Source organism: Streptomyces sp. NPDC050416 (assembly GCF_044458845.1).
In the GTDB taxonomy this organism is placed as follows: Bacteria; Actinomycetota; Actinomycetes; order Streptomycetales; family Streptomycetaceae; genus Streptomyces.
Map to the genome: position 1 here is coordinate 1 of NZ_JBITII010000022.1, position 50,816 is coordinate 50,816.

50 protein-coding genes and 8 pseudogenes are annotated in these 50,816 nt (G+C 70.2%); 25 read left to right on the forward strand and 33 right to left on the reverse strand.

What is annotated here, in order from left to right:
• Positions 1–42: 42 nt before the first annotated feature.
• Together ACIBL4_RS39230 and ACIBL4_RS39235 are read right to left on the reverse strand one after the other, a co-directional pair.
• Positions 43–1,074 (reverse strand): M28 family peptidase, encoded by a 1,032-nt coding sequence (locus tag ACIBL4_RS39230; protein ID WP_399416627.1) that lies wholly within the window; start codon positions 1,072–1,074, stop codon positions 43–45.
• 491 nt (positions 1,075–1,565) lie between these two features.
• Complete coding sequence (locus ACIBL4_RS39235; RefSeq protein ID WP_399416679.1) at positions 1,566–1,853, reverse strand: DUF2267 domain-containing protein; 288 nt, start codon at positions 1,851–1,853, stop codon at positions 1,566–1,568.
• A 627-nt stretch (positions 1,854–2,480) separates the two neighbouring features.
• Here ACIBL4_RS39235 and ACIBL4_RS39240 point away from each other — a divergent pair.
• Complete coding sequence (locus tag ACIBL4_RS39240; RefSeq protein ID WP_399416628.1) at positions 2,481–2,744, forward strand: hypothetical protein; 264 nt, start codon at positions 2,481–2,483, stop codon at positions 2,742–2,744.
• A 109-nt stretch (positions 2,745–2,853) separates the two neighbouring features.
• Here ACIBL4_RS39240 and ACIBL4_RS39245 read toward each other — a convergent pair whose 3' ends face one another.
• Positions 2,854–3,039: a hypothetical protein gene (locus ACIBL4_RS39245; protein ID WP_399416629.1), complete on the reverse strand. Its 186-nt coding sequence runs from the start codon at positions 3,037–3,039 to the stop codon at positions 2,854–2,856.
• A gap of 204 nt (positions 3,040–3,243) precedes the next feature.
• Positions 3,244–4,668, reverse strand: coding sequence for a serine/threonine protein kinase (locus tag ACIBL4_RS39250; protein ID WP_399416630.1), 1,425 nt, complete (start codon positions 4,666–4,668; stop codon positions 3,244–3,246).
• 524 nt (positions 4,669–5,192) lie between these two features.
• Between ACIBL4_RS39250 and ACIBL4_RS39255 the strand changes: the two genes are divergently transcribed.
• A complete protein-coding gene (locus tag ACIBL4_RS39255) occupies positions 5,193–6,065 on the forward strand; it encodes a Ku protein (protein ID WP_399416631.1) in 873 nt (290 codons plus the stop codon).
• A gap of 143 nt (positions 6,066–6,208) precedes the next feature.
• Here ACIBL4_RS39255 and ACIBL4_RS39260 read toward each other — a convergent pair whose 3' ends face one another.
• Positions 6,209–6,757 carry a DinB family protein gene (locus ACIBL4_RS39260; RefSeq protein ID WP_399416632.1) on the reverse strand — a complete coding sequence of 183 codons (549 nt, stop codon included), beginning with the start codon at positions 6,755–6,757 and terminating at the stop codon, positions 6,209–6,211.
• Positions 6,758–6,954: 197 nt separating this feature from the next.
• Here ACIBL4_RS39260 and ACIBL4_RS39265 point away from each other — a divergent pair, with 197 nt between their 5' ends.
• From ACIBL4_RS39265 to ACIBL4_RS39275, 3 genes and pseudogenes are all read left to right on the forward strand, one after another.
• Complete coding sequence (locus ACIBL4_RS39265) at positions 6,955–7,320, forward strand: MerR family transcriptional regulator (protein WP_399416633.1); 366 nt, start codon at positions 6,955–6,957, stop codon at positions 7,318–7,320.
• A 46-nt stretch (positions 7,321–7,366) separates the two neighbouring features.
• Positions 7,367–8,383 carry an NADPH:quinone oxidoreductase family protein gene (locus ACIBL4_RS39270; protein ID WP_399416634.1) on the forward strand — a complete coding sequence of 339 codons (1,017 nt, stop codon included), beginning with the start codon at positions 7,367–7,369 and terminating at the stop codon, positions 8,381–8,383.
• Positions 8,384–8,391: 8 nt separating this feature from the next.
• A pseudogene (locus ACIBL4_RS39275) lies at positions 8,392–9,394 on the forward strand (IS481 family transposase).
• A 548-nt stretch (positions 9,395–9,942) separates the two neighbouring features.
• On the opposite strand, the gene ACIBL4_RS39280 reads toward ACIBL4_RS39275, so the two are convergent.
• Positions 9,943–10,751, reverse strand: a protein-coding gene (locus ACIBL4_RS39280) for an IS5 family transposase (protein WP_399416635.1) whose coding sequence is annotated in 2 segments (ribosomal slippage) — positions 9,943–10,412 and positions 10,412–10,751 — 810 coding nt in all. Because the reading frame shifts where the segments join, the coding sequence is not laid out codon by codon here.
• A gap of 73 nt (positions 10,752–10,824) precedes the next feature.
• Here ACIBL4_RS39280 and istB point away from each other — a divergent pair.
• A pseudogene (istB, locus tag ACIBL4_RS39285) lies at positions 10,825–11,515 on the forward strand (IS21-like element helper ATPase IstB); the annotation flags it as partial.
• Positions 11,516–11,599: 84 nt separating this feature from the next.
• A pseudogene (locus ACIBL4_RS39290) lies at positions 11,600–12,310 on the forward strand (N-acyl homoserine lactonase family protein).
• Positions 12,311–12,635: 325 nt separating this feature from the next.
• Here the strand turns inward: ACIBL4_RS39290 and ACIBL4_RS39295 are convergent.
• Positions 12,636–13,616 carry a winged helix-turn-helix domain-containing protein gene (locus tag ACIBL4_RS39295; protein ID WP_399416636.1) on the reverse strand — a complete coding sequence of 327 codons (981 nt, stop codon included), beginning with the start codon at positions 13,614–13,616 and terminating at the stop codon, positions 12,636–12,638.
• 89 nt (positions 13,617–13,705) lie between these two features.
• Between ACIBL4_RS39295 and ACIBL4_RS39300 the strand changes: the two are divergent.
• From ACIBL4_RS39300 to ACIBL4_RS39335, 8 genes and pseudogenes are all read left to right on the forward strand, one after another.
• Positions 13,706–15,021 (forward strand): annotated as a pseudogene (locus ACIBL4_RS39300) (MFS transporter).
• A 147-nt stretch (positions 15,022–15,168) separates the two neighbouring features.
• A pseudogene (locus ACIBL4_RS39305) lies at positions 15,169–15,727 on the forward strand (DinB family protein).
• Between the two features lie 308 nt (positions 15,728–16,035).
• Positions 16,036–16,974, forward strand: a complete 939-nt coding sequence (locus tag ACIBL4_RS39310) for an RNA polymerase subunit sigma-70 (RefSeq protein WP_399416637.1) — start codon at positions 16,036–16,038, stop codon at positions 16,972–16,974.
• 57 nt (positions 16,975–17,031) lie between these two features.
• On the forward strand, positions 17,032–17,595 hold the full coding sequence (locus ACIBL4_RS39315) for a dihydrofolate reductase family protein (RefSeq protein ID WP_399416638.1): 564 nt from the start codon (positions 17,032–17,034) through the stop codon (positions 17,593–17,595).
• Positions 17,592–17,909, forward strand: a complete 318-nt coding sequence (locus tag ACIBL4_RS39320) for an EthD family reductase (RefSeq protein WP_399416639.1) — start codon at positions 17,592–17,594, stop codon at positions 17,907–17,909. Before ACIBL4_RS39315 ends, ACIBL4_RS39320 begins: the two co-directional genes overlap by 4 nt.
• Positions 17,910–18,433: 524 nt before the next feature.
• Complete coding sequence (locus tag ACIBL4_RS39325) at positions 18,434–19,012, forward strand: SMI1/KNR4 family protein (RefSeq protein WP_399416640.1); 579 nt, start codon at positions 18,434–18,436, stop codon at positions 19,010–19,012.
• 145 nt (positions 19,013–19,157) lie between these two features.
• The gene (locus ACIBL4_RS39330; RefSeq protein ID WP_399416641.1) at positions 19,158–19,376 is read left to right on the forward strand and encodes a hypothetical protein; all 219 of its coding nucleotides are present in this window, start codon (positions 19,158–19,160) and stop codon (positions 19,374–19,376) included.
• Between the two features lie 14 nt (positions 19,377–19,390).
• Positions 19,391–19,815: pseudogene (locus ACIBL4_RS39335) on the forward strand (TetR/AcrR family transcriptional regulator); the annotation flags it as partial.
• 590 nt (positions 19,816–20,405) lie between these two features.
• Here ACIBL4_RS39335 and ACIBL4_RS39340 read toward each other — a convergent pair.
• The 8 genes from ACIBL4_RS39340 to ACIBL4_RS39375 form a co-directional block, all read right to left on the reverse strand.
• The gene (locus ACIBL4_RS39340) at positions 20,406–20,885 is read right to left on the reverse strand and encodes a MarR family winged helix-turn-helix transcriptional regulator (RefSeq protein WP_399416642.1); all 480 of its coding nucleotides are present in this window, start codon (positions 20,883–20,885) and stop codon (positions 20,406–20,408) included.
• 11 nt (positions 20,886–20,896) lie between these two features.
• Positions 20,897–21,958 carry an alkene reductase gene (locus tag ACIBL4_RS39345; protein WP_399416643.1) on the reverse strand — a complete coding sequence of 354 codons (1,062 nt, stop codon included), beginning with the start codon at positions 21,956–21,958 and terminating at the stop codon, positions 20,897–20,899.
• A 64-nt stretch (positions 21,959–22,022) separates the two neighbouring features.
• Positions 22,023–22,928 carry an NADP-dependent oxidoreductase gene (locus tag ACIBL4_RS39350; protein WP_399416644.1) on the reverse strand — a complete coding sequence of 302 codons (906 nt, stop codon included), beginning with the start codon at positions 22,926–22,928 and terminating at the stop codon, positions 22,023–22,025.
• A 502-nt stretch (positions 22,929–23,430) separates the two neighbouring features.
• The gene (locus ACIBL4_RS39355) at positions 23,431–23,901 is read right to left on the reverse strand and encodes a C40 family peptidase (protein ID WP_399416646.1); all 471 of its coding nucleotides are present in this window, start codon (positions 23,899–23,901) and stop codon (positions 23,431–23,433) included.
• A 1,279-nt stretch (positions 23,902–25,180) separates the two neighbouring features.
• On the reverse strand, positions 25,181–25,393 hold the full coding sequence (locus ACIBL4_RS39360; RefSeq protein ID WP_399416647.1) for a hypothetical protein: 213 nt from the start codon (positions 25,391–25,393) through the stop codon (positions 25,181–25,183).
• Positions 25,390–25,542 carry a MarR family transcriptional regulator gene (locus ACIBL4_RS39365; RefSeq protein ID WP_399416648.1) on the reverse strand — a complete coding sequence of 51 codons (153 nt, stop codon included), beginning with the start codon at positions 25,540–25,542 and terminating at the stop codon, positions 25,390–25,392. The genes ACIBL4_RS39360 and ACIBL4_RS39365 overlap by 4 nt, the downstream gene beginning before the upstream one ends.
• A gap of 126 nt (positions 25,543–25,668) precedes the next feature.
• Positions 25,669–26,121 (reverse strand): DUF6069 family protein, encoded by a 453-nt coding sequence (locus ACIBL4_RS39370; RefSeq protein ID WP_399416649.1) that lies wholly within the window; start codon positions 26,119–26,121, stop codon positions 25,669–25,671.
• A gap of 154 nt (positions 26,122–26,275) precedes the next feature.
• Positions 26,276–27,289 (reverse strand): RNA polymerase subunit sigma-70, encoded by a 1,014-nt coding sequence (locus ACIBL4_RS39375; protein ID WP_399416651.1) that lies wholly within the window; start codon positions 27,287–27,289, stop codon positions 26,276–26,278.
• Positions 27,290–27,438: 149 nt separating this feature from the next.
• Between ACIBL4_RS39375 and ACIBL4_RS39380 the strand changes: the two genes are divergently transcribed.
• Positions 27,439–28,488 (forward strand): DUF6215 domain-containing protein, encoded by a 1,050-nt coding sequence (locus tag ACIBL4_RS39380; RefSeq protein ID WP_399416652.1) that lies wholly within the window; start codon positions 27,439–27,441, stop codon positions 28,486–28,488.
• A gap of 47 nt (positions 28,489–28,535) precedes the next feature.
• Here ACIBL4_RS39380 and ACIBL4_RS39385 read toward each other — a convergent pair whose 3' ends face one another.
• Complete coding sequence (locus tag ACIBL4_RS39385; protein WP_399416653.1) at positions 28,536–29,129, reverse strand: ArsR/SmtB family transcription factor; 594 nt, start codon at positions 29,127–29,129, stop codon at positions 28,536–28,538.
• Positions 29,130–29,184: 55 nt separating this feature from the next.
• On the opposite strand from ACIBL4_RS39385, the gene ACIBL4_RS39390 reads away from it, so the two are divergent.
• Positions 29,185–29,754 carry a dienelactone hydrolase family protein gene (locus tag ACIBL4_RS39390; protein WP_399416654.1) on the forward strand — a complete coding sequence of 190 codons (570 nt, stop codon included), beginning with the start codon at positions 29,185–29,187 and terminating at the stop codon, positions 29,752–29,754.
• Here ACIBL4_RS39390 and ACIBL4_RS39395 read toward each other — a convergent pair.
• The 4 genes from ACIBL4_RS39395 to ACIBL4_RS39410 all read right to left on the reverse strand — a co-directional run bounded on the left by ACIBL4_RS39395 (position 29,751) and on the right by ACIBL4_RS39410 (position 31,925).
• A complete protein-coding gene (locus ACIBL4_RS39395) occupies positions 29,751–30,275 on the reverse strand; it encodes a hypothetical protein (protein WP_399416655.1) in 525 nt (174 codons plus the stop codon). The genes ACIBL4_RS39390 and ACIBL4_RS39395 overlap by 4 nt on opposite strands.
• A gap of 40 nt (positions 30,276–30,315) precedes the next feature.
• Entirely contained in the window at positions 30,316–30,708 is a 393-nt protein-coding gene (locus tag ACIBL4_RS39400; protein ID WP_399416656.1) for a VOC family protein, read from the reverse strand.
• Complete coding sequence (locus tag ACIBL4_RS39405) at positions 30,705–31,007, reverse strand: ArsR/SmtB family transcription factor (RefSeq protein WP_399416657.1); 303 nt, start codon at positions 31,005–31,007, stop codon at positions 30,705–30,707. The genes ACIBL4_RS39400 and ACIBL4_RS39405 overlap by 4 nt, the downstream gene beginning before the upstream one ends.
• Before the next feature lie 66 nt (positions 31,008–31,073).
• Positions 31,074–31,925, reverse strand: coding sequence for a helix-turn-helix transcriptional regulator (locus ACIBL4_RS39410; RefSeq protein WP_399416659.1), 852 nt, complete (start codon positions 31,923–31,925; stop codon positions 31,074–31,076).
• Positions 31,926–32,012: 87 nt separating this feature from the next.
• On the opposite strand from ACIBL4_RS39410, the gene ACIBL4_RS39415 reads away from it, so the two are divergent.
• The gene (locus tag ACIBL4_RS39415) at positions 32,013–32,816 is read left to right on the forward strand and encodes an SDR family NAD(P)-dependent oxidoreductase (RefSeq protein ID WP_399416660.1); all 804 of its coding nucleotides are present in this window, start codon (positions 32,013–32,015) and stop codon (positions 32,814–32,816) included.
• A gap of 30 nt (positions 32,817–32,846) precedes the next feature.
• Here ACIBL4_RS39415 and ACIBL4_RS39420 read toward each other — a convergent pair whose 3' ends face one another.
• Together ACIBL4_RS39420 and ACIBL4_RS39425 are read right to left on the reverse strand one after the other, a co-directional pair.
• The gene (locus ACIBL4_RS39420; RefSeq protein ID WP_399416661.1) at positions 32,847–33,695 is read right to left on the reverse strand and encodes an NAD(P)H-binding protein; all 849 of its coding nucleotides are present in this window, start codon (positions 33,693–33,695) and stop codon (positions 32,847–32,849) included.
• Positions 33,692–34,117 carry a nuclear transport factor 2 family protein gene (locus ACIBL4_RS39425; protein ID WP_399416662.1) on the reverse strand — a complete coding sequence of 142 codons (426 nt, stop codon included), beginning with the start codon at positions 34,115–34,117 and terminating at the stop codon, positions 33,692–33,694. Before ACIBL4_RS39425 ends, ACIBL4_RS39420 begins: the two co-directional genes overlap by 4 nt.
• An 86-nt stretch (positions 34,118–34,203) precedes the next feature.
• On the opposite strand from ACIBL4_RS39425, the gene ACIBL4_RS39430 reads away from it, so the two are divergent.
• Entirely contained in the window at positions 34,204–34,812 is a 609-nt protein-coding gene (locus tag ACIBL4_RS39430) for a TetR/AcrR family transcriptional regulator (protein WP_399416663.1), read from the forward strand.
• 71 nt (positions 34,813–34,883) lie between these two features.
• On the opposite strand, the gene ACIBL4_RS39435 is transcribed toward ACIBL4_RS39430, so the two are convergent.
• Together ACIBL4_RS39435 and ACIBL4_RS39440 are read right to left on the reverse strand one after the other, a co-directional pair.
• The gene (locus tag ACIBL4_RS39435) at positions 34,884–35,417 is read right to left on the reverse strand and encodes a GNAT family N-acetyltransferase (protein ID WP_399416664.1); all 534 of its coding nucleotides are present in this window, start codon (positions 35,415–35,417) and stop codon (positions 34,884–34,886) included.
• A 628-nt stretch (positions 35,418–36,045) separates the two neighbouring features.
• Complete coding sequence (locus ACIBL4_RS39440) at positions 36,046–37,383, reverse strand: phytase (protein WP_399416665.1); 1,338 nt, start codon at positions 37,381–37,383, stop codon at positions 36,046–36,048.
• Positions 37,384–37,495: 112 nt separating this feature from the next.
• Here ACIBL4_RS39440 and ACIBL4_RS39445 point away from each other — a divergent pair, with 112 nt between their 5' ends.
• Entirely contained in the window at positions 37,496–38,401 is a 906-nt protein-coding gene (locus ACIBL4_RS39445) for an NAD-dependent protein deacetylase (protein WP_399416666.1), read from the forward strand.
• Here ACIBL4_RS39445 and ACIBL4_RS39450 read toward each other — a convergent pair.
• The 9 genes and pseudogenes from ACIBL4_RS39450 to ACIBL4_RS39490 form a co-directional block, all read right to left on the reverse strand.
• Positions 38,367–40,370: a spermidine synthase gene (locus ACIBL4_RS39450; protein ID WP_399416667.1), complete on the reverse strand. Its 2,004-nt coding sequence runs from the start codon at positions 40,368–40,370 to the stop codon at positions 38,367–38,369. The two genes, ACIBL4_RS39445 and ACIBL4_RS39450, sit on opposite strands and share 35 nt — an antisense overlap.
• A 38-nt stretch (positions 40,371–40,408) precedes the next feature.
• Positions 40,409–41,503, reverse strand: coding sequence for an NAD(P)/FAD-dependent oxidoreductase (locus tag ACIBL4_RS39455; protein WP_399416668.1), 1,095 nt, complete (start codon positions 41,501–41,503; stop codon positions 40,409–40,411).
• 10 nt (positions 41,504–41,513) lie between these two features.
• Positions 41,514–42,032 carry an isoprenylcysteine carboxyl methyltransferase family protein gene (locus ACIBL4_RS39460; RefSeq protein ID WP_399416669.1) on the reverse strand — a complete coding sequence of 173 codons (519 nt, stop codon included), beginning with the start codon at positions 42,030–42,032 and terminating at the stop codon, positions 41,514–41,516.
• A complete protein-coding gene (locus ACIBL4_RS39465) occupies positions 42,029–43,117 on the reverse strand; it encodes a type III polyketide synthase (RefSeq protein WP_399416670.1) in 1,089 nt (362 codons plus the stop codon). The genes ACIBL4_RS39460 and ACIBL4_RS39465 overlap by 4 nt, the downstream gene beginning before the upstream one ends.
• Positions 43,118–43,277: 160 nt before the next feature.
• Positions 43,278–44,117, reverse strand: a complete 840-nt coding sequence (locus ACIBL4_RS39470) for a UbiA family prenyltransferase (RefSeq protein ID WP_399416671.1) — start codon at positions 44,115–44,117, stop codon at positions 43,278–43,280.
• A 267-nt stretch (positions 44,118–44,384) separates the two neighbouring features.
• Entirely contained in the window at positions 44,385–45,386 is a 1,002-nt protein-coding gene (locus tag ACIBL4_RS39475; RefSeq protein ID WP_399416672.1) for a hypothetical protein, read from the reverse strand.
• 88 nt (positions 45,387–45,474) lie between these two features.
• Positions 45,475–45,933, reverse strand: a pseudogene (locus tag ACIBL4_RS39480) (TetR/AcrR family transcriptional regulator C-terminal domain-containing protein); the annotation flags it as partial.
• A 1-nt stretch (position 45,934) separates the two neighbouring features.
• Positions 45,935–46,204: pseudogene (locus tag ACIBL4_RS39485) on the reverse strand (WYL domain-containing protein); the annotation flags it as partial.
• Positions 46,205–46,290: 86 nt separating this feature from the next.
• Positions 46,291–46,566 (reverse strand): transposase family protein, encoded by a 276-nt coding sequence (locus tag ACIBL4_RS39490; RefSeq protein ID WP_399416673.1) that lies wholly within the window; start codon positions 46,564–46,566, stop codon positions 46,291–46,293.
• A 212-nt stretch (positions 46,567–46,778) separates the two neighbouring features.
• On the opposite strand from ACIBL4_RS39490, the gene ACIBL4_RS39495 reads away from it, so the two are divergent.
• The 5 genes from ACIBL4_RS39495 to ACIBL4_RS39515 all read left to right on the forward strand — a co-directional run.
• Positions 46,779–47,318 carry an RNA polymerase sigma factor gene (locus tag ACIBL4_RS39495; RefSeq protein ID WP_356098770.1) on the forward strand — a complete coding sequence of 180 codons (540 nt, stop codon included), beginning with the start codon at positions 46,779–46,781 and terminating at the stop codon, positions 47,316–47,318.
• A complete protein-coding gene (locus ACIBL4_RS39500) occupies positions 47,315–48,115 on the forward strand; it encodes a hypothetical protein (RefSeq protein ID WP_399416674.1) in 801 nt (266 codons plus the stop codon). Before ACIBL4_RS39495 ends, ACIBL4_RS39500 begins: the two co-directional genes overlap by 4 nt.
• Positions 48,116–48,147: 32 nt before the next feature.
• Complete coding sequence (locus ACIBL4_RS39505) at positions 48,148–48,942, forward strand: ABC transporter ATP-binding protein (protein WP_399416675.1); 795 nt, start codon at positions 48,148–48,150, stop codon at positions 48,940–48,942.
• On the forward strand, positions 48,939–50,249 hold the full coding sequence (locus ACIBL4_RS39510) for a hypothetical protein (protein ID WP_399416676.1): 1,311 nt from the start codon (positions 48,939–48,941) through the stop codon (positions 50,247–50,249). The genes ACIBL4_RS39505 and ACIBL4_RS39510 overlap by 4 nt, the downstream gene beginning before the upstream one ends.
• The coding region (locus ACIBL4_RS39515) for a hypothetical protein (protein WP_399416678.1) at positions 50,246–50,816 on the forward strand (571 nt) is incomplete at its 3' end. The genes ACIBL4_RS39510 and ACIBL4_RS39515, both read left to right, overlap by 4 nt.

Below are 50,816 nucleotides of genomic sequence, written 5' to 3' on the forward strand. Positions count from 1 at the left end.
CGCCTGTCCGGCGGGGCAGCGGTCGCGTGCCGGGCGACATGTTCACACCGTACGTCGGGCATCGGGCCACGAGATGGCGGTCGCGGCGGTGGCCGCGGTGACGGCGGCCAGACGCTCGTAGTCGAGCGTCCTCGGCAGGTCCGTCGACCGGTGGTAGTGCGGATTGCGGAAGTTCGCGGTGTCCGTGAGCATCAGCGCGGGGATCCCGCGGTTCCAGAACGGCGCGTGGTCGCTGCGCCCCAGGTGGCCCGCGGGCGGCACGGCCAGTCCGATGAGCAGCCCCAACAGACCGTCGGGGCGCGGATCCCGTAGCAGCAGACCCGCGACCGCCGGAGACGCCGCCGCGGCGGCCCGCTTCCACTCCTCCGCCGCCCCCGTCGAGGAGCGCCGGTGCACGACGAGGGTGAAGTCGCCCCGGTAACCGCCCGCCCGGACCTCGGCCGACGCCTCGGGGAAGATCCGCTCGAAGCCTGCGGGCAGTCGCTGCGTTCCCGGGGCGTCCACGAAGTAGCCGACCGACTCCAGGCAGATCATCCCCCGGACACCGCCACGGCGGCCCAGTTCACGGACCGCCTGACGGGCCCCGATCAGTCCGAGTTCCTCCATGTCGAACACGGCCAGGACGACGTGCGGGGCCACGGGCGCCTCGGACAGCAGGCGTGCCGTCTCCAGGAGCACCGCCACGCCCGAGGCGTTGTCGTCCGCGCCTGGGCTGCCGCTGACGCTGTCAAGATGGGCACCGACCACCACGGCCGGCCCGTCGCCGGATCCGGGCAGCGAAGCGATAAGGTTCGCTCCGCGCAGGCGCCGGTGGAGCCGCGGTTTGAGGGCGAGGGCCCGGTGCCCGTGCCGGTCCGTCGAGCCGATCTGCCAGCGGGCGTCGAACGGGTGCCGCTCCACCAGCCAGCCCGCGACGGTCAGTTCATCACGGACGTACGCCTCGGCGCGCTGCATTGCCCGAGGTGCCCACAGCCGACTGCGCGGCTCGGCGGCGAGGAACTCCACGTGCTGCCGCAGTCGGGCGGCTTCCGCAAGCGGTTCCCGACCGTGCGTCGCCGGCGAGTCGTTGGTCACTGGCACTCCGATCTGTGCGGGATCAAGGACGCCGGACCAGCGAACAGCCCCTGGACACGGCGCTGACCACAGAGACAGAACTTAGGCGGCTCTGTCGATCGCCCAAGTGCGACTCGCTGACGTCATGAACGCAGAGACCGCACCCGCGAGCTTCCGCCGCAGCGCCGCCACGTGCACCCGGCTGTCTAGGGTGCGGTCTTGTTGGAGCGCTGGGCAGGCCTTGCACCTGCATCTCCCCACAGGAAGTGGGGCATCTTTCCTTGGACCACCAGCGCGAGGCACCTACAGTGTTCTGCGGCCCGCTCAAGATCAATACAGTGCATCGCAGCGATCAGGGCGCTGCGTCGCGCAAGAAGGTCACGCGCGTGTGCCGGTTATCGCGGCAAAGGCCCCTCTGCGAGCGGGGGGTCTCCCTACCTTAGTGCAGACTGCCAGTTGCGTAGGTGTGTCGCCGTTCGCGGCGCACTCCTGGCCGGTCAAGAGCTTGGTAGCTAGCTTGTTGCCAGAGCGTTGCTCTGCTGCCTGTCGCCCGTCAGCGGCCCACGCAGCGGCTCGGGCAGTTGCGCGGCCATGTCAGCCGCTGCACCCGGCCTGATCCTCTGGGACAGAGCCTCAAGGACTGCGGTGGTGACCTTCTCGGCCTCCTCCTGACCTGTTTGCCGCCCGTCGACAACTGGCCGGCGGCCTCGAGATGCGCGGCACGGTCCCAGATCCGCACCGTCGTGGATATAGGACCGAACCCTGCGCGGCAGTGAACCAAGGACCGGGAACCGCCCGATTTGATCCCGCTGAGTGACCGATTAGTCCCCGGCTTTTGATCCCCTGGGGTGCGAGCCAGGTGATGCCTCGCCTTCTGGCCCGGTGGCACGGCCGGGGGCGTGCGACAGCATCACCGCTGTCTGCCAGCGCAGGGAGGCGATCGCATCGGCCGGCTGATCACGCAGGCACACACTCGCATCGAAGCCGGCTGCCGCCGCGGTCGCGCCCGGACCGTCCGTCTTGCCCAGGCCACCCGTCTGTACATCTCTCAAGCGAGCCGGTCCGCAACGGCAAGCACCACAGCAGCGGCCACAAGCACCGCTGCATAGGTGACCATCACGGCCCGACACCACCCGTCATCACGTCTGACGCCGGCGCCCGGGTCATCCCGCTCGGGCCGGGAGCCAGTAAGCCCGGGCGGTGCCGCGTACGGCGCAGCGTCGTCCACGCGAGGATTCACTCCTGCATCAACGCGTGATGAGGGCTCTTCGACACAGCACATCCGCCGCCATCACCCTTTCAACCCACAAGCCGACCCCCACAACGGCGCCTCCCCCGGGCCATGAACGGGCCGGTTCGGAAGACAGATTGTCTTCCTGTCCTGTTGCCTGGACCGAACAGGGGAAAGGCGACCAGGGCGGCCCTAGATGAGTGAGTCCGACGACGGGGAACGGGTGCTGATGGCTCCCACGCGGGAGACGGCGGACTTCGTCAGGCGGACCTACGTCTTCGACACCGTGCGTGTCGTCCCGGTCTACGTAAGCGCCGACGGCGCCATCCGGACCGTCACCGCGGGCTCACTCGTCCTGCGCTTCACCACCGGCAGGGGAGGACTCCTGGGCTTCATGCATGGGGCGCACGATGGACCTGCCCGCCCGTGTGATCAGGAGACCGTCGGCGCGGCCCCATGAGTGGCGGTCAGCCGGGCACGCTGGCCGTGACGGCAGTGGACGAGGCGATCGCCGAGACCGGCGGCCTCGACCTCGGCGAGGAACCTCGGCGAGGAACGCAGCGAGCGCATCACCGTGTAGTCGCCGTAGTGGACGGGCAGGACCAGCCGGAGTCCAGGCGCCGGGATATTTCCGCTCCCTGCGCGCCGTCCGTGGTCACCAGAAAGCCGCCGGGGAGGTGGGTGCCGCCCAGGTGGAGGACGGTCAGATCGGCGGAGGGGAAACGGGGGGCGATCTCGTCGAGACCGTCGTACACCAGTGTGTCGCCCGAGACGTACAGCCGCAGCCAAGCCGGTCCGCGTACGGTGGGTGTCGCAGTGCGCCGCGAGCGCTTCGTTCACGATCGTCTCGTCCAGTACGGGTTCGCGGCGGCGTCCGCGTTGGACCAGGGCGAGGTGTCGGCGGATTTCGGCGAGCAGGTGGATGCTGGTACGACCGCCATCTTGGCGCTTCCTGCTCCTCACTTGGCATGTGCTGCCTTCTTGCCCATCTGGTTCTTCCGCGCTTGACCCGGCGGTCCGGTCGGAGCCTGTGCCCTGCCCTTCCCTGCTGTGATGGGCGTTGCCTGCTCAGAAGTGTTGGGCGTCGGGGCGGGGTGGGTGGCGGGCCGTGTGCGTGCTGGGGGTGGCTCGCTCATGGGCTGAGCGGGCACGGAGGGGCCGTGCGAGGGCGGGGCGGCCGATGCGGAGGGCGCGTCATCATCGTTGTGAGCCGGGGTGTCCGAAGGGATGGAAGGGGTGGCCTGATCAGGGGCGGATGGGGCCGCTTCTGGCCCTGCCTTGTCTATGGCGTCGGGATGTGAGAGGCCGTCGGTGACGATCAGGCCTGCGGCGACGAGCGCGGCGAGTGCAGCTGCCGCCCCACGCGTTCGGAGGCGGCCGCGGACGGTCTCGGACCGACACCCTTCCTCTTGGAGACCTGTTGAGGCGCTCGGGCTCCAGGGCGCTTTCGCGGCGGGGGACGAGTTCCGGTGTGTGGTGTCGGCGTGGTCCTCGGCTGCGGGCGGTGTGACGCTGAGCGCGGGCCGGGCACCGGGCGCGGCAGGGTTTGCCGTGCTCGTTCCGGCGAGACGGGTCAGGACTTGAGCGCAGTGGCGCGCCATGGGGCGATCTTGTTCTTCCAGACTGGTCATGTCCCGCAGGAGGGTGGCAAAACCGTCGGGCAGGAAGTCCGGGAGGGCCGGCCGGCGGTGCAGGCGCGCTATGGCGGACTCGAGGGGACCGCCGTCGTATTCGAGTCGACCGGTGAGGCTCTCGAGGAGGACCAAGCCGAGGGCATAGATGTCAGCGGGCCGGCCGACGGAGCGGCCCAGGACCTGTTCAGGAGAGAGGTAGGCCGCCGTGCCGGTCAGGGTGCCTGTGGCGGTGCGGGTGGTCGCGTCCAGCAGCCGGGAGATGCCGAAGTCCGTCAGATGGGGATAGCCGGAGGAGTCCAGGAGGATGTTGGAAGGTTTGACATCCCGGTGGACGATCCCCGCCTCGTGGGCGTGAGCCAGGGCATCGGCCAATGCCGCGCCGAGCGCTGCAGCAGCCTCGCACGACAGGGGAGCCTCGGCGATGCGAGATTTCAGGGTGGGCCCGTCGATCAGCTGCATGACCAGGAAGGCATCGCCGTCATGGTGTCCGGCGTCGAAGGCGGTCACCAGTCCCGGATGCTGCAAGCGGGCCAGGATCACAGTCTCGCTGCGGAAAGCATCCTCCGTGTCGAAGCCGGTACCGGCGCGGAAGACCTTCACCGCAACCGGCCGCCGCAGTCGCAGGTCGAATCCGCGGTGTACGTCAGCGGCGCCACCCGAACCGATCAGCGCATCCAGACGGTAGCGGCCCGCCAGAACCCGGGTGCAGCCTTGAAAGGCCCGGGCGCCCCGCACCTCGCGCAATCCCACCTTCGATCTCCCCACTCCGCGAACTCGCACCGCTCGGACGCCCGTCGTCGACGGGCCGCCGAACGCAAGTACCCGTCCATCCGCCGCTTGCACAACAATGGGTGGTGGCCCGCCTGACCGACCGTCGGGCCGGACGGCGAGCACCGGGTGGGACAGCGCTACGGGCGAGGACGCGGCCCACGGAGGGCCGTGGTGCGGTTCGCGCAGGTGGATGAACAGCAATCTGACACACCGTCACTGATGCCAGCCTCGTGCCGCAAATCCGGCATAGCAGTGACACACCAGCCTTAACGCCACAGCGGCGACGTCGTCCGGGCTGGCGATGACGCTGTGAAGTGGCGGCTGAGCGACGAACAGACATGGCCGCGCCGGGTCCGCCGTCTCCAGCAGCTCGCCTGACGCGGGGAGTGCGAAGGCCATCAGATCCCGGACAGGGTCATCCGCCGTCTGCAACATGGCCGGGAAACTAACAGAGGCCTCCGCTGACCTGCGAACTTGCGCCATCTAGTTCAGTAAAGAGCACCGTGCTGATCACCTTGGCCAGCGCCACCGAGGAGCACTCGATCAGGTTCCACCAGTACCACCTGGAGGACATGGGCCGGGTGCGGGTGCGCAAGTACTGCGAGATCGAGGACCGAGAGGTCGACCAGGGCGAGATCGACAAGGGCTACCAGCTGACCAAGGAACAGGTCATCCCGATCAGCGACGAGGAGCTGCGGGACCTGCCGCTGCCAACGACGAAGGCCATCGAGATCGTCGCCTTCGCGCCGCTGGACTCCGTCGACCCTCTGAAGATCGGCGAGGGCTACTGCCTGGCGCCCAGCGGGCAGGTCGCCGCGAAGGCCTACAAACTGCTCCGCATGGCCCTGGACCGGAGCAGCGAGGTGGCCGTCGCGAAGTACGCCTGGTCCGGCCGCGAGCGCCTCGGGCTGCTCCGGGTCCGCGAAGACACCATCGTTTTGCACGCGATGCGCTGGCCCGACGAGATCAGGAGCCCGGAGGAACTGCTGCCGCCGCCCGTCGAGCTGAGCGACGAGGAGATCGACGGCGCGCTCGCGCTCATGGACACCATGACCCGCGAAGACCTCGAGGGTGAGGAGTTCCAGGACACCTACACCGAGCCCTCGCGCAGATCATCGAAGCGAAGCGAAGAACACCGCGAGCCACCGAAGCTCCAGGAGCCGGAGGCGAAGCCGGGGCAGATCGTCGACCTGATGGCCGCGCTGAACGAGTCCGTGCAGAGGGCCAGGGCCTCCCGCGGTGAGGACGCCGACGTGCACGAGCTGCCGAAGAAGAAGGCCGCGAAGAAGCAGCCGGCCAAGAAAGCCACCGCAAAGAAGACCACGAAGAAGACTGCGGCGAAGAAGACGTCCGGGCGCCGGCCGCGCAGCGCCTAACAAGAGGGCTTACGTCTTCCACGGCACCGTGGCCATTGCCGCGATCCGCTTTTGCCTCCGGCCGTGCTCAACTCGACAGAAACTCGCCCTTATCAAGGGTGATCATGATGAAGGCCGACCATCCCTCCAAGCCGTACTTCAGTTCACCTCGGCGGATCCTCGCCCGTGAGCCCGTCGACGGATTCACGGATGAGGTCGGCGTGACCGGCGTGGCGGGCGTACTCCTCGATGAGGTCAAGGAGAATGCGGCGGAGGTTGGGACGTTCGCCGCTACGGGTGGTGTAGGCGCCAAGTTGGTCCAGCCCGCCCGTGCTGAGCGCCTCGTCGACGATGGCACGGGAGCGGGCGACTGATTCCTGCCAGAGAGCGCGCAGTTGTTCGGGGGCGTCCTCCGCAGCGAAGCGGTAGTCCCAGTCGGGGGTGCTCTCCCAGTCGACGGTGTCCCAGGGAGCGCCGACGGGGGAGTCGAGCCACAGCCGGGCGAAGTGACTGTCTTCTACGTGCGCCAGGTGTTTGAGGAGGCCGCCCAGAGTGATGGTGGACGTGCCGAGTGTGGCGCGAAGGCCGGAGGCAGGCCCGGAGCATTTCCAGGCCAGGGTAGCCCGCTGCCGTTCGAGGGCGCCGAGGATGGCTGCTGCCTCGGTGCCGGCGAGTGGAGGTTCCGGCCAAGCTTCGGTTTCGCTCTCAGTCATGGCCGCAGACCTTAGTGAACGGAGCTGACAGTGCAGCCGACGAGCGAACCGCAACGAACCGATCACCCAGAACCACCAGATCCGCCGGACAGCACACCTAGTTGTTGCGGGACATGAGGTTGTTCGCCAGAGCAGGTCTTCAACTCGTTACAGCGAGTGCCGGAAGGTTGCGGTGCTGCTGGACGTTGGCTGCAGGTATGAAGATCAGCGAGGCTTCCAGAGTCAGCGGTGTGAGTGCGCGGTCGTTGCGGCACTACGAGGACGAGGGCTTGATCGTCCCTGGTCGTTTCAGCAATGGGTTCCGTGACTACTGCCAGTCCACGATCGATCGGGTGCTCGTCATCCGGTCGCTGCTGGAGTCCGGGCTGCCCGTGAGGTTGATCAGGGAAGTCCTGCCCAGCCTCGCTGACGGATCCGATGCCGGCACCAAGGTGGTGTGTGCGGAGTTCCTACACGAGGTGCAGGGCTATCGCGATCGGCTCGCTGCTCGCATTGCCGTTCTCAGCGATCAGCAGGCGGCACTCGACGCCTACCTGAGAGAGGCCCGCCGTATTGATCTCTGACGGCCGCTTGACCTTGACGTAAGTGTGAGGTTCCTACAGTCGCTTCATGGAGATCAACGAGCAGCAGAACGCCGCCGAGCAAACCGTGCGAGCACTGGTCCAGCACTCGCACCATGGGCCGAAGGACCTGACTCTCACGACGGATCACCGCCGCCCTACCCCCCGGCCCGGCGAGTACCTGATCCGCGTCGGCGCGGCCGGGGTCAACTTCGCCGATGTCATGCAGACCCATGGCACCTACGGAGGAGGTCCGCAGGCACCCTACGTGGCGGGCTTTGAGGCGGCCGGTGAGATCGTCGGGGTCGGCCCGGACGTCGAGAATCCGCTGCCGCTCGGCACCCATGTCGTCGGAGCCGGACCGGGCGCCTTCGCGCAGTACATGACGATGCCGACCACGGGTGTGCTTCCCGTGCCGTCCGGCTGGAACGATGCCCAGGCTCTCGGTCTGGTGCTGAACTGGGCCACCGCGTTGGCGGCACTTAAGCCGTTGGGCGAGATGAAGACGGGTGAGGCGGTGCTCGTTCATGCCGCGGCCGGCGGCGTCGGGCAGGCTGCCGTTCGCCTCGCCCGTCACTACGGTGCGCGGGTGATCGCCACGGCCTCACCGGAGAAGCACGACACCGTCAAAGCCCTCGGCGCCGACGAGGTGCTGGACAGTCGACGCCCCGATCTGACTGAGGAGATCACCCGCCTGACCGGCGGGGTCGACCTGGTCCTGGAATCGGTGGGCCAGGCCACGTTCGAGGCCAGCCTGTCGGTTACCAAGCCCTTCACCGGACGCATCGTCGTGTTCGGAGCCGCTTCCGGTGACGCCACTCTGACCACGCACGACCTGGTCTTCACCCACCAGGTTCAGATCAAGGGCCTGCACATCGGCGCGCTGGCGGTCGCGGTCCCGACCCTCTACCAGTCGTTGCTCGTCGAGATCGAGGCTCTCATCGCCCACGGCGTCTACCCGCCCGGCACCCCCCACGTGCATCCCCTGGCCGAAGGACCGGCAGTGCTCCAGCAACTCGAAGCGGGCCGGACCCGGGGCAAGCTGGCCCTCGATCCCTGGCGCTAGGAACGCCTGTGCTTCACCGCAATGCTTCGCTGTCCCCCGAGGGACGACTTCGGCTCGCGCAGCGTTGTCAGCACCGCCCGATCGCCCACGTGGCAGCCGAGATGGGGATCTCCCGTGCCTGAGCGTCGGAATGGGTCAACCGCTACCGTCAGCACGGCGAACTCGGGCTGCTGGACCGCTCCTCCACACCTCGGCGCCAGCCCACGGCGACGAGCTCTGACGTCGTCGCCAGGATCAAGGCACTCCGCCGTGCCGAGAAGTGGTCCGCTTCCCGGATCGCATTTTGAGCTCCAGGCCGAAGGGATCTCGCTCAGTCGCCGCACCGTGTCGCGGCATCTGCTCGCCCTCGGCCTGAACCGGCGCCGGTTCATCGATCCCAGCGGCGACCTCAACCGGGAAGCACGGAAGATCATCGCTCGCCGTCCGGGACACATGGTCCACATCGACGTGAAGAAGGTCGGCCGGATCCCGGACAGTGGTGGCTGGCGAGTCCATGGACGCGGAAGCCACCAGGCCAAGACCGTCGAACGACGCAAGAAAAAGGGCGCACGCGGCGGCTACATCTACCTGCGTTCCGCCGTCGACGGCTTCAGCCGACTTGCCTACTCCGAAGCGTTACCCGACGAGAAGGCCGTCACCGCCATCGCGTTCCTGCACCGAGCCAGGGCCTGGTTCGCAGCCCACGGCATCGTCCGTATCGAACGCATCGTCACGGACAACGGCGCCTGCTACCGCGCCGGCACATTCGCCCGGGCCATGCTCGGGGCGCGGCACCAGCGCATCACGCCGTACACCCCTCGCCACAACGGCAAGGTGGAGCGCTATAACCGAATCATCGCCGAAGAGTTCCTCTACGCCCGCCGCTGGGCCTCGGAGGATCAACGCCGAGACGCCCTTGACGTCTGGAACGTCCACTACAACTACCACCGACCCCACGGTGCAGCTGGGGGCCAACCGCCAGCCCGGCGACTACGCGCAGGCGTAACCAACGTCCTGGCCTCATACACCTAGTCCGCAAGCCCGGGGCCTTCCCCGGCGCGACCGCGCTGGAACAGGCCCGCTCCGCAGGCAAGTTCACTCCCGTCCATGATGCGTGGCGGGCGGCGGCCTGCAAGGCCCACGGTGACCGGGACGGCACCCGCGCTCTGATCGAGGTCCTCCTGCTGGGCCGGCATCTGCACCACGAGTACCTGGTGGCCGGCCTCGCCGCCGCCCTGCGAGCCGGCGCATTGACCGCGGACGCAGTCGCCTTGGAGGCACGCAAGGCCGCCGAAGCCCCGGCCGCCACAGCTGAACCGGAGCCGGACCGGGCGGGGTGACGTTCCTGACCGAACGGCGGCTGGCCCACGTGCCGCCCGACAACCGGCCGCTGCCGTCAGTCGCGGCCTACGACCAGCTGCTGCGACCCAGGCAGCGGCCGAACCGCTCCGCCGTCCAGGGAGAAACGCCATGACAACATTCAAACGCCACCGCGGACTGACCGAACAGGCCGCCGACGCCGCCGTCGACCAGGCATGCCGCATGCTGCGGCTGCCCACCATCCGGGCTTACTGATCATTTCAGAATGAGGTTCGGAGTCGTCTCAAGCAGATGATGCTGCAGGCGAGTTGGAGCAGTCCGAGGTGGAGGTCGGCTCGTATCTCGTAGCGGATCCGCAGGCGCTTGAACTGGTGGAGCCAGGCGAAGGTTCGCTCGACGACCCACCTGGTCCTGCCCAGGCCGGATCCGTGGGCGGTGCCCTTGCGGGCGGTCTTTGGCGTGATGCCGCGAGCGCGGAGGAGCCGCCGGTACTTGTCGTAGTCGTAGCCGCGGTCGGCGAACAGCCGCCGTGGTCGGTGACGTGGCCTGCCCACCAGGCCGCGGATGCGAGGTATCGCGTCCAGCAGGGGCATGAGCTGGGTGACGTCGTGACGGTTTCCGCTGGTCAACGACACCGCAAGGGGCGTTCCGTGCCGGTCCGTGATCACATGGTGCTTGCTGCCCCGGCGGCCGCGGTCGACCGGCGAAGGTCCGGTGTGAGCCCCCCTTTCAGGGCCCGGACGTGCGAGCCGTCGACCGCGGCGTCCTCCATGTCTAACAGTCCGGCCTTGCGGAGTTCCGCGAGGAGGATCTCGTGTAGGCGGGGCCAGTCGCCGGCCTCGGTCCAGTCCCGCAGCCGCCGCCAGCACGTCACCCCGCTGCAGCCGATCGTCTCGGTCGGCACGTCCGCCCAGGTCACACCTGTGCGCAGCACGTAGACGATCCCCCGCAGAGCCGCACGGTCATCCGCCGGCAGCCGGCCTGGATACCGCCGACGCCGCGGTGGGCGAGGCGGGAGCAACGGAGCGACACGATCCCACAGGTCATCAGGCACAAGATCATCCGACACCCGCAGAACTCTGCCGCCCACCAGCCCAACTGCCAAGCCTGTGAGCCAAACTCATTCTGAAATGATCAGTTAGTTCCCGGAACTCGCCGAAGCAGCCGCCGGTGACCAGATGTCGTATCGCGGGTTCCCCGCCGAACTGCTGATGGCCGAGTGCGACGACCGGGCCCGCCGCTGCTCGGAACGACGGATCAAGGCCGCCGCCTTCCCCCGCGAGAAGTCGCTGCGGGCTTTCGACTTCGATGCGAACCCCAGCGTTGACCCGGCGGTCATCCACACCCTGGCGACCTGCGAGTGGGTCAAAAAGGGTCCGCCGCTCTGCCTGATCGGCGACTCGGGAACCGGCAAGTCTCATTTGCTGATCGCGCTGGGCACCGAAGCCGCGATGGCCGGCTACCGGGTCCGCTACACGCTCGCCACCAAGCTCGTCAACGAGCTGGTCGAGGCCGCGGACGAGAAGGTGCTGACCAAGACCATCGCCCGCTACGGCCGTGTTTGTGCATCGATGAGCTGGGCTATATGGAGCTGGACCGCAGGGGCGCTGAGCTGCTGTTCCAGGACCTGACGGAGCGTGAGGAGAAGAACAGTGTCGCCATCGCCTCGAATGAGAGTTTCAGCGGCTGGACGAAGACCTTCACCGATCCCCGGCTCTGCGCGGCCATCGTGACCGGCTGACCTTCGGCGGCAACCTGATCCAGACCGGCACCGACTCCTACCGCCTCGCCCTCACCCAAGCCCGGGCCGCTGCCCAGGACACCACGGACTAGGGGCAGGTCGATTGACGTCGCAGTCGCGATTCTGCTGTCGGCAGACCCGCTGGACGGAACATCGCGGCCTGTCAGGATGGCCGCATGGGGAAGAACACGGCGGTGCGTCGACTCGATCTCGGGTACTTCACCCGGCCGGCTTCAGAGACAGGCGGCCCGCAACCGCGAGTTGAACCCGTGCTCGCTTATCTGGTGCAACACGAACAGGGACTGATCCTCTTCGACACCGGCATCGGCAGCGCTGACTCCGAGACCGAGGCACACTACCGACCCCAACGCCGCGCACTACAAGAGGTACTTTCGGCGGCTTGAGTCACCCTCGACGACATCTCTGTGGTCGTGAACTGCCACCTTCACTTCGACCACTGCGGCGGGAATCCTCTCCTGGGCGGCAAGCCGATCCTGGTCCAGGAAGTCGAGCTGGCCACCGCCCGCCGGGGCAACTACACCATCGACGAGCTTGTCGACTTCCCCGGCGCACCCTACGAGGAACTCGCTGGTGAGACGGAGATCTGGCCGGGCGTCTGGATCATTCCGACCCCCGGACACACGCCCGGGCATCAGTCGCTGGTCCTTCGGCAAGGCGACGGCACGGTGATCCTCGCCGGACAGGCACACGACTCCGCATCCCAGTTCGCGTCGGACCAGCTGGCCCGCCAGGCCGCACTTCACGGCGTGGAACAGCCGCTTCCTGACTATGGGCACTGGGTGGAGCGGCTTGCCGACTTCGACCCGAGACGAGTGCTCTTCGCCCACGACTGCTCGATCTGGGAACCCTCGGACAGCAACTTCTGAACTGACCCAACGACGCCGAACCGCGTCGTCCAGAGGAGCGTGGGCTGACCGGCGGTCATCATCACGACCTCGAGGACGAGCCAGATCACTGCGGGAGTGGTGTGTCACTTCTCAGCGATATTTCGCGGACCTGCGATCGACAAGTGGTGTTCAAACTCGCTGACACGCGGTGTCCGTTCACACTTACGAAGCCACACTTCTGCACTGGTTCCGCTGACTGCGTATCCGCCGGGAAATCCGCGCCGACATCCACCAGGCCTTCCCCACCCTCGGCTGCACAATCATCTGCTGGCGGCGCCTGAAAAAGCAGTGCTGATCTGAGCCCTCAGCCCGAACCGGCGACCAGTGCCTCGCCGAGCGGGGTGCGGCGGTAGAGCACGGACCGTCCGGACCGGGCGCGGACGAGCAGTCCCGCGCCTCGCAGGATGGCGAGGTGGTCTCCCACCGCGCCGGGTGCCATGGCGAGGCTTCGGGCGAGGTGGCTGGTACTGGCCGGGGCGTCCAGCGCCAACAGCAGCCGGGCTCGGGCCCGGCCGACGAGAGCGGTCAGGGCATCCGGTCTGGGGAGGCTCTCCTGTTGGCCCCACAGGGCGGCGGTGCCGCGGGCAGGATAGATCAAGGTCCTGGGCCAGGGGTCTTCCAGGTGGGCGGCGATATTCGCGACGAATACCGAGGGGATCAGCAGGAGCCCGTCGCCGGCGAGGCGGACTGTTCCAACTTGAGGGAAGTGGCCGATCTCGATACCGCCGGCTTGCCAGGCGATGCTCGGGTGCAGGCTCTCGATGGTCGTGGCCCACCCGTGTTCGCCGATCACACCCACCCGGTGTACGACGTCGCGCTCACAGATCGCGCGCAGTTGCGGCCAGTCCGTGGCGAGCAGTTCGTGCCAGGCCTGGTCCATCGCATCGGCGATCCTGGAGACGGCGTCCGTGGAGTCCAGCACTGCGCGTATGCGGGGATCATGGGCGGTCGGGCCGGTCGCGTTGGTGGCGATTTCGTGGCGGGCCGCTTCCAGTGGTGTGGCCCGGATCATGGCCAGGTCGTCCGCCCAGGTCTGGTTGAGGCCGCGCGGGGGCGGGGCGACGAAGTTCGGTCCGGATTGCGGGGTGTGCAGGGCGAGGGCGGCGTCCAGTTCGGTCTCGCGGCGAAGCCGTGCAAAGGCCGGCAGGAGCCGGGTGGCCCAGGCTCGCGGCAGCGGCCGGTTTTGGCCGGCGAGCGAGCGTAGGAGTAAGCAGAGGTCCATCGCGGGCGACAGTGCGAAGCGGCTGCGCAGCAGGTCCTCGACGGAGACTTCGAAGCGGAGCACCCTGTGATGCTACCGCCGGACGTCTGTTCCGATTCGTCCAGCGACGAATCATTGGTGGGTGGCGTGGGCGCACGGCGAGGCTGGGCGTCATGATCCCAACCGCCGAACCCGCGCGGGGCAACCACCGTGCCACCTACCGGGAGGTGCTGGCCGAGCCGCGATTCCGGCTGCTTTTCTCGACCCGTGCCGTCGCGATCACCGCGGGCTCGCTGCGGATCACCACGTTCTCGGTGCTGGTCTTCGCGGCCACCGGCTCCGCGCTGTTGAGCGCGCTGGCCTTCGGCATCGGCTTTTTCCCGCAGTTGTTCGGCTCGCTGCTGCTGGGCTCACTGGCCGACCGACTGCCGCCCCGCGCGCTCATCGCCGGCGGCTACGCCTTGGAGTGCGCCGCCGCCCTGCTGCTCGCCCTGGTGCGGATGCCGATCGCTGCAAGCCTCGGTGTCGTGGCGCTGGTCGCCCTCGCCACACCGGTGTTCGGCGGCGCGTCGAGTCGGCTGGTCGCGCAGTCGCTGAAGGGCGACGCCTATGTACTGGGCCGTTCACTGAACAACATCGCTGCCTCCGGCGCGCAATTGTTCGGTCTGGCCCTGGGAGGTGCGGTCGTCGCGGCACTCGGCCCGCACCGGGCGCTCGCGGTCAGCGCCGCCCTCTACCTCGGCTGCACGCTCGCTGTCCGCATCCGGCTACCCCGGCTGGAGCCGGGAGAGTTCGTCGGCACACCCGGCAGCACCCGGGGCGATGGCGGGGCCGTCCGGGCAAGCCTGCACGGTGCCGGCCTGCTGCTGCGCAAACACACGGTACGACGACTGATGCTGGCCCAGTGGCTACCGCCCGCGTTCGTAGCGGGCGCGGAAGGCCTGATCGTCGCCTACGCGGGAGGACGCCACTTCGCGCCCGGCTGGTACGCGGTGCTGATGGGCTGTCTGCCGGTGGCAAGCTGGTCGGTGACCTGCTGGTGGGTCGACTGCTACGGCCACCCACCCGGGAGCGACTGGTAGTCCCGTTGATTGTCCTGACGGGACTGCCGCTGGCCGGCTTCGCTACCGAGCCCGGAGTGGGCGTCTCGTCCTGTCTGCTGCTGCTCTGCGGCGTCGGATTGGCCTATGGTCTCGGCCTGCAACGTCCGTTCCTGGACGCCCTACCGCCAGATGGCCAGGGCCAGGCCTTCGGTCTGCTCGGCTCCGGCAGCATGACGCTGCAGGGCGTCGGTCCGGCCTGCTTCGGCTCGGTGGCCGCAGGCATCGGAACAGGCGGCGCAATCGCCCTGGCAGGCGGCGCGGCGGTGCTTACCGCCGGCTGGATTCTCACCTGGCACCCGCCCACCTCCCCGGTCCCCGTCCCGAACCACTCAACGGGATCAGAGAACGGCACCGAACAGCATGCGTGTCGTTCTCCTGCGCAGTAACCGTCACAGGTCGGGTCGGCCGCGAACCGTCACGCACCCCACCCCCACCCCCGCGTCTCTCTGACAGACAGTCATTGCTCTGCCAGCCGTTGCGGACCACGTACGGGATCTTGAGACCACGAACGGCCCAAGGAAGGTTCATGCCGCATGATCGATGAATTCGCGAAAGACAACCTGCACCGGAGACTGCGGCGGGACCGCAAGGCACTGCTCTGGAAACTCGACGGCTTGTCCGAATACGACGCCCGCCGGCCTTTGACAGCGACCGGGACCAACCTCCTGGGCCTGGTCAAACACGTGGCCAGCGTCGAAGCCAGGTACTTCGGCGAGGTCTTCGACCGCCCTTCCCCGGAACCGCTGCCCCGGTGGCAGGACCACGACGGCAGCGACCAGTGGGCGACCGAGGACGAGACCCGCGATCAGATCATCGGATTCTACCGGCGCACGTGGGAACACTCGGACGCGACGATCAACGAGCTCCCCCTGGACGCCCCCGGCCACGTGCCGTGGTGGCCGGAGCCTCATGATCCATGTCCTCGGCGAGTCCAACCGGCATGCCGGGCACGCCGACATCCTGCGCGAGGGCCTCGACGGCCGGACCGGGATGCGCCCCGAACACGAGCAGCCGATCGACCAGGAAGCCCGTGCAGCCTACTGCGCGAAGATCGAGCGGGCCGCCAGGTCGGCCGCACCCATCAAGGCTTGATCTGACACATCAGTTCCCTGTCAACTCTGGCCACTTTGTAGCGATCTCTCATCTGACTCCTGGTCTTGGTTGGTGAGGTGACACCGTGTAACAGCGGAGAAGGTTGGTCCTGTGGTCTCGTCCTGAGCGTGTCGGTGGCCAGTGCCATTTCCCCACTCGCGGCGATGTAACGGGATGTCAAGTGGCCGCGAATGGTCACACCGAGTCATCGGCCTGGAGGCACGCCGCCTGGTAGCTGTCCGAAGTCCTGGCGGATCCCGCGGAAGCCCCCTGTCGGGGGCGCAAGACCGGTGCAGCATGATGAGCCCGTGGACTTCGAGCCGTACCGGGGTGAGTTGGTGGCGTTCTGCTACCGGATGCTGGGTTCGGTGCACGAGGCCGAGGATCTGGTGCAGGAGACGTTGCTGCGTGCCTGGAAGGCCCGTGACCGGTATGATCCGGCGCGCGCGTCGGTGCGGACCTGGCTGTACCGGATCGCGACCCATGTGTGCCTGACCGCGCTGGAGGGGCGCCGGCGGCGTCCGCTGCCGTCCGGGCTTGGGGTGCCGAGCGACGATCCCGAGGCGCCATTGATGCCGGCGCTCGATGTGCCCTGGCTTCAGCCGTTCCCGGACGCGCGGTTCGATGTGGAGGTCAGGGCGGATCTGCGGCTCGCGTGGGTGGCGGCGGTGCAGGTCCTGCTGGCGCGGCAGCGGGCGGTGCTGGTGCTGCGCGAGGTGCTGGCGTTCACCGCCGCCGAGGTCGCCGAGCAGTTGGGGACCACGGTCGCGGCGGTCAACAGCGCGTTGCAGCGCGCCCGTGCCGCCCTCGCCGACGTGGGCGATGCCGGTGCGGTCACCGAGCCGGACGATCCCGAGGCGCGGGCGGTCATCCGGCGGTACATACACGCGTTCGAGGCGGCGGATGTGCCCGCGCTGGTGCGGCTGCTGGCCGACGACGCGGCGCTTGAGATGCCTCCGGTGCCGCTGTGGTACCGAGGCAGCCGGGACTACGGCCGGTTCCTGGAGCGGGTGTTCCGGATACGGGGCAGGGGCTGGAGGATGCGGGAGCTCACCGCGAGCGGGCAGCCCGCGCTCGCCGCGTACGCGCCGGAGCCCGGCGGCAGGCACCGTCTGCACACCCTGCAGGTCTTCTCCGTCATCGACGGCCGGGTCGCACACAACGTGGTGTTCGCCGATCCGCGCGTGTTCGACGCCTTCGAGCTGCCGGACGAGATTCGTGCAGGCGAGTTCCGCCGGGAGCGATGAGTCGGGGCGGTGCGGCCGGTACGTACCGGTGAGCACCGAACCGAAGGGAAACTCATCGTGAGCATCATCGTCATCGAGTTCATCACCCTGGACGGGATCGTGTCCGATCCGGACGGATCCGCCGGCACACCGCTGGGCGGCTGGGCATTCCGGCACGGCCCGGAGGCGGTCGCCGGGGACAAGTTCCGGCTCGGCCGTACGCTCGACGAGGGGGTACTGCTGCTCGGGCGCGCCACCTGGCAGCTGTTCTCACGGCTGTGGCCGGGCCGCAACGACCCGTTCGCCGCGCGGATGAACGCCGTGCCGAAGCTGGTCGCCTCCCGCACCCTGACCCACATCGACACATCGATGTGGGCGAACTCCCAGCTCATTGACGGCGATCTGGTCGACGCCGTCAAGCGCGAGCGGCGGGACATGGTCATCGCAGGGAGCCTGAGCGTCGTGGACCGGCTGATGGCCGCGGACATGGTCGACGAGTACCGGCTGCTGACCTTCCCCACCGTCCTCGGCACCGGCCGGCGGCTCTTCCCAGCCAATGGCCCGCACACCGAGCTGGAGTGCCTGGCCGCCGAGGAGGCCGGTGCCGCCGTCCTCACCCGCTACCGGAGGGCCGCCCGATGACCGCCCGCTTCATCGCCCTGTACGAGACACCCACCGCCCCCGCGGCGTTCGACCGGCACTACCACGATGTCCACATCCCGCTCGCACGCCGCCTCCCATGGTTGAGCCGCTACACGATCGGCCGCGACATGGTCGCCGTCCGCGGCGGCTTCCCGTACTACCTGGTTGCGGAGCTGGAATGGGACTCGATGGACGAGCTGCACGCCGCGTTCTGTTCACCCGAGGGACGCGCCACCGCGGCCGACGCGGCGCACCTCCAGGAACTCGAACGGGTCCGCGGCGTGATCTTCACTGTGGACGAGAGTGCGCTGTAGACGATCTCTACCGTGCGCGTTTCGAACGAGGCTGAGGAGCTCCTCCTTCGGATCGTCCGCGTCGGCGCCAGCGAAGACGACCGCTCGCCCGAGCGTTGGGAAGCGACCAGCTACCGACGCTCGGGCCAGTCGGCGCAACCGGTCGGCTCACGGGGGCCGATCGCGCGCAGCGCGTGCCCCCTTCATGACTACCCAGAGTGAAATCGCAACTGGCCGTACGTGGGGAATTCCAACTGGTCGCCGTTCTGACCGCGAAGCGGTCAGGACGAGACGAGGCGGTGCACCTACGAGCCGGGGTCGGGGGCCGGGCGCAAGGCCACCACCCGGGCTCGTGTATGTCCCGACTGGCCGCGGAGCTGGTGGTTCTCAACGGTGAAGACGTTCACCACGCGGGCGAATGTCTCCGGGGTCAAGGACGTCACGGCAACTTCCTCCGGTACAAGAGGCCCTCGGTGTGCAGGCTGTGACGATCCTGGGTGGATGCCGGCGAAGGGACGGGATCCTTGGCCTGGCAGTCTGTCGATGTGGACGCTCTCATCGGCACTCAGGTGCCTCATCGGCGACTGGCCGATTCTGCCTCGGCGGTTGCGGCCCTGGAACGGGTCGCACCTGAGCTTGCGCGTTTCCGGCGTACGGCTCCCGCCGGCATCGACTGGGCCCAGGTGGAGGAATGCCTGGGCGTGGGGCTTCCCTCGGACTACAAGCTGCTCGCTGAGAGCTACCCCTCCTTGGTCTTCGGTGACTTCCTGTGCGTCGGCTTCCCGTCCCCCGGGCGGGAGACGGCATGGGCCGAGGACCCGGAGGATCTTGAGATCCTCGCCGAGTGGTGCGAGGACGCCGAGACGGCCATCCCCTTGTACCCGTTTCCTGCTCCTGGAGGGCTGCTGCCTTGGGGGACGTCGAACCAGGGCGACTACTTTCTCTGGACCACCACTGGGGCCGGGCCCGATGACTGGACTGTCACTGTGGCCTCCCGTAATGCCGGCTGGTGGCACTACACGGGGGGCACCGTTCAGTTCCTGGCGGACCTGATCAGCGGGTCCCTCGAGCTGTGGGAGTTGCCGCCGGTGCGGCCTTCCGTCGAGGCCTTCGGAGCAAACTGAGACCGTCTCCATCTGCCCAGGCATCCGCATCTCGGGTCGGGTGAGGTCGACGGCGACCGTCCGGACGCCACCCGGCAGCTCCCGTGGGCGGCGGCGGCGAGCATGCCGCGGCGGATCTCGTCCGGGGCGGCCTCGACGAACGACAGTGTGTCCGGTCGAGCGCCGCGCCGAGCGCGGCGACCTTCTCCGGCTGGCTCAGCGACTGTTCTCCGGTGAGCAGGTATGTCTGACCTCCGTGCTGCGGGTGGCCGAACTCCGGGAGTTCCTGGAGGGCGTCCAGGGTCGCCTGGTACTCGGGCACGGCGAGCTTCGCCAGGTGCGCGTTGTAGCGCACGACGATCGGGTGCGCACCACCAGCGTGTAGTGCGCACCACCACCGTGCGCGTATCGCAGGCGCAAGCGGAAGAGAACCGGCGCCGCGTGGTCGAGACTGCGTCACGGCTCTTCAAGGAGCAGGGAGGCCAGGTCAGCGTCGCCGACTTGATGAAGGCGGCCACACTACTCACAGCGGCTTCTACAAGCAGTTCGCCTCCAAGGAAGCGCTCTTCGACCAAGCCACCGCCCACGCCTTCGCGACCTCGGGCGGAGGCACTGCCGCAGGCCCCGCGGCTGCGATCGATGCGTATCTGGCCACCGAGCACCGCGATGACGTGGTCGGCGGCTGTCCGGTGGCAGCCCTCGCAGCCGACGTCTCGCGGGGCCAGGGCGGCCCCGCGTCACAGCGCAGGTACAGCGAAGGCGTCAGCGAGACGGCACAGCGTCTCGCCACGGACCAGGACGACGGCCTCAGCCGGCTGTGCACGAGCGGTGAGCGGCCCGAAGAGGACGACCGCCGTGCGCCACCGGGTGTCGCGCACGAGTCGGCGCTTATGCCTCGGTGCCCAGGCCCAGGTCGTCGAGAACCGTGATGAGCTGACGGCGGGCGTCGGGGGCGAGGCCCCGCAGCGGCAGGGTACCGGTAGCGCCGGGACACCAGCTCGCCTGCGCGGCGCCGCTCCCCTGCCGTCCACGCGAATCCAGTCCCTCGATCTCACCGCACGCGCAGTGGCGGCGACGAGCGAGTCGACGTCGAGGATGTCCCCGCGGGCGATCTCCACACTCCGGCTTTCGAGCCTGCTCGCGTCGGTCCTGGGCCGGACCGGGGCGCGACGTTCTTGTCGCGCTCGGGTGCGTGCCCGTGGGGCGGGCCTGCCGAGGGCCACCGGGGGCTGGGGCGCGGGTCATCGGTGGCCTGCGGGAGGTTTCCGAGGGGTGGCCCGGACGCCTGCGATGCGGCCTTCCTCGATGTGCTGCCGCACCACACGGCTCGGCTCATCGGAGTATCCCAGACGCCGGGAGATCTGTCTGACGTTCAGTACCGGCCTGCGGGCAGCCGAGCGCGCGCTGCACCAAGTTACTTGGATTCCTCTTGCGGAAGAGCATGGCTGTTGATCGCGTCGGCGATCGCGTAGGCGGTGCGGACGAAGGACTCTGCCTGCTCCGTCGACAGGTTGAGCGCGGAGATCTCCTCCAGGGCACGCCACATGGCTGCCAGGGGCTCGCGCAGGGCACGGCCCTTGTCGGTGAGGTGGACGACCATGACCCGCCGGTCGTGTTCGGCCGGCTCGCGGAGGAGCAGGCCGGCATCCTGCATGCGGCGCAGGGACTTGGAGACCGTGGAGTGGTCCAGGCCGACGCTTTCGAGCAGTTCGGACTGGGTCTGGCCGTCCCGGTCCAGGAGTTGCATCAGCAGCAGTTCCTGTCCGGGGTGCAGGTCCATCTCGCGGAGCATGGCGGCGGCGCGGGCGCGGTGAGCGCGGGCGAGCTGGAAGATCGCGTAGCTCATCGGCCCTTCGCCGGCCGTGGTGGGGGTGCGGTGTGTGGGGGCGGTCATGGTGCGGTTCCTCAGACGGTGTGGGTGGGGTAGTCGGTGTAACCGGCCACTCCGCCGCCGTAGAAGGTCGCCGGGTCGGGGGTGTTCAGCGGCGCTTCAGAGCGTAGCCGCTCGACCAGGTCCGGGTTGGCCAGCGCGAGGGCGCCGACGGAGACGAGGTCGGCCGTGCCGTGGTCGATGTCCTTGGCGCGGGTGGGCAGGTCGGTGCCGGCCCGGTTGAGGATGAGCGTGGTCGGCCAGAGCGTGCGCAGGGTGCCCAGCAGGGCGTCGTCGCCCGTGTGGAGGATGTGGAGGTAGGCGAGGCCGAGCGGGCTGAGGGCGCGCAGGAGCGCCGGGTACAGCTCGGCGGTGTCGGACTCGGCGATGTCGTTGTAGGTGTTGCCCGGGGAGATGCGCAGGCCCGTGCGGTCGGCGCCGATCTCCTCGGCCACGGCGGCGGCGACCTCGACGGCGAAGCGGATGCGGTTGTCGAGGGAGCCGCCGTATCGGTCGGTGCGCTGGTTGGTGTTGTCGGCGAGGAACTGGTGCACGAGGTAGCCGTTGGCGCCGTGGATCTCCACGCCGTCGGCGCCTGCCGCGACGGCGGCGGCCGCGGCGCGGCGGAAGTCGTCGACGGTCGCCGCGACCTCCTGCGTCGACAGCGCACGGGGTGTCGGCATCTCCTGGGGCCCGGACGCGGTGAACATCGTGCCCTGCGGCCGGATCGCCGAAGGGGCGACCGGCCGGCGCCCGTGGGGGGTGTTGTCGGGGTGGGAGATGCGTCCGGTGTGCATCAGCTGGATGACGATCCGGCCGTCGGCCGCGTGCACGGCGTCGGTGACCTTGCGCCACCCGGCGATCTGCTCGTCATTGTGGATGCCAGGGGTGAGGAGGTAGCCCTGGCCGTCGGCGGAGGGCTGGGTTCCCTCGGTGATGATGAGCGCGTGCGAGGCCCTCTGGGCGTAGTACTCGGCGTTCAGCTCGGTCGGTACGCCTTCAGGTGTGGAACGGTCACGGGTCATGGGGGCCATGACCAGGCGGTGCGGGAGGGAGATGTCACCGACGGTGGTCGGTGTCCAGAGGGCGTTCAGCATGAGTGGTCCTTCGGTGCGGTGATAGCCAGGTGATGACTGGAACGAGAGGGAATGGCGGGGGTGATCAGTCGAGGGTGAGGGCGATCTTGCCCCGGACATGCCCGGCGTCGCTGACCTGCTGTGCCGTGGCGGCCTGGTCGAGCGGGTAGGCGGTGACGGTGGTGACGACCTTGCCGGTCGCGGCGTCCTGGGCCAGGGCGGCCAGGCGGGCGGCCGAGCGTTCCTGGCCACCGCTGGAGAAGGTGATGCCGAGTTGGTGCGCGCGGAAGTCGGCGATGGTGACGATGCGCTCGGTGCCGCCGCGCAGGGTGATGGAGTCCTCGAGGGCTCCCTTGCCGGCCAGGTCGAAGACCGCGTCCACGCCGTCGGGGGCGAGCGTCCGGACCCGTTCGACCAGGCCCTCGCCGTAGAGGGTCGCGGTGGCGCCGAGTGAGGTGAGGTAGTCCTGGTTGGCGGGGCCGGCGGTGGCGATGACGCGTGCTCCGCGGGCCGTGGCGAGCTGGACCGCCAGGGTGCCGACCGCTCCGGCCGCGCCGTGCATCAGCACGGTCTCCCCGGCGGTGACGCCGAGCAGGTCCAGGACCCGCTCGGCCGTCTCGGTGGCCACCGGCAGCGCGACCGCGTGCCGCCAGTCGAGGCCGGCGGGCTTGGGAGCCACGGTGGTGGCCAGCGCGTACTGGGCGTACGAGCCGGTGTCCGACCAGCCCAGCACCTCGTCACCGACCTCCACGTCCCGCACGCCGTCGCCCAGGGCGTCCACCACACCGGCGAACTCGTGCCCGGGGACGGAGGGGAGCGGCGTGGGGAACACGGCCTGCAGTGCCCCGGAGCGGATCTTGCCGTCCATCGCGTTCAGCCCGGCCGCCTTGACGCGGACGCGGATCTGCCCGGGGCCGGGCTGCGGAACCTCGATGTCCGCCTCGCGCAGCACCTCCGTGCCTCCGAAACGGTCGAACAGGATGGCTTTCATGACTACTCCTCTCGGACCGCCACCCATTTAGGTGGCTGGCCACGTAAATAACGTAGCAGCAAATATGTGGCTAGCCAAGTATTTGGTTGGGGTGCTGTCCGAAGGCATCTCGGGCGGGGACGGTCTTGGCGGCGACGGTGCACATCTGCCGTTCGGAGCCACGCCGGAGGACGAAACACGGCGAGGGTGAGGACGTCAGGGTGGTGGCCCGAGGAACTGGACCTGATCGCGCCGGGCCGCTCCCCGACCATCGAGATCTCCGACTTCGTCGGCCTGGAGGAGATCGAGCCGGTGCACGGAGGTCAGCGCGCTGACGTCGTCCGGAGTGAGGGCGACGTTGCGGCGTTCCCGGGGTTGGCGCAGGACCGTGTCGGCGTTGGGGCCGCGGGGCGGACCTCTGGGTCGTGGCGGGTAAGGACGCTGCGCTCACCGGCCCGGCCCACCACCACCGCCGACACCGCACCGTCGAGCACGCCGCCGCAGCGACCGGCCGAGAGGGGCGTCAGGCCGGGCGGATCGCGCCCCTGATCGCCGACTCGCCGGCGAAGAACACCGACTCTTCCCGGATGAGCGCTCCCGGACCCGGGGCGTGAATCATCATGCCTGCGCCGCTCCAGATGCCGACGTGGCCGAGGTCGTCGTGGAAGAAGACCAGGTCTCCGACACGGGCGTCGGCGAGCGAGACCTGCACTCCCGCTTCCCACTGGGCCTGGGCAGTCCGGGGAAGCGTGACGCCGGCGGCCTTCCACGCGGCCTGGGTCAGACCGGGGGCGTCGTACGATCCCGGCCCGACCGCGCCCCATACGCAGGGCCGGCCGATCTGCGCTCGGGCGAAGGCGACCACCCGCTCGGCCTGGGTGCTGTGGCCGGCGTCCGGAGACAGCCAGGATCCACCGTAGACACCGGGCGTAAAGGTGGTGGAGGGAGGTTCGCCTGCCGTCGAGGTAACCGGGTCGGTCGGGGCGGCAGCCACTGTCGGTACAGAGGGGGCGGAGGCCGGCTCTGGGGGCACTGTCGCAACTGGGGCCGCCGCTAGGGCAGATGCAGGGATGCTCGGCAGGCCGGCGCCATAAGTCGTGGTCACGTCGGCCGGTGGACCTGAGGCGTAGTAAGCGGTGGGTTCGGCTGACTGAGCCGTGGCATACGGTGCGGTCGCGTCGCTCGCCGGAGCGGCACCGTACGTGCCCCACCCGCCTATTGGAAGATCCGCATGGTGAGTACCCGCGGTGGGTTGCGGGACAGTGGGCAGCGCCTCGGCGGACTGCGGGTCGGGTAGCGGGCTGGGCAGTGGGCTGGACTCCGGGGCGGGCGCCGGTACGGGCGCGTACAGCGGTCGCGCCGCCACGTCGCCGAGGACCGGCTGTGCACCGGTACGCCAGGCGCTCTCGTCCCGCCGGGACTCGCCTGCCGCTGCCGGTGCGACGCGCTGGTCGGAGAGCTCCGGGAGGAATCCGGTGGTCGGAGCCTGAGCTGATCCGCCGGTCAACTCCCCCGCAACCCTGGGCGCTTGGGGCGCTTCGAGAGCGCGGGGTTGTGCGGGACGTTCCGCCGGGCGCACGGGTCGTGCCGCCTGGGGTGCGCGGTCGGGACGGACCGGCAACCTCCTGTCCGGCTGCGACGCCGGTACGGTCGGGCCCAGCTTGGCACGGGCGGCGTCGAACCACTGCCGGGCAAGGGTTCCGACTCCGGACTCCGTGTCTCCCTGGGACCGGCCGCGGGCGGGCGCGCTCCGCTGGCGCGGGATCGCAGCGGCGCGGGTCGCGTTGAAGGTACCCGTGTCGCTCTCGGCCCGGTCGTAGAGGCTGTCGATCCACCGCCGGACCTCGTCAGGGCTCGGCTCCTCGCTCTCATTCGCCAACGCGGTAACCACCAGACTGCGAGAGCCGGGCCTCGACAGTGAAGGCCTTCGGGGCAAGGGAGTTGGCCCTGCCCGCGAAGGCGGTCACTCCGGGGGGCGAGGTTCGTTCCGACGCCATGGAAAAGGGCGCTCCTTCCGTTCGAGAGTGAACGAAACCACCTGCCTATTGGGTGAAGTCGTGCACGCAGTGGCCAACCTAGCCAACTTGTGAGCCTTCCGTGAAGATCAAAGCCCGAAAACGCCCGATATGCTTCTGTTACCTTCGCCTCTCCCTTTGCAGGCCCGAACCAATTCGTCTCACAGGTGCAGACATTGGACCGCATTGGGACATCGCGGGCGACGCCAGCACGAGGCCCCCCACAGCTGAAGTGATCAGCAGGTATCAGGCCACAGGTCACCGCTTCCGGCGCCCGCGGCCCGGCGTCGGCGTCTGCCCGGCGGCCTTCCGCGCCGCGTCCAGGGCCCGTCCGGCTGCCCGCAGGGTACTGAGGACCGCCGTCACCTCGCGGACGGACCGCTCGGGAATCATCGACCCGATCCGCAGCTCCAGCTCTTCCTCGAAGACCTTCAGCGCCCCGTCCACCAGTTTGCGTCCCTCGGGCGTCAACGGCGGTCGTTCGGATTGGCCCGCCGCTCGGACAGGCCCGCCGCCTCCAGACGGTCGACCACCTTGCTCGTGCCGCCCACCGTGATCGAGAACTCTTCCGCGATGTCCTGGATCCGCGGCCGGGGCCGACGCAACAGCAGGTGCAGCACCTCGAACGAGGTCAGCGGCAGGGCGTACTCGGCCCGCAGCCGCCCCTCGATGCCGTTCCACAGCTCGATCGCCAGCGAGACCAGCTCCCGGTACAGCTGCTTTCCGGGGGGCTTGGGCTTCGGCGGTCAGGTGACGGTGCGGAGGGCTCGCGCCAGGGCGGGGATCATCACCGCCGCAGGGACGAGGTGCAGTCCGAGGAGCGCGGTGGTGGTGGCGGTGTTCGCGCCGGAGAGGAGGGGCGGGACCAACGAGATCGCGGTCAGCGACACCGCCGTCCACACGAATCGCCCGGCGGGGCGAGTGCTCCAACGAAGAAGAGCGACGGCGATGACGATGCCCACGACCGAGAAGAAGCCGGTCACCACGGCGAACCCGGCCAACGGGATCGTCTCACCGCCATCGGGGACCTCGAAGTCGACACCGACGGCCTGGGCGAGCGCCGCGGCGAGGGTGGTGGCCACCATCGCCGCGAGCGTGGCGATGAAGCCGGTGCCGGCGAGCCCGCGGAGTCGGCGGGTGCGGCTGGTCCGGCCCGATGCCGGGACTGCGCCGACCCCGGTGTCATTCCTTGCGTTCATGCCGTTCCTCCGTCATTCGGCAGCCGGCGTACGTGCGACGGCCGGGGTTTCGCAGGGCGCGGGCGCCGGTGCCGCGGGGCGGCCAAGAAACCCGCGTGGCGTTCGAGGACCGGCCCGGGCTCGCCGCCGCGCAGCGCGAGCGTCGGCACCGGGGCTACTCCGTGCCGTCCGCCGGCAGGCGCTCGGGCAGTCCGAGCCGCGGGAACCGGTCGTCGTGGAAGGTGATGATCTCGGTGATCGCCCCGCCGGTCACGCGCAGGACGTCGATCGTCAGCGGCAGGTACGCGCCCTCCCGGTCCTGCCAGAGGTAGAAGGCGACGGCGGGCTGCCGGTTCACGGAGGTGGGGACGGCGCGCAGGCCCGTCATGCCCTCGAAGCCGTCCTTGATCCAGTCGTTCACCACCGCGTCGCGGCCGACGTGCAGGCCCGGCGTGGGCGGCATCGAGCAGCGGACGTCATCCCGCAGCATCGACGCGAGCGCCGGGATGTCCGTGGCCACGCTGGCGTCGGTGAAGCGGCGCACCAGCTCGCGCGTCCCGGCATCCTGTTCGCCGCCGGTCCAGTCCTGCCGCTCGGCGGGCAGGTGCTCCCGCATGCCGGCGCGGGCCCGCTGCAGCGCACTGTTCACGGAGTTGACGGAGTCCCCGAGGAGCTCCGCGACGTTCTTCGCCGGCCAGCCGAGCACGTCCCGAAGGATCAGCACGGCCCGCGGGCGCGGCGCGAGGTGCTGGACTGCGACCAGGTACGCCAGCTCGATCGTCTCCCGCGCGACGGCGACGGCCTCCGGCTCGTCCGCGTCGCCCGCGGGCAGCTCGTCGAGCAGCCGGTCCGGGTAGGGCTGCAGCCACAGCACCTCGCCGCCGGTCGCGGGCTCCGGGCGGCACCTGGCGAGCAGGTCCAGGCAGGCGTTGGTGGCGATGCCGTACAGCCAGGCCCGGAACGTCGACCGTCCCTCGAAGGTCTCCCGCCGCCGCCAGGCACGGAGGAACGTCTCCTGCACGGTGTCCTCGGCGTCCTCGAACGACCCGAGCATCCGGTAGCAGTGCACGTGCAGCTCCCGCCGGTGCCGTTCCGCCAGCCCCGAGAACGCCGGCTCGTCGATCTCGCCCAGCCCGCTCTTGCCCAGACCGCTCACGCCCAGCTCCTTCAGCCGCGTATCCGCACTCATCACGTCATCCTTCCGCGTCGTCGTGTCCCGTCGTAGGTGTGACGGGCGCGGGCACGAAAACTCATCACCCGTTCACGCAGGCCCTGCCCGTGCCCGGAACTGTGGCTTCCACCACGGCGGATGTTGTCATGTCCTGGTGAGATCACCGGGTGCTCGGTTTCCTCCTGCGTCTCCTGCCGTTCTGGGTCCGTGAGCCGCTGCTCATCGCGGTCGGGTCCGTTTTCGGCGTACGCATCTTGTATCTCGCCGTCCGCGATCACGATCGGGTCGCGGCCGCTATCGGCGTGGCGTTCCTCGTGTTCACCGCCATACGCCTCTACGCGGTGGTCCGGGCCCTGCGCGCACGCCGGAACCCGGTTCCGGCAGCCTCCGCAGACGGGGCGGCGGTCGATGCCGCCGCTCAAGCCCCAGCCCAAGCCCCAGCACCGGCTCCGGCTCCGGCTCCGGCCCCGGTCCAAGCCCAGGCACAGGCCCAGGTCGGAACTGGGACGCGTCCCGGCCCGGCCGCTCCGGAGAAGGAGCCCAACGCATGGGGCCAGGCCGTCGCGGCCGTGGCCGTGTTCGGGGCACTCGCGGCCGCGGTGTGGCTGGGCCCGCGCGTGCTGCCGGCCCACGACAGCACCCCGCAGCCCGCCTCGTGTTCGGCCGGGGACGACGAGGAACTGCCGAAGGCCTACAAGCAGACGCCCAAGCCCGTGACCGGTGAAGAGCTGTGCAAGGCGCTCAACCGGCCGGACCTGGCCAAGCTCCTGGGAACGCCCGGAGAGACCGCGACCACCGCTTCCGGCACCAGCAACACCGCTCCCCTGACGGACGGGAAGGTCGCCCAGCCGGAGGCCGAGGTCGCGTTCGGCACGTACACCGTGAACGTCTCGGCCACTTACAACAAGTTGTCGACCGGCCAGTACGTGAAGCTGATGAAGTTCGGGAACGAGACGGACGTCAAGACGCTCTCCGTTCTCGGGCGGCCCGCGGTGTTCTCCTCGGATCACACCATGAAGTTCGAGATCGATCTCGGGAGTGGCGGATCCGGCGGGCCGGTCGAAGAAGGCCCCCTGGCCAGGACGCTGTCCGTGGCCCTCGACCATGACGACCGGGGCGGCTACTACGAGATCACCGTGTGGAGCACGTCCGGAGCCCTGCCGAACGACAGCGTCCTCCTCGACATCGCCGAGAAGGTTCTTCCGACGATCTCCTGACGGCTGGCCCGTAGGTCATGCGACTACGCCATGACCTGGGTCAGGGGTCAGTCCGGGTCCTCCGCCGCAGGCTCAGCCTCCGGCAGCGCCGGATAGTCGGTCGGGTAGAGCCCGGCCGCGAAGCCGTACACCACATCGCCTCCGCGCGGCAGTTGCGCGTAGTCGTTGGCGAGTTCCAGGACCCGCGCCCAGAACTCGCGGGCCTGCTCCCGGGGGATCCGCACGTGCCGCACGATCGAGGAGAGTTGATCTGCCTGGTGTGCGGGGACCGACTCGGCGGCGGCCGTGGCGAGATCGTTGTTGCAGTACGGCGGCGCGGTGGGGCTGTCGGTCGGGCTGACCGTGCCGACGCGGAAGATGCGCGCGGTGCGGCCGTAGTAGCGCTCGTCGATGGCCCGCACCCGGCGGGTCCGCACGACCCTCAGCAGATGGGCGTCCACGAGGACGCTCACGTGGTGCGCGACCGTGCTCTTGGGGCGGCCGAGCGCGGAGGCCAGTTCGCTCACCGTCGCGGCGCGCTCGAGGAGCAGCTCGAGGATGGCGTCACGCAACGGGCTGGCCAGGGCGCGGAGTTGGGCCGGGGCTGTCACATCTACGACGTCTGCGAGGTCGTAGTCGGGGAAGCGGCTATTGTTCGGCACTCTTCGATTATTCTAAAATTCCGGATCATTCGCTACTGCCGGCAAGGGGTTGGGCATGACAGAGGTCGTACTGTTCCATCACGTGCAGGGGCTGACTCCCGGTCTTGCCGCGTTCGCCGACGAACTCCGCGTGGCCGGCCACACCGTGCACACACCTGACCTGTTCGAGGGGCGCACTTTCGGCTCCCTCGAGAAAGGTCAGGGCTACGTGGAGCAGGTCGGGTTCGGTGAGATCACCGAGCGCGGCGTCCGCGCGGCCGAACCGCTGCCGCAGGACGCCGTTTACGTCGGTTTCTCGCTCGGTGTGCTGCCCGCCCAGAAGCTGGCGCAGACGCGGGCGGGCGCGCGGGGCGCGCTCCTGTTCCACGCCTGCATCCCCGTGTCGGAGTTCGGTGCGGCATGGCCTGACGGTGTGCCGGTGCAGGTGCACGGGAAGGAAGCCGATCCGTTCTTCGCCGAGGACATCGAAGCCGCCCGCGCGCTCGTCACCGACTGCGCCGACGCGGAGCTGTTCCTGTATCCCGGCGACGAGCACCTGTTCGTGGACAGCTCGCTGCCGTCCCACGACCCGGACGCCGCCAAGCTCCTGACCCAGCGGGCGATCGAGTTCCTCGGCTCGCGCTAGGCCCTGTCCAGGACAGATGGGTCTCCCAGTTGGAGAGCGCGCGCGTCGGGGAGCGTCGGCCAGAACTGGAGGGCGTGTTCCTCTACCTCGTGGGCGGCGATGAGGAGGCGGCCCTTCCAGTGGTAGGGCGGCTCGTGGCCGGGCCTGCTGAACAGGTCATCCGGCGGCGGGTCCTGGAACAGGTCGTCGGGATCGGTACCGGTCGTGAAACAGGCCGGGGTGCCGACGGAGGTACAGGTGAAGGGCTCGATGTGCCTCCACTCCCCCGGCAGCGGCTCGGGCTCCTCGTCGTAGACCAGGAAGCTGATCCTGACCGGCTCCCACTCGCTCGATCCTGCGGTGATGGTCAGGCAACTGCTGCCGGGAGTGGTGGTGATGCGGGTGTCGGATGTCATGGAGGGCAGGGCGATGCCCTCGGGTTCTCCCATGTCCACGACGTAGAAGGCGTGGTTCAGTGCGGCCAACGCGGCGTATTCGTTCACCGGCCGGATCTGGGGCATGGGCGTTGCTTCCTCGGTCACGGGGGCGGACCATGCGGCCGTCATCCAGCTCGGCAACCGCCTACTGCGGCTTGGTGGCGATCTGGATCAGGTTGCCGCAGCCGTCGTCGAAGACGGCGGTGGTGACGGGGCCCATCTCCAGGGGCTCCTGGGTGAAGCGGACTCCGAGACCGCGCAGGCGCTGGTACTCCGCCTTCACGTCGTCGACGGCGAACTGGGCGAGCGGGATGCCCTCCTCGACGAGTGCGTCGCGGAAGGTCTTGACGGCCGGGTGGCCCGCGGGCTCCAGAAGGAGTTCCGTGCCGTCGGGCTCTTCGGGTGAGACGACGGTCAGCCACCGGTCCTTCTCGCCCACCGGGACGTCGTGCTTCTTCACGAAGCCGAGGATCTCGGTGTAGAAGCGCTCGGCCTTGGCCTGGTCGTCGACGAAAACGCTGGTCAGGTGAATCTTCATGGGGCGCTCTTCTCTGGTCCGGACGTATCGGCCACCAGCCATCGCTCGGCGATCTGCCGCAGCGGGGCCGTGTTCAGCTCGTGGAACTTGTAGCGGCCCTCCCGCCGGGTCTCGACGAGCCCGGCGGCCTCCAGCACGGCGAGGTGCTGGGAGACCGCCTGGCGCGAGATGCCGAGCTGGTGCTTCATGCTCAGTCGGGAGCAGATCTCGAACAGCGTCTGTCCTGACTTCTCCGTGAGCTCGTCGAGGATCGTGCGACGGGTGGGGTCGGCCAAGGCTTTGAAAAGGTCATCGGCCACGACCACACAATAGGCAACTGTTCACTTGCATATCAAGAGACGTGCTGTTCGTGCGGCCTGTGCGGCTCAGTGGGTGATGTCCATGCGCTGCGTGCCGATGACCGACAGCAGCCGTAGCGCCTCTTCGGAGGACGAGCCCCGGGCCGCTGTATAGATCACGACCTGCTGGTCGCGGTCGGTGATGTCGAGGACGTCGCAGTTGACGGTGACCGGGCCTACCAGCGGGTGCTGGAAGGTCTTGCGCAGGGTGGGCTCGGCGGACACGTCGTGGGACTCCCACAGGCGGGTGAACTCTTCGCTTCCGTCGAGGAGTTCGGCCACCAGCTCGGCCACGTCCGCGTCGTCGGGGTAGCGGGCGGCTGCGGCGCGCAGCCGCTGCGTCGATCTGCGGGCGAACGCGTCCGCATCCGACACTCCGTACAGCCGCTGCCCGTGCGTGTGCGGCCCGAGAAAGACACGGCGGACGAGGTTGCGGTCGCGTCGCGGCAGGGCGGAGAAGTCCTCCATCAGGGCTGCCGCCAGATCGTTCCAGGCGAGTACCTCGAAGGTCGCGGACGTCACGGTCGCCGCGGCCTGCGGCAGTCGGTGCAGCAGGTCGAGGAGGCTCTGCCGTACCTCGCGCGGCGGCCCGGACGACGGGAGAGGCGGGGCACCGGCGAGGTGGTGGAGATGGTCACGCTCGGCGCCGGACAGACGCAGGGCCCGTGCCAGTCCGGCCAGCACCTCGTACGACGGGCGCGGTGCCCGTGCCTGCTCCAGCCGCGTGTAGTACTCGGTCGAGATGAACGCCAGCTGCGCCACCTCCTCGCGGCGCAGGCCCGGGGTGCGGCGGCGCGGGCCGACGGGCAGCCCGGCCTCGGCAGGAGCGATCCGCTCCCGTCGGCTGCGCAGGAAGTGCGCCAGTTCCTTTCGATCCACCCGCCCAGTGTGTACGGACGTCGGCCGGCCCAGCCAGGTACCGCTGGTGCCTGGCTGGGCTTCGCGGACGGGCGCAGGCTCGCCGCCATGGACAACACGCCTGCAACCGCACCGTCCACCGCCCCTGCCGCCCTGGGACTGCTGGCCGGCAAGGTCGCCTTCATCACCGGTGCCGGGCGCGGCATCGGAGCCGCCGCGGCCCGGCTCTTCGCCCGCGAGGGGGCGCGGGTGCTTCTCGCGGCCCGGACGGAGGCCCAGCTGAAGGCGGTGGCCGAGGAGATCCGGGCGGCGGGCGGCACCGCGGAGTACGTGGTGTGCGACCTGGCCGACGCGGGAAGCGTGCGCGCCGCGGTGGACCGTGCCGTGAATCTGTACGGCCGGCTGGACATCGCCTTCAACAACGGCGCGACGATCCAGCGGCCCGGCCCGATGGACCGGATGCCGGAGGCCGACTTCGACCGCGTCTACGACGTGAACCTCAAGGGCGTCTGGCTGGCCATGGTCGCCGAGATCGCCGCCATCCGAGCCACCGCCGGCACGGGCGCCATCGTCAACAACTCCTCCGTCGGCAGCCTGATGGGCAACCCCGAGCTGCCCGCCTACGGCGCGATGAAACGGGCGGTCAACAGTCTCACCGAGTCGGCCGCCGTCTCCTACGGTCCGGAAGGCATCCGCGTCAACGCCATCGCCCCCGGCCAGACACCGACCGAGATGATCCGCACGTGGGAAGAGGGATCACCCGGTCTGCGCGAGCGCCTCACGGCGCGCACTCCGCTGCGCCGCGCGGCCGATCCGCAGGAGATCGCGCAGGCCGCCGCCTGGCTCCTCAGCGACCGCGCCTCCTACGTGACCGGCACGGTCCTACGGGTCGACGGCGGCGCGCGGGCCTGAGCAGAGAACGCCGTCTCCGCGGGGAGCACATCAACTGCCGCACCGCATCTCCCGTTCGAGGCAGGCGCGGAAGGTGTGCGGGGGCCGGCCGGTGACGCGCTGGACGGTGTCGGTGACGCGGTCCTCCGCCCCTGCGGCGATGGCACGGTCCATCCCGGCCAGCAGTGCGGCGAACTCCTCCGGGACCTCCGCCGTGAGGCGATCGCGCATCTGCTCGCCGGACAGACGGCGGTGGATCACGGACCGGCCGGTGACCTCGGTGATGATCGCGGCGATGTCGTCGTGGCTGAGTGCCTCGGGTCCGGTGAGGACGAGATCGGTGTCGGGGGCCTGCTCGTCGGTCAGTGCGCGGACGGCGACGGCCGCGATGTCCTCGGCGTCGACGAAGCCGACCCGGCCGCCTTCGGTGGCGGTCCGGATGATGCCGTCGTCGCGGATGCTGCGGGCGTGCGCGTGCGTGCCGGTGAAGTTCTGCATGAACCACGAGGGCCGCAGTACCGCCCACTGTTCGAACAGATCGGGCAGAGCCCGGTGCACCGTTCCCACCGCCGGGCCGCCCTCGGGGATGGCCGAGGAGCTCAGCAGCACCGCGCGGCGCACGCCGGTGGTGCGGGCCCGGTCGAGGAACGGCAGCATGACCGCCGCGGGGTCGGAGTCGCCCAGGGGCGGTATGAGGTAGACGCGGTCGACTCCGTCGAGGGCGTCAGCGTGGGTGGCGGGGTCGTACCAGTCGAAGCGGACCGGTTCGGCGCCGGCGACCGGGACAGCCCGACGGCCGGCGGCTTTGACGCGGTGGCCGGCGGCCGTCAGTTGTGCGGCGGTGCGGCTACCGGTGGTGCCGGTGGCCCCGATGACCAAAGTGGTGCCGGCGGTGGTCATCCGCGGCTCCCGGCGAAGTCGGTGCCGGGCTCGAGGACGGCGAGGGGGTTCCAGTAGTCGCGGTAGGAGGTGATGCGCCCGTTCCGGACGGTCACGACGGCGATGTAGGTCATGTCGAAGGGAGCGCCGGTCTGTACCAGGCGGCCAACACCGCGCATCTCGACCACGATGGTCTGCGGATCGGTGGTCCGGTGGATCCGCAGGGCGGGGAAGTCGTGCAGGTCGATGTGGTCGGGGTAGTGGCGCATGTAGCCGGCGACGGCCTCCCTGCCCTCCAGGCGCCGGGGCCGGCCCTCGGGGGCGAAGGGGAACTCCATCACGCCGTCCTCGGCCCACAGGCCGACCCAGCCGTCGATGTCCTTGTCCAGCAGCAGCCGCAGACTGTGGCGGTACAGATCCGCCGGAGACGTCAGCTCGGGCATGGGTATCCTCCCTCTCATAGAATCCGGACCTAGGGTCCGTTTTGAAGATACGGACCGGCGGTCCGCTTTTCAAGTGGAGGAGCAGCATGCCCGAGCGCAAGTCCCGCAAGGACGCCGTCCGCAATCGGGAGGCCGTACTCGCGGCCGCCGACGCCCTCTTCGCCCGCTGCGAACGTCCCGAGGACGTCACCATGGCCGATGTCGCGGCAGCGGCCGGGGTCGGCAAGGGCACGCTCTTCCGGGCCTTCGGTGATCGCGCCGGGCTGCTCCGCGCGCTGTACGAGGCACGGCTCGAACCGATCCGGGAGGCCGCCGAAGCCGGGCCGCCGCCGCTGGGGCCCGGCACCCCACCGCAGCAGCGCGTGCCCGCCCTGCTCGATGCCGTCCTGTGCTTCAAACTCGACAACCGGCGCCTCGCGATGGCCCTGGAGGACGGCGGGAGCGACAGCCCGTACCAGGCGGAGCACTACGCGCGGTGGCACCGCCTGCTCCGAGCCGCACTGGAGGAGGTCCCCGGCCTCACCGACAGCGACTTCACCGCTCACGCCCTGCTCGCCGCGACCCGAGCCGACCTCGTCGAGCACCTGGCGGGACAGGAGCGCGTGCCGCGGGAAACAGCGCGGGCGCAGTTGGCGAACTTCACCGCGAGAGTCCTGGCCACCGGGCCGGTACGGGGATCGAGCGCCGAGGACTGACCGAGGGCCCGGAGGACATCGGCTGCGAGGACGAGCCGGTCCGCCCTCGACGCCGGCCAGGTCTGCGGTAGTTACTCCTGGTACTGCGTGAGGTCGATGCCGTACACCGCGAGGTCGTGGCCGTGGACCGGGTCCTGCGCGGTGCCTTCCGCCTGCATGCCGAGTTTGTCGAGGACGTTCAGGGAGGCCCTGTCGCCGGCCCGGCATACGGCGACCACGCGGTCGAGGCCGCGGTCCTGCAGTGCGAACTCCAGGGTGGCGTGCGCCGCTTCGGAGGCGTACCCCTGTCCCCAGAGCACCCGCCCGAGCCGCCAGCCGATCGCGACCTGGCCGGCGACCTCGGCCGGCGTGTCGGGTACGTACAGGCCGACGGCGCCCGCCAGCTCACCCGAGCCCAGGAGCTCGACCGCGAACATCCCGAATCCCTCCTCGTCCCACTCCTCTTCCCACGCCTCGATGTCCTCGGCGGTCTGTTCCGGAGAGCGCGGCCTGCCGTCGCCGACATTCCGCATCACCACCGGATCCGCCTGGATCTCGGACAGGGGGACGAGGTCGTCGTCGAGCCAGCGGCGCAGGAGGAGACGGGGTGTGCGGATCTCGGTCATCGCCCCATCCTGCCGATACGGCGGTGGGAGCGCGAACCGGGGAGCGGGATCGCGGCGGTTCATGCCAATGATCCTCCAAGCGCCCGCCCAAGCGGCTGAACCCGGTGCACCGAGGCGTCGGCGTGCACGGGCGCGCTACCGTTCCCGGCCCGTACCCCGCACCCGCCACGGGCTTCTCGGCCCGCGCCCCCTCCACGACACCGGCCACCTGACCCGGTGACGCCGCCGCTCTCGTCGACCACTGGTCCCGGGAAGGCATCTCCTACGCGCTGCGCTCAGGAGACCTGGCGGGGCATGCCGCCGCCCGTCTCGTCGCGTCCGCCGACGACGCGGAGGCCGGAGCCGTCGCCGACCGCTACGGGCGGGAGGTCGATGACGTCCTCGGCACCGAAATGCGGGCCAGCGGCACGCTGATGAACCTCTTCGCCCGAACCCCGGCCTCGTCCACACCGCCCTGACCCGCCTGCCCCCGCCTGGCGCCGTCTCGACGCCTACATCGCCGGCCGCACCACCGTCGCGGGGATCATGACCACGCCCCTGGCTCGCGGCGCCACCACCCTGGCCGTCCGGCTCCCCCGCCAGGCCCGCGAGCACGTCCGCCTGTGAACGGCTCCGCCGCTGTCACACCTCACAGATCGGCGGCGTCCACCACGTCGCCCAGGTCGACGAACTTGAAGCCGGTCGCGGTGCGCGTGCCGCCCTCGCCGTCGGGGACGTCGGGAGTCTCGTGGCCGTCCTGGACGACCAGCAGGCCGCTGGGGTAGCGGCTGCCGAGCGGGGCGTTCAGGACGGCGGCGCCGTCGCACTCCTGCGCCCCGTCGAGCGTCGCCGAGGCCGCTCCGACGCGGAAGCCGCCTTCGTACTCGTTGTCCTCGCTCACCTCGCGGTCGTACAGGGCGAAGGTGTCGTCGCCCTGGCTGGAGGCGAGCAGGTAGCCGTCGCCGTCGGACTCCTGCAACAGGGTCAGGCCCTCGACGTCGGCGGACAGCCGGTCACCGCCGTAACCGGGGTCGGCGCCCGCCGAGCACTCCTCGGTCTCCTCGTCGTAGACGCCGGGCACGCCGTACTCGCGGACCTTGTCCACCAGGACCGGCTTGCCGGTGAGGTCGGCGCGGATCCGCCAGATGCCGATGTCCTCCTGGCCGGCGTAGAGCGTGCCCGTGGCGGGGTCCACGACCATGCCCTCGACCTGCGGGAGCTCGCCGGGCTCGGCGCAGGGGGACCAGGTGGTGCCGTTCGGGAGGCGGAAGGAGGCGGGCAGGTCGAGCGTGCGGACGTGCCGGTAGGTGACGGTCCCACTCGCGGTGGGCTTCAGTTCGACCAGCGCGAGGCGGGTCCGCTCCCGCCGGCTGACCAGGGCGTAGGAACGCCCGGTGGACTTGTCCTGCCAGGTGGCGAGGCCGTAGGCGGTGCGCTGGTCGTTGATCTCGGCCTGGCCGGTGGAGAAGACCGGGGCGGTCGCCGGGTCGGTGATGTCGGTCAGCGGGCCGCCGGGCTTCGACGGGTCGATGCGGTAGATCCGCAGCCGGTCGTTGCCGCGGTCGCTGACCACGGCGACGTCGGCCCGGCCGGTGGAGGTGCGCAGACCCGTGACGAGGTCGACGTTGTTGTACCGGCCGGGGGCGTCGTCCTCGGCGGGCGGACGGGGCGCGGGCAGCGACTGCACCAGGCGGGCGTCCAGGTCGTACACCCGCAGGCCGCCTTCTTTGGCGGTGGCGATGACGAGGCTGCGGTCGGGGTCGGCCGCATTGCGCCAGATCGCCGGGTCGTCCGCGTCGGAGTTGCCGCCCGCCTCGTCGTCGTGGAGGGCGGGGGTCTCGCCGACGGGGGTGACCGTGGGCAGTCCCCCGTCGTCGGCCCCGGCCGGGGCGGGGGTCAGGAGGGCGAGCACGGCGGTGCCCAGGACGAGGGCGGCGGTTCTGCGGTGCGTTCTCACAACCACTTCCTTGGTCGATGTCGAGGACATGCCGATCGTGCGGGGAGAACTTTGCGCGCAGGAGACTGTGATCTGTACACGTGCTCACAGGAAAGGCGATTGCCCGCCAACTGCCGTTCAGCTCACGCCGTACCCTGACGCCATGCGCATGCGCCCCACTCTGAGCTGGACGCCCACCGAGGACCTGCCGCCGGGCAGCACGGATCCGGAGCCGGTCGCGGATGCGCTGAGCACCGGCGGTGTGCTGGTGCTCAGCGGCGCGGGCATCTCCACGGAGTCGGGCATTCCCGACTATCGGGGCGAGGGCGGGAGCCTCAGTCGGCACACGCCGATGACCTACCAGGACTTCACCGGCAGCGCCCGGGCCCGGCGCCGGTACTGGGCGCGCAGTCATCTCGGCTGGCGCACTTTCGGCCGCGCCCGCCCCAACGCCGGGCACCGGGCCGTGGCGGCTTTCGGGCTGCACGGCCTGCTCTCGGGGGTCATCACGCAGAACGTCGACGGCCTGCACCAGGCCGCCGGCAGCGAGGACGTGGTGGAACTCCACGGAAGCCTGGCCCGGGTCGTCTGCCTGTCCTGTGGCGCCTTCAGCCCGCGCCGGGAACTCGCCGAGCGGCTGGAGGAGGCCAATCCGGACTTCGCGCCCGTGGCCGCCGGAATCAACCCGGACGGTGACGCCGACCTCACCGACGCGCAGGTCGCGGACTTCCGCGTGATGCCCTGCGCGAGCTGCGGCGGCATCCTCAAACCGGACGTGGTGTTCTTCGGTGAGAACGTTCCGCCCCGACGGGTGGAGCACTGCCGCGAACTGGTCCGTGAGTCGGCCTGCCTGCTGGTCCTCGGCTCCTCACTGACGGTGATGTCCGGGCTCCGCTTCGTCCGCCAGGCGGCTCAGGACGGGAAGCCGGTGCTGATCGTCAACCGGGAGCCGACCAGGGGCGACCGGCACGCCTTCACCCGGGTCGCGCTCCCGCTGGGAGCGGCACTCACCACCGTGGCGGAGCGGCTGGGCATCACCGTCGACTCACAGGCGACGGCGCCAAGGTGACAGCAGCCGTCCGATCCCGCCCCGCGAAGCGCATGGCGATGAACGCCCCGAGGTACAGGGCGGCGACGACCAGGAGCAGTGCCTGATAGCCCGTCACCAGGGCGAGGTACTCGATGGCGCCCCCGGTCATCGCGCCGAGCAGGTTCGCGCCGAACGCGGAGGTCGGGTCCGGGGCGAGGGCGAGGCGGTCCGAGAAGATGAGGTTGGCGCAGAAGATCGGGGTGAAGGCCAGGGCGATGGCGGCGGCGAGCCGGGCGGCGAAGGGCAGGGACAGCACCGCGTCCACGGGGACGAGCCAGACCACCGCGAGGGAGCCGAAGAGCAGCAGTTGCAGCAGCAGTTGGTTGACCTTCCGCAGCCTGCGCCGGACCTCCACGGCCGCGAGGACGGCGACCAGGACGCCGAAGAAGACGAGGGCGTTGACCAGCCAGGTCGTGCCGAAGTAGAGGGCGAAGCCGATCACGTTCTTCGTTTCGAGCAGCAGGAAGGCCGCGCCGAGCAGGAACATGTCGGTGTAGCGGAGCGCGCTGCGGATGCGGACCCCGGTCAGGCGCACCGACAGGAGCGTCACCAGCAGGATCGCGCCCAACGCTCCGAGGTAGAGCGTGGGGATGCTCCGGTGCAGCAGGTAGGGGAAGGGGTGGTCGTCGCTCGCGGCCGCCGGGACCGCGCCGCTGGGCTGCCAGGTCTTCGCGCAGGACTGGTCGGCGGGGGTCATCCCGGCCACCAGCACGGCCGCGTTCCTCTTGAACGTCGTCATGCAGGGGGCGTGACCGTAGACGTCGTCGAGGCTCCCCGCGAAGCGGTCGACCAGCCAGCTCTCGCGGTAGTAGTTGTACATGGCGAACGCGCCGTCCGGCGCCAGGTGATCGCGTGCGGCCTCGAAGGCCTGCCGGGTGAACAGGTAGCTCTCCAGGCGCAGGTTGCTCGCACCGGCGACCAGCGTGAGCGAGTCGGGCAGGGCCAGGACGATCAGGTCGTACTTCGTGTTCGTCCGCTCCAGGAAGGCGCGCCCGTCGTCGATGTGCACGTGCACTCTCGGGTCGTCGTAGGGCCTCGCGGGGTGCAGGTCCGAGCCGATCTCCTGGAGCCGGGGATCGATCTCGACCGCGTCCACGCGCTGGGCCCCGTACGCGAGTGCGACCGCGACGTCGTTGCCGTTTCCGGCGCCGATGATCAGCACGCGCTTGTGCGGGTTGCGGGGTGTCTGGTCGTACGCCTGGCGGTAGGGCGAGTCCTTCCGCATGAGCACCTCCAGCGGGGCGGTGCTCTGGTGGGGAACGCCGTTGGCGGAGATGTACCAGGTCCGGGTGGTGGTCGGCGAGGGTTCGAGTTCGATCTTGTAGTAGGGCGACCAGGAGATGCCGCTCGTCGTCGTCTCCAGGAACAGGGCGGCGACCATCGCGGTGAGGGGAATGCCGTACATCAGCGTGTTGCGCCGCCCTCCGAGGACCAGCAGGGCCACGGCGGCGAGTACGCCCCACACGACCGACGGAGCGCGCAGCCAGGACAGCACGGCGAAGGACAGGGAGCCGGTGATGCTGCCGAGCAGGTCGTAGCGGTAGGCGTCGAGCGAGGGAAGCAGGCGGAAGAGATCCGCCGTGATCTTTCCGATGCCCGCCATGATCACCGCGGTCAGCAGGAAGATGGCCGGCAGCGTCACCCACTCGGGAAGGCCGGTGGTCTTCACGGCGGTGAAGTAGAGGACCTCGCTGCTGTTCTGGCGCACCTGCACCGGGTATTCGCGCACCAGAACGACCAGCAGCGCGAGCGGAACGGGTGTCCAGCGCTTGAGCCACTGTCCGCGCTCGGCGGGGATCAGGAAGCCGATGCCGATCCCGAGGAACGATCCCAGCAGGATGAAGTTCGAGAAGTAGCTCAGGTGGACGACGTTGGCGCCCGCCCATCTGATCAGGGCCAGCTCGACGAAGAGCATGGTGGTGCTGGCCAGTACGAGCCTCCAGCGCACCGATCGCACTGTTTGCCCTGACTCGGTCCGCTTCATGGTCATTTACGGTGCCATCCCTGGTGCGCCGAGTCGAGGTGCCGTGCCGGGCCGCCGTGTGTCAGTCCGCGCGCACCCGCCGGGTGCGCCAGCATGGCAACGGTCGCGGAGAACAGCCACGGCAGCCTTTGTGCCACGGGCACCAGCGCTGCGCGCAGCGGGGGCTTCCGCGTGGCGCCGAGGAGTGCGTGCGTCAGCCAGCGGTAGCGCCGGGTGAGCCGCCGCCACTCCCGCTCGTAGGCCGCGACGTCACCGCTGGTGATGGCCCGCACCGCGGCGGGTGCCTGCGCGAGGGCCAGCGCGATGCCCTCGCCGGTGAGCGCGTCGACGTACCCGGCGGCGTCGCCCACGAGGAGGACCCGGCCGGCGGTGCGCGCGCTCGCGACCTGGCGCAGCGGGCCTGCTCCCCGTACCGGTCCGGCGACGGGGGCCCCGGTCAGCCGCTCCCGCAACTCGGGGAAGGCGGCGAGGTGCTCGTCGAACGGCCGGCGGACGGTGGTGAGCACCGCGACGCCCACGAGGCCGCCGGCCACGGGGGTCACGTAGGCCTCCGCCTCGCGGGCCCAGTGCACCTCGACGTGGTCGCTCCAGGGGGCGAGCGCGTAGTGGCGCCGCAGCCCGTGCCGCGGAGGGGAGCGGCGCGGCCGGTTCAGCCCGAGGGCGCGGCGGATCGGCGAGTGCAGGCCGTCGGCGGCTACGAGGTGGCCGGCGCGGATGCCGTCGACCATCACCCCGTCCTCGTCCTGCTCGACGTGCCGCGCGGTGCGCTGGTCGACGCGTACGCCCGCTGCCAGCACCGCCTCGCGCAGCAGCGCGTGCAGCGTCGTACGGCGCACTCCGCGTCCCGTGCCCGCTCCGAAGCCGGCGTCGACCCGGCAGGGTCCGGCGACGTAGCGGATGCCCCGCAGGTCGTGCCCCGGGGGGTGCACGCCCAGTGCGCTCAACGCGGCGACGGCGCCCGGCATCAGGCCCTCGCCGCACGCCTTGTCGACGACGCCGGCCCGCTGCTCCCAGACGGTGACGCCGAGCCCCGCGCGGGCCGCGTGCAAGGCCGTGGCCAGGCCGGCGGGTCCCCCGCCGACGACGAGCAGATCCATGCGCGCCTCCTCAGGCCAGCCGTGTCAGGGCGGCGTCCTCGGCGCGGACGCGGGTGGCGAGCAGGAGCCCGTTGAGGGCGGTGAAGACGACCGCCGTGATCCAGGCCGAGTGCACGAGGGGAAGCGCGAGCCCTTCGACGGCGACGGCGAGGTAGTTGGGGTGCGGGATCCAGCGGTACGGTCCGCCGGTCACGCGCGCGGCGCCGGGTACGACGATCACCCGGGTGTTCCACTGTCGGCCCAGTGTGGCGATGCACCACCAGCGCAGCCCCTGCGCGAGCGCGACGAGGGCGAGCATCGACCAGGCCAGGACCGGTACGACGTCCGGCCGGCGCAGCCACACCTCCGCGAGCGCGCCGACGAGCAGGCCGGTGTGCAGCACGACCATGAACGGATAGTGCCCCCGCCCGGACTCCACGCCGCCCCGGGCGAGGCTCCGGGCGGCGTTGCGGTGGGAGACAGCCAGCTCGGCGACCCGCTCCAGGCCGACGGCCAGCACCAGGAGGGTGAACCAGGCCTCGCTGCTCACTGTCCACCACCCGGGGCGCGCAGGAGGACGAGTTCGGAGCAGAACCCCGGGCCCATGGCGAGCATGAGGCCGTAGGAGCCGGGCGATGGCGGTCGGTCGGCGAGCGTGTCCGCAAGGACGTGCAGCACCGAGGCGGAGGACAGATTGCCGATCCGGCGCAGCGACTCCCAGGTCACGCCCAGCGCGTCCCGCTCGACGCCGAGGGCGTCCTGCAACGCCTCGAGGACCTTGGGGCCGCCGGGGTGCGCGACGTACCAGTCGAGGTCGCGGCCGGTCAGCCCGTGGTCGGCGAGGAAGCCGCGGACGTCCTCGCCGACGTGCCGGCGCACCAGGTCGGGGACCGCGGAGTCGAGGACGACTCTGAATCCGCCGGATCCGACGTCCCAGCCCATCATGCGTTCCGAGTCGGGGTAGAGGCGGCTGCGCGAGGCGAGTACGTCGGGAGCGGCGGGGTCGTCGTTCTGGGCGAGAGGGTGCTCGTGCCCGACGGCGACCACGGCGGCGGCGCCGTCCCCGAACAGGCCGCTCGCCACGGCGTTGGCGACCGAGGTGTCGTCGCGCTGGAGCGTGAGCGAGCACAACTCGACCGACATCAGCACCGCGACGGCGTCGGGGCGCCCGCGCAGCAGGTCGTTGAGGCGGGCGATGCCCGCCGCGCCGGCGACGCAGCCGAGGCCGACGAGGGGCAGCCGCACCACGTCGGGGCGCAGTCCGATCTCCGCCGCGACGCGAGCCTCCAGGGAGGGCACGGCGAGGCCGGTCACCGTGCAGGAGACGATGTAGTCGACGTCGGCCGGCGTGAGGCCGACGCTCTTGAGCGCGTCGACCACCGCACGGCCGCCGAGTTCCACACCGGCCCGGATGAAGACGTCGTTCGACTGCCCGAAGTCCTCGATCCGGCCGTACTCCTCCAGCGGCAGCACGGTGTGCCGGGTCTCGACGCACACGTTGCGGTGAAGCCGCTCGACGACGCCGCGATCGACCGTCTGCCCGACCAGGGTGGTGGTGAAGGACTCGGTGATCTTCTCCTGCCGGTGACAGTGCTCGGGCAGGGTGCCGCGGACGCTGAGGACGCGCATGGTCATGCTGGCTCCTGGGACGGGACGGTGGGGCGCGGGGAGCACCCGGCCGAGGCCGGGCGCGAGGTCAACCGTGACGGTGAGCGCAAGGGCTGGGGCGGGAGAGCCGGGGCGGTCGTGGCGCGGGGCGGGCCGGTGCCGGCCGGAGCGGTGTCCGTCGGTGCCATCAGGCGACCGTCAGCAGCACGACGTCGAGCAGGGCGATGGTCACCGCGGCCCGGAAGGGGGTGCGCCCGCTGCCGAACCAGGTGAGCCCCGCGAGGATGGTGACCAGTGCCGGGGCCGTCCACGCCCACGCCGGAGGGGATCCGGCGGGGCCGGTGACGGCGAGCACCGAGGCGGCGGTGAGCAGCGCGGCGGCCAGGGCGCGCGAGGGGCGTTCGCCGATCCGGTGCGGCAGGCCGCGGACCCCGGTCGCCTCGTCGTCGGCCAGGTCGGGCAGCACGTTGAGCAGATGCGCGCCGACGCCGAGCGCGGCGCCGGCCGCAGTCATCCACCAGGGCGCCCAGTGAGGGGGCGAGGCGGCGAGGGTGACGACCGAGGGCAGCATCCCGAAGCCGCAGGAGTACGGCACCCATGACCAGGGGGTCGCCTTGAGACCGAAGTTGTAGGCGTGGCCCGCGCCGGTGGCGAGGACGACGCTGACCAGGGCGCTGCGCCAGCCGACGAGCGCCGACAGGACGAGGGAGGCGACAGCGGCCACGACGAGGGCGCGTGCCACCCAGCGGACCGGGAGAGAACCGACGGCCAGCGGCTTGTCGGTGCGGCCCACGGCGCGATCACGCGACAGGTCGAACAGGTCGTTGCCCCAGCCGATCGTGAGCTGGCCGGTGAACACCGCTGCGGTGACGGCGGCGGCGTCCATCGGGCGCAGGCCGCCGCGAAGCGCCAGCAGGCCCGTGCCGGCGGTGACGGCCAGAGCGGGCCCGCCGTGGGCGGCGGCGAGCAGCGCGAGCGCGCGCGGCGGTCCGGGGCGGGCGGGAGCGGTGCCGGCGGTCACGGGCATCGCCCCGCCGCGTCCGGCGCCCGATGGATCGCATCGCCGAGGGCGCGGGACACCGAGCGTGGACGCAGCACGGCCCCTTCGCTGCGCCCCTCCCCCGCTCTGTTTCCGGTCGCCCAGGACCACGGCCCGTCGTCACCGGTGATCACGTTGCGCATGCAGGATCGGTCCCACGTTGCCCACCCGCTCACACGGGGTGGTCCGGCATCCGGTGGAACGGACATGTCCGGACGGAGAGCCGGTGCGGAGTGACGCCGCCCCCGCGCGTGCTCAGGTCAGGGTTTCCCCAACCCGGTGCAGGTAGCTGAAGTCGTGGTCCCGGCGGGCCCTGCTGAGCGGGCGGATCTCGCGGGTGGCCACGTTCAGCGCGTAGCCGCCCACCGCTCCGAGCACCCAGGTCAGGCCAGGCTGCACCACGCCTCCGGCAGCGGCCGCGAGGGCCAGGGTCACCATGACGGACCGCTCGACCCATGCCATCCGGCTGCTCCTGGCGGCGGCCCGGTAGTCGGCGACGGACTCCTCGATCTCCCGGCGCAACTGGGCCAGGACGTCGGCGGGGTGCTCGTCGTCGCGGCGGAGGTCCCCGAGCATGCGGTGCAGAGCCCGCATCAGGCGGTTCCGCTCGTCGGCGTATCTCTCGCGGAAGGCGACGACGTCGGCGATCGGGGTGCCGGGGACGGGCAGGGGCAGGAGCTTGCCGAGCTCCAGTTCCCAGGCGGGCAGCCGGTCCTCGCCGGCGGGACGCAGGGCCCACGCGTGCGCGTCCACGCGGTCGGTACAGGGAACGTACGAGACCCGACGGCCGGCGGCGATCTCGCGGGCCAGGGTGCCGATGACCAGTTGCTGGACTTCCTGCGGGACGACGAGGCTCCAGTAGTCCCCCTGGTACGGCCGGGCCAGGCGAAGTGAGAGGAGTTCCCGCTCCAGCCAATGACTCATCTTCGAACCGTAGAGGTACGCGTCCGGGAAGGACAGCTGGTGGCGGTTCGGGGGGACGGCCATCCTGCGCAGCTCCTGCAGCAGAACGCGGGAAGCCTGGCCGCGGTCACGGCGCCAGTCAGGGTCGTCCAGTTCCTCCATATCGCCCAGCTCGAAGGTGACGGGCGTGTACAGGCGCCGCTCCTGGAGCTCGTGCAGTTCCGCGGGCACGGCGACGTCGTATTCCCGGCGGTCCTGCGGCACGATGGACGCGATGCCGTCCCAATACAGCAGCGCCTGGTGCAGGATCTCCGTCGGCGGCTTCACGAGCGGGTAGTACAGCAGGACCGCCACGGCGCCTCCTCGTACGCGAACTCACCGCCCGATGGCGGCACAGCGTCCCGAACATAGCGTGGCTCTGCGTGGCGGCGGTGTCGAAGGGCTAACTGCGGCGAAGTGCGGCCTCGATGTCGGCGAGTTGGGCGGCGAGGATCTCCTCGAACGCGGCGCTGCGGTCCGCACCGAGGGGGCGGACCTCGCGGGCGAAGTGGGCCAGGGCGGGGAAGCGTTCCGGGTCGGCGCCGAGTACCGCGACGCGGAACAGCTCCATGCCCTGTTCGTGCTCCTCGGGGGTGATGGTGCTGACGCCGGCCTCGGAGGCGATCAAGGCCGCGATGAGGACGGCGAGCCGGTGGTAGCGCGCCGGGATCTCCTCGTCGGGCAGGCCGGAAGCGCGCAGGGCTTGCAGCACCTCTTCCATGACCAGCCGGGAACCGGCACCGCTTGACGCGTAGCGTCCCCAGACCGCGGCGAGCTGGGGCTGCCGGCCGAACGCCTCCCGCACGCGCAGGGCCAGGGCGGTGATGCGCTGCTTCCAGTCGCCCTCGGCGCGGTAGCCGTCCGAGGTCCTCCCGCCGCGCCGGGTCCACCCGTACCAGCACGGTGATGTGGTCTCGGCAGGAGAGAAACCGCGCGGAGCGTTCCCGCCAGATCCAATCCAGGTCGACCTGGTTGGGTCGCTGTGCCGGTTCGGGGAGTTCTGCCGCGGCCAGCACGCGCGACAGCCGGTAGGTGCGGTCCGCGCCGGACCTCGTGGCCAGCAGGTAGACCCGGTCGCATACGGTCACCAGGCCGATCGGGTCCACCGTGCGCCACTGAGCACTGTGCATCGTGAAGTTGCTGGTCAGGGGTCTGGTGTGGGCGGGGGCCGGAGTGCTCGTCCTGATCGTGGGCGGATGACTTCGGCGTAGATCATCCGTCACCGGGAGACTTCGCGGTTTGTCAGCACCAGCAGGGCCCGCACCAGGGCGGTCGCCCACTTCCGGTCGCTGCGGATCTTGCCGACCACCCGCCAGTTCCTGAGGTGGGCGAAGCCGTGCTCGACCGGTGCTCGGACAGCGGCGAGGGCCTTGTTCGACGGTTTCTGACCGCGGGTCAATGGGCGGTTCCGGGCGGCCTTGTAACCGGTGATCACGGCCGGGTCGGCGTCGGGGGCGCTGTCGTCGAGACCGACGACTCCGGCGAACCCGTGCACAGTGAGGGTCGACTTGGCGCCGGTAACGACGCCAGCGAGCGCGGGGCCCGCGTACGCGAGGCGATCCAGGGCAGCTGCCCACGGTGCGATTCGGGCCGGTCGGCGATGTGGACGACCTCGCGCTCGGCGTAAAGCGCTGTTGCTTTCGGTAGCCGCCGAAGCGTCCGAGAACCTGAATGGACGGTCGTTTCGTCTCGCTGATCGTGAAAGGGATGGCAGACCTCGACGAGGCAGAACTCGTGCGTCGCGTCGCCGGTGGTGACCGGGCAGCGTTCGACGAGTTGTATCGGCGTACTTCGCCCTGGTTGGCGGTGCGGCTCCGCCGCCGCTGCGCCGACGACGACGTCGTCGCCGACGTGCTCCAGGAGACTTATCTGGCGGTCTGGCGTGCGGCCGGCAGCTATGCGGGCTCCGTGACCGAGGGCAGTGCGGTCGGCTGGCTCTGGGCGATCGCCGCGAACCGTCTCGTCGACGCGTTCCGCCGACGTGCCCGGCAGGAGCGGGTGCCGACGGTTGCCCTGCTCGATACGACCGCGCCAGCCGCCGAGGACGAGGTGATGGCGAACCGCGTCGACCAGAACTTCGAACAGGCGCTGCTGCGGCTGCCACCGGAGTTGCGACAGGTGCTGCAGGCGATGGTGCTCGACGACCTGTCGGTCCGTCAGACGGCGGTGCTGCTCGGTATGCCGGAGGGCACGGTGAAAACCCGCGCGCGGCGGGCTCGGATCGCGTTGCGGAAGGCGCTCTCATGACTCATCCCACCACCACGATCCTGGCCCGCTACGCGGACGGCGGGCACGGACTCGACGACGCCGCGCTCTGGTCGATCGAGGTCCATCTCGACGCGTGCGCCCACTGCCGTGAGTCACTGGCCGCCAAGGCCACCCCGGCCACGACGGATCTGCTCGACCGTGTCGCCGTCTCGCTCGGCCAGGCGATCGAAGCGAGCCCGTCGCCGACCCGGCGATGCACACCGGCAGCGGCCGTGCACCGACGCTGGCTCGCGTGGACGCTGCTGCCCTGGCTCACCGTGACCGTCGCGGTGCTGGGCTGTGGCGTACTCCTGGACTCCGCCGAGCCGAGCCTTCCATCGCTCGTGCTGCTGCTGGCCCCGGTGGCTCCGCTGCCCGGCGTCGCGGTGGCCTGGAGCCGGCGGATCGACCCCGCCTGGGAACTCATCGCCACCACACCGGCAGCCGGCCTGGCCATGGTGCTGCGGCGGACGCTCGCGGTGCTCGTCGTCGTGCTTCCGGCATTGCTGGTGGCGGGTGTGAGCACCGGAACCTCGCTGGCCCTCACCCTGCTGCCGTGCCTGGCGTTCACGGGCGCCACCCTCGTGCTCGGCGCCCTCATCGGCGTACGGCGCGCGGCGATCGGACTCGCGGTGGTCTGGTCCGCGGCAGTCCTGCTGCCGAGTGTGGCGGCCCAGTCCCTGTCCCCGGTACTTCAGCCGGGCAGCACCGCCGACTGGGTGGTGGCCACCGTGGCCCTTGCCGCGATCACACCGCTCGCCGCCACGCATTTCCGCCGCCTGACCAGTGGCAACTGACCCCCCATCAACAGGATCGACAGGAGAGACCCATGCGAGCGGTGCGTGCTGCCGAAACGGCTCCCACCCTTCATCCCTGGCTCGTCCACGCAAAAGAACTGCGTGTCCGGGCCGGCCGGCACCTGGCCGTCGACGGACTCGACTTGACGCTGACTGCCGGCGTTCACGGTGTGCTCGGCCCGAACGGCGCCGGCAAGACCACGCTGATGCGCGCGCTGTCCACCGTCGTCAAGCCCGCCAGCGGCTCATTGACGCTGCTCGGCGCGCAGGTGGACGGCCGTGCCGACCTGCGGGAGGGGCGTCGCAAACTGGGGTATCTGCCGCAGCAGTTCGGCTTCTACCCGCGGTTCACCGTCCGCGAGTTCGTCGCGTACATGGCCTGGCTCAAGGAAATGCCCAAAACCGCGATACCCGACGCCGTACAACGCGCGATCGACCGGGTGGGTCTCACCACCAAGGCCGACGCCACGATGAAGACGCTGTCCGGCGGCATGCTGCGCCGGGCCGGCATCGCCCAGTCCATCGTGAACGACCCCGAACTGCTACTGCTCGACGAGCCCACCGTCGGCCTCGACCCCGAACAACGTCTCGACTTCCGCGACCTGCTGCGTGACCTCGGCGCCGACAGCTGTGTGCTGGTCTCCACCCACCTCGTCGAGGACGTCGTCGCTGCCTGCACCGACGTCATCCTCATGAACGAAGGCCGAGTCCTCTTCCAGGGCACCCCCGACGACCTGATCGCCCGCGGTGGGCAGGGCGACGCGGGCGACAGCCCTGCGGAGCGCGGCTACTCCGCACTCCTGCGCCGGCACCGGAGCAACGTATGAACCGCATCCTCGGCATCGAGCTCCGGCGCTCGGCCGCCCTTGGCGCCGCGCTCCTGATCGCCGTCGCCGGCACGATCGTCCTCCACGCCACCGCGGGGCGATGGTCCACGGGGTGGATGGCGCTGGCCATGACGCAGCGCGAATACCTCGCGGTTCTCTCGCCCCTTGCGATGGCCGCCGGCGCCTGGCAGTCCTATCGCGAGCACCGGGCGAACATCGCCGAACTGCTCGCCGCCGTGCCCCGCCCGAGACCGCAGCGCGTGGTGCCGATCCTGGCCACGACGGCCCTGGCGGTGCTCGTCGCCTACCTGGTCACGCTCCTCGCGGCGGCACCACGGATCGCCGACACGGCGCGCTACCTGCCGCCGGCCGCGTTTTTCGTCGTGGCCGTCGGGCTGGTCGCGATGATCGCCTCGGTCTGGCTCGGGTTGGCCGTCGGACGCCTGGTGCCGGCGCTCGCCACCGCACCCGCGCTGGCCGTGATCGGCTTCGCGCTAATGATCCTCGCGCCCCACGCCCTTCCGGACGGCGGATTCACGGCGGCGTTCTCCCCGGCCATGGGGGTGAGCATGTTCAGCGACTACGACACCGTCGACGGCGGAGTCAGCGCCGCCCAGGCACTCTGGACGGCCGCGGTCGCGGTGGCCGGCGTCGTGCTCTTCGCCGTCCAGAACCGTAAGTTCGCGTTCGCCGCGCTGCTGCCGCTGGCCATCGGGGCCACGGCCACGGCCCTGGTGGTGCCGACCGGCGATGCCTACGACCAAGGGACGCTCGATCCGGTCGCACAGGAACTGGTGTGCACCGACGACACCCCGCGGGTCTGCGTCAGCCGGGCACACGAAGGGTTGCTGCCCGAGGTAACCCCCAAGGCCCGGCACGCATTGGAACTCCTGACGAAAACATCAATCGTCGAGGCACATGAGGACACCTCCACGTTCTCTCCTCCTACGTCACCGAGGCCGCGGGCCGACACCGCGCTGATGAGTATCACGGTCGACAAGCACGGTCACCTCGCCCACCCGGGACGGCTCGAACCGACGATGCTCACCGGAGTGTTCACCAGCCCTCTCAGATGCGGAGACAACCGGAACTTCACGGTCGCCACCGCTGCGGCCTACTGGCTGCTCGACCGGGAGCCGACCGCCGGTCCCGATGGCCTCGAATTCGATGACCCGGACGCCGTCAAGCTCTGGAAGGGACTGCAGGCACTGCCGCGAGCCGAGGCCGAAGCCCGGGTTATCGCCGTCTATCAGGCCGCCCGGAAGTGCCAGGACACCACCGGCCTCCTGAGCGGAGGCGCCCGATGACAGGACTGACGCTCTACGTCCGCTCACGCCAGGTGCCGGCGGCTCTCGGCGCGGCCGGCGCGGGCACCGCCATCGCGTGGCTGCTGGCGACGGCCTTCAGCGTCAAGGGCGAGGTGAGCAGCACCGTACTCGCCCTGACGGTCCTGCTCCTGGTAGCCGTCGCCACCACCACGCTCTCAGGCCCCGACGACACCCTGGACGGCACGGCGGCGAGGCCGTGGGGATGGCTGCGGATGTCCCACCTGGCCACGGCCCTGGGATGCGTACTCATGTTGCTGCTGGCCACAGTGCTCACCGGCACGCGGTTCGGGCCGTTCGGATGTGTCGTCCGCGACGCGTCCGGCCTGCTGGGCCTGACCGCCCTGGGGACGGCCACGGTCGGCACCGCTCACTCGTGGTTCCTGCCTCTCGGGTGGACGCTCGGCGCGGCGGCGTTCCCGGGCATGGGCACCGCGGGGGAAGCGCTGACCTGGCAGACACAGGCCTCCGACAGCCGACCCGCGGCCGTGGTCGCAGCGGTACTCACCGTCGCCGGAACCGCCGCCTACGTCAGCCGAGGCCCACGTA

Bases quoted from the DNA above. Each gene is read 5' to 3' on its own strand.
- ACIBL4_RS39240 (WP_399416628.1), top strand. From the start codon at position 2,481: ATGAGTGAGTCCGACGACGGGGAACGGGTGCTGATGGCTCCCACGCGG.
- ACIBL4_RS39260 (WP_399416632.1), bottom strand. From the start codon at position 6,757: ATGACTGAGAGCGAAACCGAAGCTTGGCCGGAACCTCCACTCGCCGGC.
- ACIBL4_RS39265 (WP_399416633.1), top strand. From the start codon at position 6,955: ATGAAGATCAGCGAGGCTTCCAGAGTCAGCGGTGTGAGTGCGCGGTCG.
- ACIBL4_RS39270 (WP_399416634.1), top strand. From the start codon at position 7,367: ATGGAGATCAACGAGCAGCAGAACGCCGCCGAGCAAACCGTGCGAGCA.
- ACIBL4_RS39320 (WP_399416639.1), top strand. From the start codon at position 17,592: ATGACCGCCCGCTTCATCGCCCTGTACGAGACACCCACCGCCCCCGCG.
- ACIBL4_RS39340 (WP_399416642.1), bottom strand. From the start codon at position 20,885: ATGACCGCCCCCACACACCGCACCCCCACCACGGCCGGCGAAGGGCCG.
- ACIBL4_RS39345 (WP_399416643.1), bottom strand. From the start codon at position 21,958: ATGCTGAACGCCCTCTGGACACCGACCACCGTCGGTGACATCTCCCTC.
- ACIBL4_RS39350 (WP_399416644.1), bottom strand. From the start codon at position 22,928: ATGAAAGCCATCCTGTTCGACCGTTTCGGAGGCACGGAGGTGCTGCGC.
- ACIBL4_RS39370 (WP_399416649.1), bottom strand. From the start codon at position 26,121: ATGAACGCAAGGAATGACACCGGGGTCGGCGCAGTCCCGGCATCGGGC.
- ACIBL4_RS39375 (WP_399416651.1), bottom strand. From the start codon at position 27,289: ATGAGTGCGGATACGCGGCTGAAGGAGCTGGGCGTGAGCGGTCTGGGC.
- ACIBL4_RS39390 (WP_399416654.1), top strand. From the start codon at position 29,185: ATGACAGAGGTCGTACTGTTCCATCACGTGCAGGGGCTGACTCCCGGT.
- ACIBL4_RS39400 (WP_399416656.1), bottom strand. From the start codon at position 30,708: ATGAAGATTCACCTGACCAGCGTTTTCGTCGACGACCAGGCCAAGGCC.
- ACIBL4_RS39415 (WP_399416660.1), top strand. From the start codon at position 32,013: ATGGACAACACGCCTGCAACCGCACCGTCCACCGCCCCTGCCGCCCTG.
- ACIBL4_RS39420 (WP_399416661.1), bottom strand. From the start codon at position 33,695: ATGACCACCGCCGGCACCACTTTGGTCATCGGGGCCACCGGCACCACC.
- ACIBL4_RS39425 (WP_399416662.1), bottom strand. From the start codon at position 34,117: ATGCCCGAGCTGACGTCTCCGGCGGATCTGTACCGCCACAGTCTGCGG.
- ACIBL4_RS39430 (WP_399416663.1), top strand. From the start codon at position 34,204: ATGCCCGAGCGCAAGTCCCGCAAGGACGCCGTCCGCAATCGGGAGGCC.
- ACIBL4_RS39435 (WP_399416664.1), bottom strand. From the start codon at position 35,417: ATGACCGAGATCCGCACACCCCGTCTCCTCCTGCGCCGCTGGCTCGAC.
- ACIBL4_RS39440 (WP_399416665.1), bottom strand. From the start codon at position 37,383: ATGTCCTCGACATCGACCAAGGAAGTGGTTGTGAGAACGCACCGCAGA.
- ACIBL4_RS39445 (WP_399416666.1), top strand. From the start codon at position 37,496: ATGCGCATGCGCCCCACTCTGAGCTGGACGCCCACCGAGGACCTGCCG.
- ACIBL4_RS39455 (WP_399416668.1), bottom strand. From the start codon at position 41,503: ATGGATCTGCTCGTCGTCGGCGGGGGACCCGCCGGCCTGGCCACGGCC.
- ACIBL4_RS39465 (WP_399416670.1), bottom strand. From the start codon at position 43,117: ATGACCATGCGCGTCCTCAGCGTCCGCGGCACCCTGCCCGAGCACTGT.
- ACIBL4_RS39470 (WP_399416671.1), bottom strand. From the start codon at position 44,117: ATGCCCGTGACCGCCGGCACCGCTCCCGCCCGCCCCGGACCGCCGCGC.
- ACIBL4_RS39495 (WP_356098770.1), top strand. From the start codon at position 46,779: ATGGCAGACCTCGACGAGGCAGAACTCGTGCGTCGCGTCGCCGGTGGT.
- ACIBL4_RS39500 (WP_399416674.1), top strand. From the start codon at position 47,315: ATGACTCATCCCACCACCACGATCCTGGCCCGCTACGCGGACGGCGGG.
- ACIBL4_RS39505 (WP_399416675.1), top strand. From the start codon at position 48,148: ATGCGAGCGGTGCGTGCTGCCGAAACGGCTCCCACCCTTCATCCCTGG.
- ACIBL4_RS39510 (WP_399416676.1), top strand. From the start codon at position 48,939: ATGAACCGCATCCTCGGCATCGAGCTCCGGCGCTCGGCCGCCCTTGGC.